The following is a 54,816-nucleotide window of genomic DNA, read 5'->3' as shown; positions in this document are numbered from 1 at the left end:
GCTGCTGGCGCAGCCGGACGTGGTCAAGGCGATCGGCAAGACCCTGAGGCGCCGAGCGAGCGCCGTACGACAGGGCGACCTGTCGGCCTTCATCGGCGGCGTCCTGCGCGACGATCAGGCGCTGCTCAACCAGCAGCGCACCTACTTCGCCAACCTCGCGCAGCTGCCGCTGGAGCACTTCAGCTACGCCTTCGACCGGGGATCGCTGGTCCGTGAGGGCGGCGGCTACTGGGTGGTGGTGACGCTGCGCATGCAGCTCGCCGGGTACGACGACCGGCCGGTCGCCTCCTCGGACCGGTACCGCTTCGAGCCGGTCGGCAAGAAGGCGGCCCGGTTCCGGCTGGCCTCGGTGGACGATCTCGGCTGGGAGGTCCAGCACGACGTGCGGCCCCAACCCTGGGACAGCGGACCGATCGTGGTGCGCTCGGGCGCCGGGGTGCTCGGCATCTTCGATCCGCAGAGTGTCGGCCAGGCCCCCTCGATCGTCTCCTCCGTCGAGGAGGGGATCCGGCAGGTCAGCGGATCGGTGCCCTATGCCTGGTCCGGCGCCGTGGTGGTCTACGCGCTGTCCACGCCGACGTTCCTGACCTCGGTCGAGGACCTGCCCGGCGACGACCCGGACCGACTCGACGGCGTGGCCTTCCCGGTGCGCGCCCGGCCCGGCGGACCGGTCGCCTCGACCCGGTTCGTGCTGCACCCGCGGATGCTCGCGCAGGCAGGACCCCAGCGGGACCGGCTGGTGCGGCACGAGCTCACCCACGTGGCGGTCGGCGGCCGCGACGACGCCGCCCCGGTCTGGCTGAGCGAGGGGATCGCGGAGTACGTCTCGGTTCGGCCGCTGGCCCCCCAGGACCGCCTGATCTCCGGAGCAGCGCTGGAGGCGGCCCGCGAAGGCATCGACCAGCTGCCCAGCGACGACTCGTTCAACAGCGACTCCGCCGCGGCGAACTACGCGCTGGCCTGGTGGGCCTGCGAGTACCTCGCCGACACCGCGGGCCCGGCGTCTCTCTGGGCGCTGCTGGAGGCCTTCGACCGGCCGGACGTGGACCAGCAGCAGGAGCTGCAGTTCCGGTTCGGGGTCGGCACGAAGGGGCTGGCGCGCAAGACGTCGCGGCTGATCGTGGCGACGTTCGACCCGCCGCCGCCCTCGAGCTCCCCGAAGCCCTCGAAGACACCCAAGCCCTCGTCGTCACCCTCGTCGTCCCCCTCGGGCTCGACCTCACCCTCGCCCTCCGTGGGCCAGTTCCGCTGACCTGCCAGTTGTGGTTGCGCAGAAGCCGCTGACCTGCCAGTTGTGGTTGCCCAGGAGCGGCGGGCCGTCGGTCTGCTGGAACAACTCCTGCGCGAGCGAGTGCCGACTCGCCGGTCAGGCGGGCGAGGAGCTCACATGTCGTTCACGGGTCGCCGCGCCATCGCGGTGCTCACCTGCTGTTTGTTGCTGGGGCTCACGGCCTGCACCCGGAGCGAGGAGCTGTTCCCGGCGCCCGTCGCCCCGGCACCTGCGGCGGCCAGCCAGAGCGGCCCGACGCCCACCCCCAGTGACGCCGGAGTACGTCGGGAGATCGAGCATCCCCGGACATTCTCCTGACATCCGCCCTGGTGCGGTGCTGTTGACGCTGAGTACGGCGTACGCCGCCCCCGCAGCGTCAAGAACACCGCGTTACAGGGGGAAGGGAGGGGGCGGAGTCGAGACTCAGCCGGAGAACTCGTCCGAGGCCCGACGGGCCATCTCGAGGAAGGCGCGCCGCGACTCGAGGTTCTCCTCGAGCTCCTTGACCTTCTTCTCGTTGCCGGCCGCCTTCGCCGTGGCCAGGTCGGCCTCGACCTGCTCGATGGCGGTCTGCAGCTTGCTGACCATGTCGTCCGCGCGCGCCGACTTCTCCGGGTCCGAGCGCTTCCACTGGTCGTCCTCGACCCCGCGGATCTCCTGCTCGACCTTGCGGATCCGGGCCTCGAGCTCCTTCATCCGGTCCCGCGGCACCTTGCCGGCCGCGTCCCAGCGCTCGGCGATGTCGCGGAAGGCCTTCTTGGCGGCGTCGAGGTCGGTGACCGGGAGCAGTGCCTCGGCCTCGACGAGCAGGGCCTCCTTGACCTCGGCGTTCGCGGCGAAGGCCTGGTCCTCCTCGGCGGCCGCGGCGTCGCGGGCCCCGAAGAACGCATCCTGGGCGCCACGGAAGCGACGCCACAGCGCCTCGTCGACGTTGCGGGGGGCCGGACCGGCGGCCTTCCACTCGCGCATCAGGTCGCGGTAGCGACCGGCGGTGGCTCCCCAGTCCGTGGACGAGGCCAGGCCCTCGGCCTCGGTGGCGAGCCGTTCCTTGATGACCTGGGCGGCCTCGCGCTTCTCGTGCTGCTCGGAGAAGTGCGCCTTGCGGCGCCGGGTGTACGACGTGCGCGCGCTCGAGAAGCGACGCCACAGGGCGTCGTCGGAGGAGCGGTCGATCCGCGGGAGCGCCTTCCACTCGTCGAGCAGCTCGCGGAGCCGGTTGGCGCCGTTGCGCCAGTCGTTGCCCTCGGCGATCTTCTCCGCCTCGGCGACGATGGCTTCCTTCTGCACCCGCGACTCGGCGGTCCGCTGCTCCTTCTCGACCTTGCGGGCCTCACGCTGCGTAGCGATGACCGGGCCCAGCGAGTCGAGGCGCGCGCCGAGGTGGGCGAGGTCGCCCACCGCGTTCGCGCCGTCGACCTGGGCGTGCACGGTCTTGACCGACTCGGTCGCCTCCTCGGGCGAGAGCACGCCGGAGCGGACCCGCTTCTCAAGCAACTCGACCTCGAAGGCGAGCGCGGCGTACCGCTCGGTGAAGAACGAGAGCGCCTCCTCGGGCGTGCCCTCGGGGTACTGCCCGACCGAGCGTTCTCCGTCGGCGGTCTTCACGTAGACGGTCCCGTCGTCATCGACTCGACCCCACTGATGACTCGTCACTGGTGCACTCCGCTCGATCTCGTTCGTCCACGTGTCTGGATGACGCAGGGCCCATGCTAGTCACGGTCGCCGACCGGCTCGCGCGCACGGGGCCGAAGACCGATGCATCGGCTGCTCCGGTCGATGGATAGTGTGCGGGGGTGTTCATCGCTGGTTTTCCTGCAGGTCCGTGGGGCACGAACTGCTACGTCGCGGCTCAGGGCCCCGGCTCCGAGTGCGTCGTCATCGACCCCGGGAAGGACGCCGCTGCCGGCGTCGCCGAGGTCGTCCGCGAGCACCGGCTCAAGCCCGTCGCCGTCCTGGTCACCCACGGTCACGTCGACCACATGTGGTGCGTCGCCCCGGTCGCCGGGACGTACGACGCCACCGCGTGGATCCACCCCTCCGACCGGCACCTGCTGACCGACCCGATGGCCGGCATGTCGCGCGAGACCACCCAGATGCTGCTCGGTGGCAGCTACGAGTGGGCCGAACCGGACGACGTCCAGGAGTTGGCCGATCACCAGGAGCTCGAGCTGGCCGGCCTGCGTTTCGTGGTCGACCACACCCCGGGTCACACCGAGGGCTCGGTGACCTTCCGTTCGCCGTACGCCCAGCAGGACATCTCCGAGGTGATGTTCTCCGGCGACCTGCTCTTCGCCGGGTCGATCGGTCGCACCGACCTGCCCGGTGGGGACCACCCCACGATGCTGCGCAGCCTGGCCGAGAAGGTGCTGCCGCTGGCCGACGACATCGTGGTCCTGCCCGGCCACGGCGAGCAGACGTCGATCGGCCGTGAGCGCGCCACCAACCCGTTCCTGCAGGACCTGATCGCCGGTGGTTCCGCCGGGCGCGTGACGCGAGGACTCTGAGCATGGCCAAGCCCACCCCGCTCAGCGGCTTTCCCGAGCTGCTGCCCGAGCACCGTTTCGTCGAGCAGCAGGTCATCGACACCCTGCGGCACACCTTCGAGCTGCACGGGTTCGCCGGGATCGAGACCCGTGCCGTCGAGCCGATGGACCAGCTGCTCCGCAAGGGGGAGACCTCCAAGGAGGTCTACGTCCTGCGCCGACTCCAGGAGACCGACGCCGCGCACGACTCCGGGGTGGGCCTGCACTTCGACCTGACCGTGCCGTTCGCGCGCTACGTGCTGGAGAACGCGGGCAAGCTGGAGTTCCCGTTCCGGCGCTTCCAGATCCAGAAGGCGTGGCGCGGTGAGCGGCCTCAGGAGGGCCGCTACCGCGAGTTCACCCAGGCCGACATCGACATCGTCGGGCGCGACACCCTGCCCTTCCACCACGACGTCGAGATCGCCACGGTGATGATCGACGCGCTGACCCGCCTCGACGTGCTCCCGGCGTTCCGCCTCCAGGTGAACAACCGCAAGCTGATCCAGGGGTTCTACACCGGTCTGGGCGCCGGCGACGTCGACGAGGTCATGCGGGTGATCGACAAGCTCGACAAGCTGCCGGTCGAGGCCGTCCGCGGCCTGCTGGTCGACGAGGTCGGCCTCAGCGGAGATCAGGCCGACCAGTGCCTGGCACTGGCGACGATCAAGACCGAGGACGACAGCTTCGTCGACCGGGTCCGTGAGCTCGGGGTCTCCCACGAGCTGCTCGACGAGGGCCTGGCCGAGCTGGCCGAGCTGATGCGCGGCTGCGCACCGCTGGTGACCGACCAGGTTTCGATCGTCGCCGACCTCTCGATCGCCCGCGGCCTCGACTACTACACCGGCACCGTCTTCGAGACCCGCCTCGAGGGCAGCGAGAGCCTCGGCTCGATCTGTTCCGGCGGACGGTACGACGCCCTGGCCAGCGACGGCCGGACGACGTACCCCGGCGTCGGCATCTCGCTCGGCGTGAGCCGGGTCCTGGTGCCGTTGATCAACAAGGGCGTGCTCTCCGCGTCGCGCTCGGTGCCCAGCGCCGTGCTCGTCGCGGTCGTCGACGAGGACTCCCGCAACGAGAGCAACGCCATCGCCGACGCCCTGCGCCGCAACGGCGTGCCCTGCGAGGTCGCCGCGAACGCGCAGAAGTTCGGCAAGCAGATCCGCTACGCCGAGCGACGCGGCATCCCGTTCGTCTGGTTCACCACCACCTCCGAGGCCGGCGAGGTCGGCCACGAGGTCAAGGACATCCGCACCGGCGAGCAGGTGATGGCCGACCCCGCCACCTGGACGCCCCCGGCCGAGGACCTGCGACCGCAGGTCAACTCGACCCACTCCCAGCCCCGCCACCACAAGGAGCAAGACCAGTGATCCGCACCCACGACGCCGGCGCCCTGCGCGCCGAGCATGTCGGCCAGACCGTCACCCTCGCCGGGTGGGTGGCCCGCCGCCGCGATCACGGTGGAGTCGCCTTCCTCGACCTGCGCGAGGCCTCGGGCGTCGTCCAGGTCGTCGTCCGGGACGAGGCCGTCGCCCACAGCCTGCGCAGCGAGTACTGCCTCAAGGTCACGGGCCAGGTCTCCGCCCGCCCCGAGGGCAACGCGAACCCGAACCTGCCCTCGGGCGAGATCGAGGTGATCGCCGACGAGGTCGTCGTGCTGAGCGCCTCGGCGCCGTTGCCCTTCCCGATCGACGACCACATCGACGTCGGCGAGGAGGCGCGCCTCAAGCACCGCTACCTCGACCTGCGCCGCAGCGGCCCCAACGCCGCCCTGCGCCTGCGCAGCAAGGTCAACAAGGCGGCCCGCGACGTCCTCGACGCCCACGACTTCGTCGAGATCGAGACGCCGACCCTGACCCGGTCCACGCCGGAGGGTGCCCGAGACTTCCTGGTGCCCGCCCGTCTCCAGCCGGGCAGCTGGTACGCCCTGCCGCAGAGCCCGCAGCTGTTCAAGCAGCTGCTGATGGTGGCCGGCATGGAGCGGTACTACCAGATCGCTCGCTGCTACCGCGACGAGGACTTCCGCGCCGACCGGCAGCCGGAGTTCACCCAGCTCGACATCGAGATGAGCTTCGTGGAGCAGGAGGACGTGATCTCCCTGATGGAGGACGTCCTCGCCGCGATGTGGAAGCTGATCGACGTCGACATCTCACGGCCGATCCCGCGGATGACCTACGCCGAGGCGATGCGGAAGTACGGCTCGGACAAGCCCGACCTGCGGATGGGCAACGAGCTGGTCGAGTGCACCGAGTACTTCGCCGACACCACCTTCCGGGTCTTCCAGTCCGAGTACGTCGGCGCCGTGGTGATGCCCGGCGGCGCCAGCCAGCCGCGCAAGAAGCTCGACGCCTGGCAGGACTGGGCCAAGCAGCGCGGGGCCAAGGGCCTGGCCTACGTGCTGGTCCAGGAGGACGGCGAGCTGGGTGGACCGGTCGCCAAGAACCTGACCGACGCCGAGCGGGCCGGCCTGGCGGCGCACGTGGGTGCGGCGCCGGGGGACTGCATCTTCTTCGCCGCCGGTGCCACCAAGCCCAGCCGGGCCCTGCTGGGCGCCGCCCGCCTCGAGATCGGCCACCGCTGCGGCCTGATCGACGAGTCCGCGTTCGCGTTCACCTGGGTGGTCGACGCACCGATGTTCGAGCCCGCTTCGGACGCCGTGGCCAGCGGCGACGTCGCCGTGGGTGCCGGCGCCTGGACGGCCGTGCACCACGCCTTCACCGGCCCCAAGCCGGAGTTCGCCGACACCTTCGACACGGACCCCGGCAGCGCACTGGCCTACGCCTACGACATCGTCTGCAACGGCAACGAGCTCGGTGGCGGGTCGATGCGTATCCACCGCGAGGACGTGCAGAAGCGCGTCTTCCAGGTGATGGGATTGAGCGAGGAGCAGGCCGAGGAGAAGTTCGGCTTCCTGCTCGACGCCTTCAAGTTCGGTGCACCGCCGCACGGCGGCATCGCGGTGGGCATGGACCGGATCTGCGCGCTGCTGGCCGGCACGGACTCGATCCGCGACGTCATCGCCTTCCCGAAGTCCGGTGGCGGGTACGACCCGTTGACCGCCGCCCCGGCCCCGATCACGCCCCAGCAGCGCAAGGAGGCCGGTGTGGACGCCGCGCCCCCGAAGCCGGCCGACACCCCTGCATGATCAGCCGACCAGGCAGCAAAGCACGGCCGGACCCTGAGACCAGATCGTTACGCAGGGGTGATCGAAGGTGCAGTCCGTGTCACATAGAGTCACCGGCGGCGCGCACGTGGCGCAGACCGGTTCGCACCGGCCTCGGACGATGATGGGGAGAGCATGACGGCACAGCCGGCCGAGCCCGAGAAGTTGGGCACCCTCGCCGAGGACGATCACCGTCCCGACCCCCAGGCCACGAAGAAGGACTCGATCACCGGCAAGTCGCCGATGCGTATCGCGCTCGGTCGCCTGGCCAAGGACAAGATCGCGGTGGTGTGTGCGGCCGTCGTCCTCTTCTTCGTGATCATCGCGGTCTTCGCCGATTCGATCATGAAGATCTTCGGGGTCTCCACCGAGACCGTGCTGCCCAGCGCCTACCTCGACACCCTGGGTGGCGGCCTGCCGCTCAAGGGGCCCCCGAACCATGGTTTCGACCCCGAGCACCCGTTCGGCATCGCGCCCCAGACGGCGACGGACAACCTGGCCTTCTGGCTCAAGGGCGCGCAGACGTCGCTGATGATCGCGGGCCTGGCCACGGCGTTCGCCGCCATCCTCGGGATCACGCTCGGCCTGGTGGCCGGCTTCCTGGGCGGCGTCGTCGACAAGATCATCTCGTTCATCACCGACCTGTTCCTGACGATCCCGTTCCTGCTGGCGGCGTTGGTGATCGCGCCGATCATCGCCCAGCGCTACGCGCTCAGCGACAACTACCAGGACATCCAGCTCTTCACCCTGGTCTGCGTGCTCTCCGCGTTCGGGTGGATGGGCGTGGCCCGTCTGATCCGCGGCGAGGTCCTCTCGCTGCGCGAGCGCGAGTTCATCCAGGCCGCGCGGGTGCTGGGCATGCCCACCCACCGGATCCTGATCCGGGAGCTGCTGCCGAACCTCGCGGCCCCGATCGTGGTCAGCGTCTCTCTGATGCTGCCGACGTTCGTGGCGGCCGAGGCCGGGCTGGCCTTCCTCGGCATCGGTGTCACCTCGGGGACCTCCTGGGGCCAGACGATCGCCAAGGCGACCAACTTCTTCGAGACCTACCCGCTCTACCTGTGGGAGCCGATGATCGGCATCGTCGCGCTCGTGCTCTCCCTCAACCTGCTGGGCGACGCCATTCGTGACGCGCTCGATCCCAAGACCCGTCGCTGACGGGTACCCCCGACGTCGTCCTCGATTCTCCTCGTGGGCGCGAACAAATAAGAAAGGCTGGACTATGAAGCGGACCAAGCCACTGGCGGTTGTCGCCGGTGCCGCGTTGTTCACCCTTACCGCGTGTGGCGGTTCGGGCAGCAACGATCCATCGTCAGACCGTTCGTTCACCCAGGCCCCCGAGGTCGGCAAGGACTCGTCCCGTCAGGCCCCCGCGGCTGAGGTCGAGGGCGCCCAGAAGGGTGGCACCATCACGGTGTTCCTGCCCGGCGACCCCGGTCCGGACTCCCTGGACCCGACCGAGGGTTGGTCGGTGACCGGCAACTCGATCCAGCAGGCCCTCACGAGCCGTTCGCTGACGCAGTACGCCCGTGACCCGAAGACCGGCGAGATGACTCTCGTCCCCGACCTCGCGGTCGACCTCGGTTCCGCCAACGACGACTTCACCGAGTGGACCTTCACCATTCGTGACGACGCCAAGTGGGAGGACGGCTCGCCCGTCACGCCGGAGGAGATCGCGTGGGGCATCACCCGCTCGATGGACTCCGACACCTTCCCGTCGGGTCCGGGTACCGAGTACTCGCAGACCTACTTCTCCGGTGCGGGCGAGTACAAGGGCCCCTACACGGACAAGGGCAAGGAGTGGGACGGCGTCCGCGTCGAGGGCCAGGACGTCATCATCAAGATGTCCAAGCCCTTCCCCGACATGGACTACTGGGGCGCCTTCATGGCGATGGGCCCGGTGCCGCTCGGCAAGGCCAGCAACCCGCCGGACTACGGCAAGAACATCCTCTCCAACGGCCCCTACAAGGTGGAGTCCTTCCGCCCTGAGGAGGAGCTGGTGCTGGTCAAGAACGACCAGTGGGACCCGAACACCGACCCGGCGCGTCACCAGTACGCCGACAAGTTCGTGTTCAAGTTCAACCAGGACCAGGCCAAGGTCGACCAGATCATGCTGAGCGACAACACCGAGTCGCAGACCGCGCTCTCGACGTCGCTGGGCTCGAACAACTACGACCGTGCGAGCACCGAGCTCGGTGACCGCGTGGTCCAGCAGTCGTCGCAGTGCACCAGCTTCCTGTCGCCTGACTACACGAAGATCACCGACATCAATGTCCGTAAGGCGATCGCGTACGCGTACCCCTACACCGACATCTGGCTCGCCACTGGCGAGGTGCCCGGCGTGACCCGTGTCCCGGCGAACTCGATCATGCCTCCCGGCATGGCGGGCAAGCACGACTACTTCGTCGACGGTGAGCAGTTCACCTACAACCCGGAGAAGTCGAAGGAGCTCCTGAAGGAGGCGGGCCACGAGCCCGGCGAGTTCAAGATCACCATGGTCTACTACGAGGCCGACCCGCTGTCCGTCGCCGGCCAGAAGGTCCTGACCAAGGGCTTCGAGGAGGCCGGGTTCTCCGTCAAGGCGATCCCCGTCCAGACCTCGCCGTACAACATCTGGCTGAACCCGGACGACAAGATCAACAAGACGCTGAACCTCCGTGGCGTCAACTGGTGCTCCGACTGGCCGTCGGGTCTCACCATGGTTCCGCCGCTGACCAAGGGTGGGGCTGCGTACAACACGTCGTTCTTCGACGAGGAGTCGATCAACGACGAGATGAACAAGATCACGCTGCTGCCGCTCGACGAGCAGGCTGACGCGTGGGGCGCCCTGGACGAGAAGATCTCCACGGAGTACTTCCCGATCATCCCCACGGCGTTCCGCAACGAGCTGTTCGTGTTCGGGTCCAAGATCGGCAACCCGGTCGGTGACGGAGCCATCTCCGCCCCCGACTACAAGGACCTGTTCGTCATGCAGTGATCGACTCCCTGAGTCGATTGTGAAACACCACTGACGGGTGGGGGTCTCCGCACGAGTGGAGGCCCCCACCTGCCAGCCCGCGGTCTGCCCAACCGAAGAGAGCCCCTGATGTTTGCCTATGTCGTCAAGCGTGTGCTGGCGGGTGCCTTGGTGGTCGTCCTCGTCTCGATGGCGATCTTCCTGCTGTTCTGGTACGGCCCGTCCAGCCCCGCCCAGCCGATCTGCGAGCGTGAGACCAACAACCGTTGCAGTCCCACGAAGCTGGTTCTCTTCGAGAAGTCGCTGGGCTTCGACAACCCGGTCCACGAGGAGTACGGCAAGTTCGCCAAGGGCGTCTTCGTCGGCCGTGAGATCAAGATCGGCCCGACCGCCTACGAGTGCGCGGCCCCGTGCCTGGGTTACTCCTACCGCACCAAGGTGCCGGTGTGGGACGAGCTCAAGGAGCGTTTCCCGGCCACCCTCTCCGTTGCCCTCGGCGGCTCCTTCCTCTACCTGCTCTTCGGCGTGCCCATCGGCGTGGCAGCCGCGCGACGGCGAGGCACGGTCGCGGACAAGGCACTGGTCTCCAGCTTCCTGGTGATCAGCTCCATCCCGTACTACCTCTTCGCCCTGCTCACCTGGCTCTACCTGACCCTGATCTTCCAGATCCCGCTCTTCAGCGACACCGGCTACTTCAGCCCCATCACCGAAGGCCCGTGGAAGTGGTTCTCCGGGCTCTTCCTGGCCTGGGTGGCGCTGGGCATCTTCGGCTGCACCCAGTACACCCGTTACGCGCGCGGCTCGATGATCGAGGCGCTGAGCGAGGACTACATCCGCACGGCCAAGGCCAAGGGGCTGCCGAACCGGACGATCGTCTACAAGCACGGTCTGCGTGCGGCGCTGGTCCCGATCGTCACGATCTTCGGTATCGACTTCGGCTCGCTGCTCGCCGGGACGATCTTCACCGAGAAGATCTTCGAGATCGACGGCATCGGCTTCTGGAGCCTCCAGGCCGTCGTCGCCAAGGACCTCCCGGTGGTGGCCGCCACGGCGCTGATCAGCGCCGTCTTCCTGATCGTCGCCAACATCCTGGTCGACATCGTCTACAGCGTTCTCGACCCGAGGGTGAGGCTTTCGTGACCGAGCAGACCACCACCGCCCAGCGCGTGGCCGAGACCGGTGACCCGATCCTCGCGGTCGAGGACCTCTCCGTCCGGTTCCCCACCGAGGACGGCTACCTGACGGCCGTCTCCAACCTCAGCTACACCGTGGAGGTCGGCAAGACCCTCGGCATCGTGGGGGAGTCCGGCTCCGGCAAGTCCGTCTCCAGCATGGCCGTACTCGGCCTGCACGACGCCAAGGCCAGCAAGATCACCGGCTCCATCCGGATCGCGGGCACCGAGGTCGTCGGCATCTCCGAGGCGAAGATGCGCAAGATGCGCGGCAACCAGGTCGCGATGATCTTCCAGGACGCCCTCGCCGCGCTGCACCCGTTCTACAAGATCGGCGGCCAGCTGGCCGAGGCCTACCTCGTGCACCACCCCAGCGCCTCCAAGCGCGACGCGCGCCGCAAGGCGATCGAGATGCTGGACCGGGTGGGCATCCCCCAGCCGGACCGCCGGGTCGACGACTTCCCGCACCAGTTCTCCGGCGGCATGCGCCAGCGCGCGATGATCGCGATGGGCCTGATCAACGACCCGTCCCTGCTGATCGCCGACGAGCCGACCACTGCACTCGACGTCACCGTGCAGGCGCAGATCCTCGACCTGCTCCAGGACCTGCAGCGCGAGTTCAACTCCGCGGTCATCATCATCACCCACGACCTCGGCGTCATCGCCGAGATGGCCGACGACGTCCTGGTGATGTACGCCGGTCGCGCGGTCGAGTACGGCCCGGGCAAGGAGATCCTCACGCACCCGGAGATGCCCTACACCTGGGGCCTGCTCTCCAGCGTGCCGGACGTCAAGGCCGACACCGATGCCCGACTGATCCCGATCCCCGGCAACCCGCCGAGCCTGCTCAGCCCGCCGAGCGGCTGCTCGTTCCACCCGCGCTGCGTGCACGCGGACAAGGTGCCGGCGAACCTCTGCTCGACCGAGCTGCCCGAGCTGCTGCCCGGGTCCCGCGGGCCGGGGCACGTCAAACGCTGCCACCTGCCGAACGCCGACGAGATCTTCCAGGCCGAGGTGCTGCCCGAGATCGCTCCCGAGCTCCTCGAGGAGAACAACTGATGTCCGACGTGACCCCCGCCGCCGCCGAGACCCCGGCCTCCGCCGGTGCCGTGAAGGCTTCGCCGAGCGCCGGCGACGGGCAGCGGATGACGTTCGCGGAGATCGCCCAGCAGGGCCACAAGCCCGCTCGGCTGGACCCGGACGCCAAGCCCGTGCTCGAGGTCGAGAACCTCAAGATGTACTTCCCGGTCAAGTCCTCGGGCGTGATCCGCCGGACGATCGGCCATGTCCAGGCGGTCGACGGGCTCTCCTTCCAGGTGCCCTCGGGCGGCTCGCTGGGACTGGTGGGGGAGTCCGGTTGCGGCAAGTCGACCACGGGTCGACTGATCACCCGTCTCTACAAGCCCACTGCGGGCGCGATGCGCTTCGGCGAGACCGGCCAGGACATCGCCACGATGTCCAACCGCGAGCTCAAGCCGCTGCGTCGCAACGTGCAGATGATCTTCCAGGACCCGTACACCTCGCTGAACCCGCGGCACACCGTCGGCGCGATCGTGGGCGCGCCGCTGTCGGTGCACAACGTGGTGCCGAAGAACCAGATCCTGCCTCGGGTCCAGGAGATCCTCGAGGTGGTGGGCCTCAACCCGGAGCACTACAACCGCTACCCCAACGAGTTCTCCGGCGGCCAGCGCCAGCGGATCGGCATCGCCCGGGCGCTGACGCTCAACCCGAAGCTGCTGGTGGCGGACGAGCCGGTCTCGGCGCTCGACGTGTCGATCCAGGCCCAGGTGATCAACCTGCTCCAGGACATCCAGCGCGAGTTCCACGTGGCCTTCCTGTTCATCGCCCACGACCTGGCGGTCGTGCGTCACTTCTGCCCCGAGGTCGCGGTGATGTACCTGGGCAAGATCGTCGAGATCGCGGACCGCGAGACGCTCTACAACCGCTCGCACCACCCCTACACCCAGGCGCTGCTCTCGGCCGTGCCCGACGTCAAGCAGGCCGCGATCGGCGGTCGCCGGGAGCGGATCCAGCTCGAGGGCGACGTGCCCAGCCCGATCAACCCGCCGTCCGGCTGCCGGTTCCGTACTCGTTGCTCGCTGGCCCAGGAGATCTGCGCCAAGGTCGAGCCGCCGTTGCTCCAGATCGGACCGCGGCACAAGGTGGCCTGCCACTTCCCGGGAGAGCTGAACCAGCACCCCACGGCTCCGGTGACCGCAGGTCTGCTCGGTGTGGACGCGCAGGGCAGCCCCGACCCGGGCGTGACGCCGGAGCCGGTGAACCTCGGGCCGGGCTTCGAGAAGCGGTGGTTCGACGTGAAGTCGCAGCGGATGGTGACCGGCTGACCGGTCGAGGGCGAGAGCCCACCGGCGACCGTTTACGGTGACCGGTGTGGAGGGACTCTTCGACGCACCGAGCACACCGGGATCCGGCGTGCTCGCGGCCAACACGCACAGCTCCGCACCCCTGGCGGTGCGGATGCGTCCGCGCACCCTCGACGAGCTCGTCGGGCAGGCACAGCTGCGGGCGGCGGGCTCGCCGCTGCGCCGGCTGATCGAGGGCGACCAGTCGATGTCGCTGCTGCTCTGGGGACCCCCCGGCACCGGGAAGACCACGATCGCGTCCATCGTCAGCCAGCAGACCGACCGGCGCTTCGTGGAGGTCTCGGCGGTCTCCGCCGGGGTCAAGGAGGTTCGGGCCGCGATCGACGGAGCCCGCAGCGAGCTCGTCGGCACCGGACGGGAGACCGTCCTCTTCGTCGACGAGGTGCACCGGTTCAGCAAGGCCCAGCAGGACGCCCTGCTGCCCGGGGTGGAGAACCGCTGGGTGACGCTGGTGGCGGCGACCACGGAGAACCCCTTCTTCTCGGTGATCTCGCCGCTGCTCTCGCGCAGCCTGCTGCTGCGGCTGCAGTCCCTGGACGACGACGACATCCGCGAGGTGCTCGACCAGGCCCTGACCGACGAGCGCGGGCTCGCCGGTCGGCTGAGCGTCGACCAGGACGCGTTGGACCACCTGGTCCGGTTGGCCGGCGGTGACGCCCGTCGGTCGCTGACCTACCTCGAGGCGGCTGCGGGCGCCGCGATCTCGCGAGGGCTCGACGTCGTCGACCTGGCGACCACCGAGACGGCCGTGGACCAGGCGGCGGTCCGCTACGACCGCCAGGGCGACCAGCACTACGACGTGACCAGCGCCTTCATCAAGTCGGTGCGCGGCTCGGACGTCGACGCCGCGCTGCACTACCTGGCCCGGATGATGGAGGCCGGCGAGGATCCGCGCTTCATCGCTCGCCGGCTGGTCATCCTCGCCAGCGAGGACATCGGCCTGGCGGATCCCACCGCGCTCACCACGGCCGTGGCCGTGGCCCAGGCGGTCGCGCTGATCGGGATGCCCGAGGCGCGGCTCAACCTCGCCCAGGCCACGATCGCGCTGGCGGTGGCGCCCAAGTCGAACGCGGTGATCACCGCGATCAACGAGGCGAGCGCCGACGTCCGGGCCGGGAAGATCGGTCCGGTGCCGGCGCACCTGCGCGACGCGCACTACGCCGGCGCGAAGAAGCTCGGCCATGGGTCGACCTACACCTACAGCCACGACGCGCCGTACGGGATCGCGGAGCAGCAGTACGCACCGGACGTCGTGGCGGACGCGACGTACTACCGCCCCACGACGCTGGGAGCCGAGGGAGCGATCAAGGAGCGCTGGGAGCGGATCCGGCGCCTGATCCGGGGGTCTCGGGCCGCTCAGGGCCCGCGATAGGGTCGGGCACTGTGATGCAGGAGTGGACCGTGCCCGCCATCCTCGGCGCGGTGGCCCTGCTCGCCCTCGTCCTCGCTGTCGTCCTGATCCTCGGGCGTCGTCGGACCGAGCGCGAGCTGAAGGCCGCCCGGACCGAGCTGGACTCGTTGCGCGCCCAGATGGCCGCGATCGCCGAGCAGCTCGCCCGTCCCGAGCCCGCGACCTCGACGAAGCCCGACCGGGCCGAGTACGTGATCACGCACGTCGGCGACGAGCTCCCCGGGAACGACCGGCCGCCTGCCGAGGTGCGCATCGACCGCGCGCTCTTCGCCGACCTCGTGCTGCGCGAGACCGTGGTCCGGACCGCCTCCCTGGCGCACGGGCTGCGCACGGCGCTGGCGCCCGAGACCCGCAACCGGATCCGCTTCGAGATGAAGCGAGAGGTACGCCGCGCCCGCAAGGTGCGCCGGGCCCAGCTCAAGGAGGCCCGGCGCGAGTGGGAGGCCCGTCAGCGGGCCGGCCTCGGCGAGACCGGGTTCACGAGCGTGTCCACGAGCGGGTCCACGACGGGGGACGCGGCATGAGGCGCGGGATGTGGTTCGTGGCCGGCGCCGGAGCGGGCGTCTACGCGATGGTGCGCGGCCGACGTGCCGCCGAGGTGTTCACCGCCGACGGCCTGCGTGACCGAGCCGGTGCCCTGCTCCTGGGAGCGCGGCTGTTCCGCGACGAGGTGGCCCAGGGCAGCGTGGTGAAGGAGAGCGAGCTGCGCGAGCGCTACGGCCTCTCCGGGCCCACCACGCCCGAGCTGGGCACCGGTCGGCACCGGGCCACCGGACCGGCGGCCCCCGCGACCCGACAGATCAGCAACGACACGACCCCCGATGAGGAAGGCACCCCCTGATGGACACCGCGGAGATTCGCCGGAGATTCGTCGCGCACTTCGAGCGCGCCGGCCACACCCCGGTTCCGTCCGCCTCGCTGCTGCTCGACGACCCGAACCTGTTGTTCGTCAACGCCGGCATGGTGCCGTTCAAGCCGTACTTCCTCGGCCAGGAGACCCCGCCGTACGCCCGGGCGACCAGCGTGCAGAAGTGCGTGCGCACCCCGGACATCGAGGACGTCGGCAAGACCACCCGGCACGGCACGTTCTTCGAGATGTGCGGCAACTTCTCCTTCGGCGACTACTTCAAGGAAGGCGCCATCGAGCTGGCCTGGGACCTGGTCACCAAGTCGGTCGCCGACGGCGGCTGGGGGTTCGCCGAGGACAAGCTCTACCCCAGCGTCTACCAGGACGACCCCGAGGCCGTCGCGCTGTGGCGCAAGATCACCGGCCTGCCGGACGAGCGGATCATCCGCCTCGGCAAGTCCGAGAACTACTGGTCGATGGGCGTCCCCGGTCCGGGTGGCCCGTGCTCGGAGATCCTGATCGACCGCGGGCCGGCGTACGGACCGGACGGTGACTTCTCCGCCGAGGACCGCTACCTCGAGTTCTGGAACCTGGTCTTCATGCAGGACGAGCTCAGCGCGGTCCGCAGCAAGGAGGACTTCGACATCGCGGGGTCGTTGCCGAAGAAGAACATCGACACCGGCATGGGCCTCGAGCGGGTCGCCTTCCTGATGCAGGGGAAGGAGAACATGTACGAGATCGACGTCATGTTCCCCGTGATCGAGAAGGCGATGGAACTGACCGGGCGCCGCTACGGCGCCGACCACGCCGACGACGTGCGGTTCCGGGTGATCGCCGACCACGTCCGCAGCGCGATGATGCTGATCGGCGACGGCGTCACCCCCGGCAACGAGGGCCGCGGCTACGTGCTGCGCCGCCTGCTGCGCCGCGCGGTCCGCTCGGTGCGCTTGCTGGGCTACGAGGACCGGGCGCTGCCCGAACTGATGCCGATCAGCCGCGACAAGATGGGCGAGACCTACGGCGAACTGCACCGCGACTGGGAGCGCATCTCCACCGTCGCCTACGCCGAGGAGGACGCGTTCCGCTCCACGCTGCGGGCGGGCACCACGATCTTCGACCAGGCCTCGGCCGAGGTCCGCAAGTCCGGCGGCAGCCAGCTCTCCGGCGACAAGGCGTTCGCCCTGCACGACACCTACGGCTTCCCGATCGACCTGACCCTGGAGATGGCCTCCGAGGCTGGTCTCTCCGTGGACGAGGCGGGCTTCCGCCGGTTGATGAACGAGCAGCGCGACCGCGCCAAGGCCGATGCCCGGTCCAAGAAGGGCCAGCACCTCGACGCCCGTGCCTACCGCGAGGTGGCCGACTCGATGGGTCGCTCGGTGGAGTTCACCGGCTACTCCGAGGTGGTCTCCGAGTCGTCGGTGCGCGGCATCGTCGCCTCCGGTGGGGTGGTGGCCTCGGCGCGCGAGGGCGACGAGATCGAGCTCGTCCTCGACCGCACCCCCTTCTACGCCGAGGGCGGCGGCCAGCTCGCCGACCAGGGCGTCATCGAGCTCGAGAACGGTGCCCGGGTCGAGGTCCGTGACGTGCAGTCGCCGATCCGCGGCCTGATCGTGCACAAGGCGACCGTGCTCTCCGGCGAGGTCACCGTCGGCACCGGCGCACAGGCGCTGGTCGACACCGAGCGCCGCCGCTCGATCTCCCGTGCCCACACGGCGACCCACATGGTGCACAAGGCGTTCCGGGAGGCGCTGGGCGAGACCGCGACCCAGGCGGGCTCCGAGAACGCCCCGGGCCGCTTCCGCTTCGACTTCTCCGCCACCGGCTCGGTGCCCCCCTCGGTGATGGCCGACGTCGAGGCCCGGGTCAACGACCTCGTGCTCGCCGACCTCGCGGTCGAGGCGGAGATCATGAGCCAGGCCGAGGCCGTGAAGTCCGGCGCGATGGCGCTCTTCGGCGAGAAGTACGGCGACGAGGTGCGGGTCATCTCGGTCGGCGACTGGGCCCGCGAGCTCTGCGGCGGTACGCACGCCGGTCGCTCCGGTCAGCTCGGCGTGATCAAGCTGCTGGGCGAGTCCTCGATCGGCTCCGGCGTACGACGGGTGGAGGCGCTGGTCGGCGGCGACGCCTACCGGTTCCTGGCCCGTGAGCACGTGCTGGTCGCCCAGCTCTCCGAGACCCTCAAGGTCCGGCCCGAGCAGCTGCCCGAGCGGGTCAACGACATCGTGGAGAAGCTCCGCGCCGCGGAGAAGGAGATCGAGAAGGTCCGGGTGGGCCAGCTGCTGGCCGCCGGAGGCCAGCTCGCTGCCGACGCGGCCGACGTCGCCGGTGTCCAGCTCGTCGCCCACCGTGCCGACGGTGCCGGTGGCGGCGACGTCCGCACCCTGGCGCTCGACGTCCGCAGCCGGCTCGCTGCCGGTCGCCCCGGCGCCGTGGTGATCGTCGGCACGGCCGACGGCAAGGTCTCCGTGGTCGCCGCGGTCAACGACGAGGCCCAGTCGCGCGGCATCTCCGCCAACGACCTGGTGCGCGCCGTCGGCCCGTTCGTGGGCGGCAAGGGCGGTGGCAAGGCCGACGTCGCCCAGGGCGGCGGCACCGACAGCTCCCGGATCGATGAGGCGTTGGCCGCGGTCGCGACCGAGGTCGCGCGCGCAGCCGGTCAGGCCTGAGCGGGTGCGCACCGGCGTACGTCTCGGCATCGACCCCGGCGACGCCCGGATCGGGGTGGCGCGCTGCGACCCCTCCGGCTACCTGGCGACCCCCGTCGAGACCGTCAAGCGTGGCCGCGGCGACCTCGCCCGGATCGCGGCGATCCTGGCCGAGGAGGAGGCCGTCGAGATCGTCGTCGGCCTGCCCCGCTCGCTCTCCGGGGGAGAGGGGCCGGCCGCGGCCAAGGCACGTGCCTTCGCCGTCCAGCTGGCCCGCCGGGTCGCCCCGGTCCCGGTGCGGCTGTGCGACGAGCGACTGACCACGGTGTCGGCGACGACTATGCTGCGCGAGCGTGGCCGCAAGGGCGGCAAGCAGCGTTCGGTCGTCGACCAGGTGGCGGCGGTGGTGATCCTGCAGCAGGCCCTGGACACCGAACGAGCAACCGGGACCCCGCCCGGAGAGATCGTCGAGGAGACCGATGACTGACCAGATCCTGGGCGACGCCTACGCCGAGCCGCCCACGACCCCCCGCCGCCGTCGGTTCGGTGCCGGCAGCCTGAAGAGCTGCCTCGCGGTGCTGGTCGCCCTGGCGATCGTCCTCGGTGGCGGGTACTTCGCCTTCACCAAGGGCGTCGAGCTGCTCTCGGACCGGTTCTCCTCCGCCGAGGACTTCGAGGGCCCGGGCCGCGGCAAGGTCGTGTTCGAGGTCGAGTCCGGGGACAGCGTCGCCGCGATGGGCCGCAACCTGAAGGACCTGGGCGTGATCGCCTCGGTCGAGGCGTTCACCGACGCTGCTGCGGGCGAGGAGCGCGCGACCGCCATCCAGGTCGGCTTCTACCCGATGAAGAAGGAGATGGCGGCTGCCGATGCGCTGGCCATCCTGATCGACCCGTCGAACCTGGTGAAGTCCACGGTGACCATCCCCGAGGGGCTGCGCGTGGTCGACATCCTCGACATCCTCGCCGACAAGACCGACTTCAAGCGCGAAGCCTTCGTCAAGGCGCTGCGCAAGCCGCAGGCGCTGGGGCTGCCGAGCTATGCAGGTGGCAACGCCGAGGGCTACCTGTTCCCCTCGACGTACGACGTCGGGCCGAAGGCCACACCTCGTTCGATCCTGAAGGCCATGGTGGACCGCTGGAAGCAGGCCGCTGCGCAGGCGGACCTCGAGGGCGCCGCCGAGGCGCTGGGCTACACCCCGGCCGAGCTGATGATCGTGGCCAGCCTGGTGGAGGCCGAGGGCCGCGGGGACGACATGGGCAAGATCGCCCGGGTGATCTACAACCGGCTCGAGGGCAACGAGACCAACGGGCTGCTCCAGATCGACGCGACGATCAACTACGCGATGGAACGCAGCCTCGGGGTCGGTCTGAGCCTCGAGGACCTGAAGGTCGACTCGCCGTACAACACCTACCAGAACACCGGCCTCCCGCCGACGCCGATCGAGGCGCCCGGGGATGCCGCGATCGCCGCGGCCGCCAACCCGACCGAGGGTGACTGGTTCTACTACGTCACCGTCGACCTGCGCACCGGGGAGACCAAGTTCGCGGAGACCTACGACGAGTTCCTGGGCTACAAGCGCGAGTTCCAGAAGTACTGCGAGACGTCCGACGCCTGCTGATGGCCGCTGATCTCGTGGACGGCGTCGCCCGCCGCTGTGCCGTGCTCGGGGACCCGATCGCGCACTCGCTCTCGCCGGTGCTGCACCGGGCGGGGTACGCCGCGACCGGGCTGGACTGGTCCTACGCGGCCCACCGGGTCGCCGGCGACGGGCTGGAGGCGTTCCTGGCCGGTCTCGACGCGACCTGGCGGGGGCTCTCGCTGACCATGCCGCTCAAGCGCGCCGCGATGCGGCTCGACGTGGAGGTCTCCTCGCGGGCAGCCCTGGTGGGGGCCGCCAACACCCTGGTGCTCGAGGGGGGCCGCGTCGTGCTGGCCGACAACACCGACCTGCCGGGGGCGGGTGCCGCCCTGCGCGAGCGGTACGACGGGCCGGTGCGCGAGGTCACGCTGCTCGGTGGTGGCGCCACCGCAGCCTCGACCGGGTTGGCGATGTGCGACCTGGGCGCCGAGGCGATCACCCTGCTGGTCCGCTCGGCGGCCCGGGCACAGGAGACCGTCGACGCGATCGCCCGGCACCCGTCCGAACCACGGATCCGGGTGGCCGAGCTCGACACCACCGTGGCGACCGGTGACGTCCTGGTCTCCACCGTGCCCGCGAGCGCGCAGACTCCGGAGCTGGTGGCGCGCTGTGCGCAGGTGCCCGTCGTCTTCGAGGTGCTCTACGACCCCTGGCCCACGCCGCTGGCCCGTGCCGCCTCCACGAGTGGGCGCCCCCTCGTGGGCGGGCTCGACCTGCTCGTGCACCAGGCGGCCCTGCAGTTCGAGCTCTTCACCGGCCGCCCGGCGCCGCTGGCGATCCTGCGCGAAGCCGGCGAGTCGGCCCTCGCCTCGGCCGGGGGACCGGCGTGACCCCCGAGGTCGTGGCCGGCCTCGCCGCCGCGGGCTGCGCCGTCGCCGGAGCCTTCGTGCCGTCGTTGATCGGGCGGATCCCCGAGCCCGAACCGGACCCCGAGCCCGAACCGGACCCGGACCCGGACCCTGAGCCCGGACCCGAGCCGGGCGAGGCGGAGGAGCCCAAGGAGCTCTACGCCGCGATCGCCGCGCGCCCGGGCCTGCGCCCGGCGACCGTGCTGGCCTCGGCCGCGGCGGGCGCCGTGATCGGGCTCTCGGTCGGACCGGCCTGGTCGCTGCTCTTCCTGCTGCCGCTGGTGCCGGTCGGGGTGGCCCTGGCCGTCGTCGACTGGCGCACCAAGCTGCTGCCGGTCAGCGTGATCGCTCCGACGTACGTCGGGCTGGTCGCGGCCGTCGGGCTCTGCTTCGTCCTCACCCGCGACACCGACGACCTGCTCCGGGCGTTGTGGGGCTGGCTGATCGCCGGTGGTCTCTTCTTCGTGTTGTGGTTCGTCCACCCGCGAGGGCTGGGGTACGGCGACGTACGTCTCTCCGGGATCCTCGGGATCGCGCTGGGCTACCTCGGCTGGGGGCCGCTCGTGGTCGGCGTCTACAGCGGCTTCCTGATCGGCGGGCTCGGGGGTGGGCTGCTCGTGTTGCTGCGGATCTCACGCACCCGCGCGATCCCGTTCGGCCCCTGGATGCTGGTCGGGGCGCTGGTGGGGATCGCCGCCGGCCCCGCGTTGTGGGCGCATCTCGTCACCGGGTGAGGGTGTGAGCGCTGTCGGTGATCAATGACAGACTGCTCCCCATGCTGCGATGGCTCACTGCGGGCGAGTCCCACGGCCCCTCCCTGGTTGCGATCCTCGAGGGGCTGCCTGCCCATGTCGAGGTGACTACCGCCGATCTCCAGGAGTCGCTCGCGCGACGCCGCCTGGGCTACGGCCGAGGCGCCCGGATGAAGTTCGAGCAGGACGAGGTCTCGATCCTCGGTGGTGTGCGCCACGGGCGCTCGATCGGTGGCCCGGTGGCCATCCAGGTCGGCAACACCGAGTGGCCCAAGTGGGAGAAGGTGATGTCGGCCGACCCGGTCGACGCCGAGGAGCTGGAGGCGCTGGCACGCAACGCCGCGCTAACCCGCCCCCGCCCCGGGCACGCCGACCTCGCCGGCATGCAGAAGTACGACTTCGACGAGGCCCGGCCGGTCCTCGAGCGGGCCTCCGCCCGGGAGACGGCCGCGCGGGTGGCCCTGGGCCGGGTCGCCAGCAACTTCCTCGCCCAGAGCGTCGGCGCCGAGATCGTCTCGCACGTGGTGGGCCTGGGCGGAGTGCAGGCCCCCCAGGGTCTGTGGCCCGAGCCCGGTGACGTCGCCCGGCTCGACGAGGACCCGGTCCGCTGCCTCGACCCCGAGGCCAGCGCCGCGATGGTCGCCGCGATCGACCAGGCACACAAGGACGGCGACACCCTGGGCGGTGTGGTCGAGGTCGTGGTCCACGGCCTGCCGCCGGGTCTGGGCTCCCACGTGCACTGGGACCGTCGCCTCGACTCGCGCCTCGCCGGCGCCCTGATGGGCATCCAGGCGATCAAGGGGGTCGAGGTCGGCGACGGGTTCGAGCTCGCCGCCACCCCGGGCTCCCTGGCCCACGACGAGATCGTCTCCACCGAGGACGGCATCCGCCGGGTCAGCGGGCGGGCCGGCGGCACCGAGGGCGGGATGACCACCGGCGAGGTGCTCCGGGTCCGGGCCGCGATGAAGCCGATCGCGACGGTGCCCCGGGCGCTGCGCACGGTGGACGTGGCGACCGGCGATGCCGCGGTGGCGCACCACCAGCGCTCCGACGTCTGCGCGGTCCCGGCGGCCGGCATCGTCGCCGAGGCGATGGTGGCGCTGGTGCTGGCCGAGGCCGTGCTGGAGAAGTTCGGCGGCGACTCGGTCGGTGAGACGAAGCGCAACGCCCAGAGCTACCTCGACCACCTGAGGTACCGGTGAGCCAGCCCGGCCCCCGTGCGGTCCTGATCGGGCCACCGGGCTCGGGCAAGACGACGGTGGCCGACCTGCTGGCCGAGCACTGGGGCGTGAGCGCCCGGGACACCGATGCCGACGTGGAGCTCAGCGAGGGCCGCAGCATCTCCGACATCTTCGTGGAGTCCGGCGAGGCGCACTTCCGCGCCCTGGAGCACCAGGCGGTCGCCGAGGCCCTGCGCAGCCACGACGGCGTGCTCGCCCTGGGCGGCGGCGCCGTGCTCGACCCGGCGACCCGGGAACTGCTCGCCGGCCACCCGGTGGTCTTCTTGCAGGTGGGCCTGGCCGAGGCCGTCAAGCGGATCGGCCTGGGCACCTCACGCCCGCTGGTGATGGGCAACGTCCGCGCCCGGATCAAGGCGATGCTCGACGAGCGCACCCCCGTCTACGCCTCGGTCGCGACCCTCAGCGTCGCCACCGACGGTCGCACCCCCGACGAGGTCGCCCGGGAGATCGCAGGAGCCCTGCCATGAACGAGACCCCTGCCATGAACGAGACCGTGCTCCACGTCGGTGGCGCCGCGCCGTACGACGTCATCGTCGGCACGCACGTGCTGGGTCGTGTCCCGGCGCTGCTCGGCGACGGTGTCCAGCGGGTCGGGGTCGTCGTCGCCGACGAGCTGGCCGAGCTGGTCCGCCCCCTGCTCGACACGCTGGCTGCGTCGTACGACGTCACGGTGCTGCCGATCCCGGACGGTGAGCAGGCCAAGGACGCCACCGTGGCCGCCGCCTGTTGGGAGGCCCTCGGCACGGCCGGTTTCACCCGCTCGGACGCCGTGGTCACCTTCGGCGGCGGTGCCACCACCGACCTCGGCGGGTTCGTCGCCGCCACCTGGCTGCGCGGCGTCCGGGTGGTCCACGTGCCGACCACGCTGCTGGCCATGGTCGACGCCGCGGTCGGCGGCAAGACCGGGATCAACACCGGCTCCGGAAAGAACCTGGTCGGCTCCTTCCACGAGCCGTCCGGTGTCGTCTGCGACCTCGCCACACTGGCCCTGCTGCCACGAGCCGAACTGGTCTCCGGGCTGGGCGAGGTGGTCAAGTGCGGTTTCATCGCCGACCCCGAGATCCTGCGCCTGGTCGAGGAGACCGAGCCGAGCGAGCTGACCGTGGACTCGGCCGTGTTGCGCGAGCTCGTCGAGCGCGCGATCCGCGTCAAGATCGACGTCGTGGTCGCCGACCTCAAGGAGACCGGGGGAGTCGAGGGGCACCCCGGCCGCGAGGCACTCAACTACGGTCACACCATGGGGCACGCGATCGAGCGCGCCGAGCGTTACTCCATCCGGCACGGCGAGGCCGTGGCCCTGGGGTGCGTCTTCGTCGCCGAGCTCGCTGCCCGGGCCGGCCGACTCGACGAGGCCACGGTGCGCCGCCACCACGAGACGCTGGCCCGGGTGGGCCTGCCCACCAGGTACGACGGGGCCTCGTTCCCCGACCTGCTGGCCGCGATGAAGGTGGACAAGAAGGCGCGCGGCTCGCAGCTGCGGTTCGTCGTCCTCGACGAGATCGGCAAGCCGCGGGTGCTGGCCGGGCCGAGCGAGGCGGACCTGAGGGCGGCGTACGACGTGCTGACGGGCCGATGAGGAGGAGCTGGTCATGAAGGTGCTGGTGCTCAACGGCCCGAACCTCGGGCGGCTCGGCCGTCGGCAGCCCGAGATCTACGGGAACACGACGTACGCCGAGCTGGCGCACCGCTGCGTGGAGTGGGGGAGCAGCCTCGGCCTCGACGTCGAGGTCCGCCAGACCAACCACGAGGGCGACCTGCTCGACTGGCTGAACCAGGCGGCGGACGACGTCACCGCGGTGGTGCTGAACGCGGGTGCCTGGACCCACTACTCCTGGGCGCTCTTCGACGCCTGCGCCCAGCTCACCGCGCCGTTGGTGGAGGTGCACCTCTCCGATCCCACCCAGCGGCCCGAGGAGTTCCGGCACGTCTCGGTCGTGACCGAGCACGCCGTCGCGGTGATCGCCGGCCACGGGGTCGACGGGTACCGCCAGGCGCTCGAGCTCTTGGCCACCCACGCCGACGGGTGATGTGGGAGTTTCGCCGAGGGTGCCGATAGACTCGGCGGCTGTTGCCCCGCCGAGCACACGTCCGGCTGGGGATGCATCCCGAACTCGAGCAAAGGCTGACACGCGCGCATGGCTACCACCAACGACCTGAAGAACGGCATGGTTCTCAACATCGACGGGCAGCTCTGGGCCGTCGTGGAGTTCCAGCACGTCAAGCCCGGCAAGGGCCCGGCGTTCGTGCGCACCAAGCTGAAGAACGTCGAGTCGAACAAGACCGTCGACAAGACCTTCAACGCCGGCACCAAGGTCGAGACCGCCACGGTCGACCGCCGCACCATGCAGTACCTCTACAACGACGGCAACTCCTACGTCTTCATGGACGTGCAGAGCTACGAGCAGCTCGAGATCGCCCCCGAGATCGTCGGCAACGCCGCGAACTTCCTGCTCGAGCAGCAGGAGGCCGTGGTGGCCACCAACGAGGGCCGCGTCCTGTTCATCGAGATGCCCGCCTCGGTCGAGCTGACCGTCACGTTCACCGAGCCCGGCCTCGCCGGCGACAGCGCCACCGGTCGCACCAAGCCGGCCACCCTGGAGACCGGCCACGAGATCCAGGTGCCGCTGTTCATCAACCAGGGCGAGAAGATCAAGGTCGACACCCGCGACTCCTCCTACATGGGCCGCGTCAAGTCCTGATGGCAGCTCGCTCCAAGGCACGCAAGCGCGCACTCGACCTGCTCTTCGCCGCCGACGTCCGCGGCGAGTCGGCGCTGGCCGCGCTCGAGCAGGCGCTCGCCGACGGTGAGGGCCCGACCAACGACTACACCGACGTCCTGGTGCGGGGGGTGGTCGAGCAGCAGTCCCGCATCGACGAGCTGCTCTCGCAGTACTCCGAGGGCTGGACGCTGGACCGGATGCCGGCCGTCGACCGCAACGTGCTGCGGCTCGGGGTCTGGGAGCTGCTCTACGCCACCGACGTCCCGGACACGGTCGCGGTGAGCGAGGCGATGGCCCTGGTGCGCGACCTCTCCACCGACGACTCGCCGCCGTTCGTCAACGGCATCCTCGGCGCCATCCAGCGCGACCGCGCGACGCTGGACTGAGTTCAGCCGCCGGCCCCCTAGGGTGGCGGACATGAACGACGTGACGGGGAGTGTGCGTTCCATCGGGCGCAAGGTCGAGGACAGTGACGTGCTCGACACGGCCGTCCGGATCGGGCTGCTGGCCTACGGGTTCGTCTACCTGGTGGTGGCGTGGCTCGCGGTGCAGATGGCCTTCGGCGACAGCTCCGGCTCGGCGTCCAGCGACGGTGCCCTGCACCAGGTGGCGCGGCAACCGTTCGGGCAGGTCCTGCTCTGGGCGATCGCGGGCGGCATGGCGCTGCTCGTCGTCTGGCGCCTGCTCGAGGCTGCCTTCGGGTATCGCGACGAGGACGGCGGCAAGCGCCTGCGCAAGCGGTTGATGGCGCTCGGCAAGGCCGTGCTCTACGGCTCGCTCGCCTACAGCGCCGTCAAGATCGTCGTCGGGGCCGGCTCGTCGAAGGGCAGCGGTTCGGACTCGTTCACCGCCCGGCTCCTCGACCTCACCGGTGGCCGGTTCCTGGTGGCCGGCGTCGGGCTGGCGATCATCGCCTACGCCCTCATGCAGATCGTCCGGGCCTGGCGCGAGTCGTTCCGGGACTACCTGACCAGCGAGGGCGAGAGCGGCGACGTCGGTACGGCGTACGTCTGGTTCGGCAAGGTGGGCTACACCGCCAAGGGGCTTGCCTTCGGGATCGTCGGGTCGCTCTTCCTGTACGCCGCCGTCACCCACGAGGCCAAGAAGTCCGGCGGGCTCGACCAGGCGCTGCACAAGGTGCTGCAACAGCCGTTCGGGCCGGCGATGCTGCTGGTGATGGGGCTCGGGATCGGGTGCTACGGGGTCTTCTGCTTCGTGCGGTCGCGGCACCTGTCGCGGTAGGGGTGGGATTCACTGGTTAACCAGTGATTTGCGCACTTCACCCAGGTAACTCTCTGGGTGAAGTGCGGGTTTCCTGTGTGAACTCAGCCGTCTGAGCCGTCCCGCTGAGCCGTCCCGCGCCGCGCCGGCCCCGCCCCCGGGAGTCGTACGACGTCCCGCGCGCCGCTGAGTCGCCCGACCGACCCACCACCCACTCAGGTCCGTGCCGCGCCCCAGCCGTGCCAGCGCTCGATCGTCATCCAGCCGGTGATCCGGGGGCTCTCCCGATCCGGGTAGGGCCGGTCGGCGTAGTGCCGACTCAACCGGTCGATGTCCACCAGCCCGTCGTCGTCGGTCAGCTCCTCCACCCGCCCGATCAGCGAGACGTGTGTGTACCAACTCGACTCGTCCAGCACCGTCAGGCTCACCCGAGGATCGCGCCGCAGGTGCTTGACCCGCACCCGGGTGGCATCCATGTTCAGCAGCACCCGGTCGCCCTCCAGCAGGTACCACGTCGCCACCGAGACCGGGTGGCCGTCGGAGCGCAGCGTGCTGACCACCGCCGGGTTGGGCTTGGCAAGCAGGGCACGGACGTCGTCGGGCAGGGGAAGGTCGGGCACAGGGTCCTCCTCGGACTCACGGGATCAGGTCGGTCGCCACGCACGACCTTCCCCGATACGGTCGCTCCCATGCGTGCCGTCGTCTACCGCGAGCCCGGTCCCTCCTCGGTCCTGAGCCTGGTCGAACGTGACACCCCGGACCCCGGACCCGGCGAGGTCAGGGTCCGGATCGTCCGCTCCGGTGTGAACCCGACCGACTGGAAGTCCCGCGCCGGCACACCTCCGGCGTACGACGAGGTGGTGCCGAACCAGGACGGCTCCGGCGTCGTCGACGCGATCGGCGACGGCGTCGACGACATCAGCGTCGGCGACCGGGTCTGGCTGATGCTGGCCCAGCACGGCCGACCCTGGGGCACCGCCGCCGAGTTCAGCGTGGTCCCGGCCGAACGGGTCGTCCCGCTGCCCGCGGATGCCTCCTTCGACCTCGGTGCCAGTCTCGGGGTCCCTGCGGTCACCGCCCACCGGGCCCTGACCTGCGCGGAGGGCGGACCGACCCGGCTGGGCCCGGGCAGCCACGACGGCATGACCGTGCTCGTCGCGGGAGGCGCGGGCGCGGTCGGCAACGCCGCGATCCAGCTCGCGCGCTGGGCGGGAGCCCGGGTGATCACCACCGTCAGCAGCGACGAGAAGGCCGCGCTGGCCACGGCGGCCGGCGCCCACCACACCGTCAACTACCGGACCGGGGACCCGGCCGCCGCGATCCTTGCGATCGCCCCCGAGGGTGTCGACCTGGCCGTCGAGGTCGCCCCGGCCGAGAACAACGCGCTCGACCTGGCGGTGGTGCGCAACCGCGGAACGATCGCGATCTACGCCAACAACGGGGGCGACCGGATGACGCTCGACGTCCGGGCCACCTTCTCCCGCAACCTGCGCTACCAGTTCCTCCTGCTCTACACGCTGGGCCAGGACCTGCTCGACGTCGCGGCCGAGGACGTCAACGCCGCGGTCGCCTCCGGCGGCTTCCGCGTGGGCGCCGAGGTGGGCGTCCCGCTGCACCACCACCCGCTGGAGGAGACGGCTGCTGCGCACGACGCCGTCGAGTCGGGCGTCGTCGGCAAGGTGCTGATCGACGTCGGGTGAGGGTCAGCCTGCCCGGCCCGGCCCGGGGCCACCCAGCCCCGCGTCCCGGGCCAGCGCGACCGCCTCGGCTCGACGGCGAGCCTGGAGCTTTCCGAGCACGTCGCTGACCCGCTTGCGCACGGTCGTGGGCGACAGGAAGAGCCGTCGCGCGATCGCGTCCCGTCCGGCCCGGTGACCGCCGCCGCCGGCGCGCTGAGGCTCGGCCACGACTGCAGGGGATGCTGGCGATCTACCTGCCGGGCTTCCCCGGCGTGGTGATGCCGCTCTGGCTCCTGGTGACCAGCCTCGGGCTCGCGTTCGGTCGCAGCCCGGTCATCCGCTGACGGGCTCGTGCCCGACCCGCTGCCAGACCCGCTGCCGTCGCCCCGGGGCGGCTCTGGGGGAGCGACTCCCCGAGAGCCGAGACCGACGGCAGCGGGTCGGGTGGCCGCGACGCTGATAGTGTTCGGCGCGTTCGACATCCTTTAACGAGCCGTCCTGTGAGGCGGAGAAGGAGGTCCGCACACCCGTGTGTGCCCAGCCTGCAGCCCCTGACCAGGGGGCCCGCTCCGACGGCGACCTCGCCGACGGCCGCGTGGTCCTCGACGCCCGTGACATCACCCGGGCCCTCACCCGCATCTCCCACGAGATCCTCGAGCGCAACAAGGGCGCCGACGATCTGGTCCTGCTCGGGATCCCGAGTCGAGGTGTGCCGCTCGCCCAGCGCATCGCCGAGCGGATTGCCTCCGTGGAGGGATACGACGTCCCGGTCGGCTCGCTCGACGTGACGATGTACCGCGACGACCTCCGGCTCAAGCCGGCCCGCGCGCTGATGCCGACCCAGATCCCGACCGGCGGGATCGACGACAAGACCGTCGTGCTGGTCGACGACGTGCTCTTCTCCGGTCGCACCATCCGCTCGGCGCTCGACGCGCTCAACGACCTGGGCCGACCCCGCGCCGTACGCCTCGCGGTCCTGGTCGACCGCGGCCACCGCGAACTGCCGATCCGGGCCGACTTCGTCGGCAAGAACCTGCCCACCTCGCTGGTCGAGAAGGTCCGGGTGACCCTGGCCGGGATCGACGACGTCGACGCCGTCACCATCCACGGCACCGGGGCGGGGGAGCAGAGATGAAGCGTCACCTGCTGAGCGCGGGCGACCTGACCCGCGACGATGCCGAGCTCGTGCTGACCACGGCCGAGGAGATGCGCTCCCTGGCCGACCGGCCGATCAAGAAGCTGCCCGCCCTGCGCGGCCGCACCGTGGTCAACCTCTTCTTCGAGGACTCCACCCGGACCCGGATCTCCTTCGAGGCCGCGGCCAAGCGGCTCTCCGCCGACGTCATCAACTTCTCCGCCAAGGGTTCCTCGCTGTCGAAGGGCGAGAGCCTCAAGGACACCGCGCTCACCCTGGAGGCGATGGGCGCCGACGCGGTCGTCGTCCGGCACTCCTCGAGCGGCGCCCCGCACCGGCTGGCGCACTCGGGCTGGGTCCGCTCCAGCGTCGTGAACGCCGGCGACGGCACCCACGAGCACCCGACCCAGGCGCTGCTCGACGCGTTCACGCTCTGGCGCCACCTGGGCTCGCTGGACGGACGCCGGATCGCGATCGTCGGCGACGTCCTGCACAGCCGCGTCGCCCGCTCGAACGCGCTGCTGCTGCGCACGCTGGGCGCCGAGGTCACCCTGGTCGCGCCGCCCACGCTGTTCCCGGTCGGGGTGGAGGGCTGGGAGGTCGAGACGTCGTACGACCTCGACGCCGTGCTGCCCAAGGCGGACGCGGTGATGATGCTGCGGGTCCAGCGGGAGCGGATGAACGCGTCGTTCTTCCCGACCGCGCGTGAGTACAGCCGGCGCTACGGCCTCGACGGACGCCGGCTGCGTCAGCTCCAGGACCACACGATCGTGATGCACCCCGGCCCGATGGTCCGCGGCATGGAGATCTCGGCCGACGTGGCCGACTCCTCGCGCTCGGTGATCGTGGAGCAGGTCACCAACGGGGTGGCCGTCCGGATGGCCGTGCTCTACCTGTTGCTCGGCGGCAGCGAGCCCGCCGTCTCGACCGACCTCAGCCTGGAAGGCCCCACCGCATGACGAACTACCTGCTGCGCAACGCGTCGATCCTCGGCGGCGAGCCGACCGACCTGCTGCTCCGCGACGGCGTGATCGCCGAGATCGGCGCAGGCCTGAGCGCGGACGGCGTCGAGGAGATCGACGCCGCCGGCCTGGTCGCGCTGCCCGGGCTGGTCGACCTGCACACCCACCTGCGCGAGCCCGGCCGTGAGGACGCCGAGACCGTGGAGACCGGCACCCAGGCCGCCGCGATGGGCGGCTTCACGGCCGTCTTCGCGATGGCGAACACCGAGCCGGTCGCCGACACCGCCGGCGTCGTCGAGCAGGTCTGGCGCCTGGGTCGCGAGGCCGGCCACTGCGACGTCTACCCGATCGGCGCGGTCACCATCGGGTTGGCCGGCGAGCGTCTCGCCGAGCTCGGCGCGATGGCCGACTCCGCCGCTCACGTGCGGGTCTTCTCCGACGACGGCAAGTGCGTCAGCGACGCGGTGCTGATGCGCCGGGCGCTGGAGTACGTGAAGGCGTTCGACGGCGTGATCGCCCAGCACGCCCAGGAGCCGCGGCTCACCGAGGGCGCCCAGATGAACGAGAGCGAGCTCTCCGGTCGACTCGGCCTCACCGGCTGGCCGGCCGTCGCCGAGGAAGCGATCATCGCCCGCGACTGCCTGCTCGCCGCGCACGTCGGTTCCCGCCTGCACGTGTGCCACGTCTCGACCGCGGGCTCGGTGGAGATCGTCCGCCAGGCCAAGGAGAAGGGCTGGGACGTCACCGCCGAGGTCTGCCCGCACCACTTGCTGCTGACCGACGAGCTTGCGGCCACCTACGACCCGATCTACAAGGTGAACCCGCCGCTGCGCTCGGCCGACGACGTACAGGCTCTACGTGCCGGGCTGGCCGACGGCACCATCGACATCGTCGCCACCGACCACGCCCCGCACCCGCACGAGGACAAGGACTGCGAGTGGTCGGCCGCCGCCTTCGGGATGCTCGGTCTGGAGACCGCCCTCTCGATCGTGCAGGAGACGATGGTCGACCCCGGCCTGATCGACTGGGCCGGGGTTGCCCAGCGGATGTCGGCGACTCCCGCGCGGATCGGTCGGGTCAGTGCCGAGCACGGTCGGCCGCTCGAGGTGGGGGAGCCCGCCAACGTCGTGCTCTACGACCCCTCGGTACGACGAGTCGTCGATGCGTCGCAGTCCGCTTCGCTCTCGCGGAACACCCCGTACGCCGGTCGCGAGTTGCCCGGCCGGGTGGTGGCCACGTTCCTGCGGGGCAAGGCGACCGTCCTCGACGGCAAGCTCGCCCAGAGCTGACGCCTCGACCTCACGCCTAGAACGGCACCGCCACCGCCAGCAGACCTTGACCGGGAGCGCGACCGGACAGGGTGCGGCAGAACTCCATCGCGTCCATCCTGATCGGCTCGGCGTCACCCTCGCGCCAGGATCCGCCTGCGGGACCGGTCAGCTCGAGGACGTAGGGCTGACCGTGCCGGTCCGCCCACTCGTCGACGACATCAGCGACGATCCGGCCCTCGTGGTCGGCCTCCAGCCGCATCGGGCGACCGGTGGCGCGGGCGATGTCGTAGCGGTGCAGGAACGGGTCGCGGGTCAGGATCGTGTCCAGCAGGAAGCCGAGCGTCCACGGCTCGTCGACCTCGCCCACGCGCTGCTCGCCGGGCAACGTGCGGTGCCGGATGAAGCCCGGCGTGCGGGCTCGGGCCTTCGCGGCCGCCGGGCCGCGCTCGCGCATGGCCGCGACGAGCTCGTCGGTGGAGAGTCCCGCGTTGCGGTCGACCTGGATCGCGGTCAGACCGTCCAGCGGCAGGCACCCCTGTGCCGCGGCGCGCTTGTTCCCGGCCCGCTGCTGGCTGGCCATCTCCCGCAGCGAGGCGGCCATCTGGGTCATCCCGAGCATGTGGCCCGCCATCGCCCGCACGTCCCAACCGGGGCACTCGGTGGCAGCCGTCCAGTCGGCCGGCGTCAGCTCCTCGAAGAGCTCGACGACGCGCTGGTACTCGGTCGAGGCGAGGCGCATGGCCTCGTCGTGGTCGAACGCGCTCTCGCGCGGGCGCAGCCTCTCGGCGGTCGCGGCTGTCGGGCACATCTCAGTTCTCCTCCGTGGGTAGGTTCAGATGGTCGGCGTACATGTCGACGGCGCGGTCGAGCAGGCGCGACCAGCGTTCGCCGCCGGGGTCGTTGGCGAGCTGGGCATCGGCCAGGCCGCCGACGAGGGCGACCACCAGGTCCACGTCCTCGTCGCGAGTGATCCCGATGGCGGCGAGCTGCTCGCGGTAGAGCGTCATCACCCGGACCGAGACCGCGTAGGCCTCCGGGCTGGGCTCGAATCCGGGGATCGTGCGCTGGTTCATCAGCTGGTAGCGGGGGAGGTCGGCCACCGCGAAGTCGAAGAAGAGCCGAGCGTCGGCGCGCAGGACCTGGCGGGGACGAGACGGGTCCGGAGCGGGCTGGGCCACTGTGAGGTCCAGCAACTGGGTCCACGCCTGGGCGAACATCGCGTCGTAGATCGCGTGCTTGGAGTCGAAGTGCGTGTAGAGCGAGGGGGGTTGCATGCCGACCCGGTCGGCGACGTCGCGCAACGTCAACTGGGCCAGCCCGCGGCTGCGAGCCACCTCCCAGGCAGCGGCGAGGATCTCGTCGCGCACGGCCGCTCGGCGTCGTTCGATCCGAATGCTGTTAGGCGTTCCTACCATGCTTAGGATCATGCGCCCGACTGCCAGAAATGTCCAGCGCCTCGCGGGATGGGACGAAGCCGAGGAGCGGGTCGGCGGCTGGTAGGGTCAGCGTCGATCGACATCCTTTAACGATCCGTCCTGTGAGGCGGAGAAGGAGGTACGGCGTGCCAGCGCATGCCCAGACTCACCCGGCGGACTCCGCCACCCCCGGCCCCACCCCGTCCCGACCAGCGATGCTGGTGCTCGAGGACGGCCGCGTCTTCCGGGGCCAGGCCTACGGCGCCACCGGCGAGACGTTCGGCGAAGCGGTCTTCAACACCGGCATGACCGGCTACCAGGAGACGCTCACCGACCCCTCCTACCACCGCCAGGTCGTCGTGATGACGGCCCCGCACATCGGCAACACCGGGATCAACGACGAGGACCCCGAGTCCCGCAGGATCTGGGTCTCCGGGTACGTCGTGCGTGACCCTGCCCGGGTGCCGTCCAACTGGCGCTCGCGCCGCACCCTGGACACCGAGCTGGTCGAGCAGGGCGTCGTCGGGATCTCCGGTGTCGACACCCGCGCCCTGACCCGCCACCTGCGCGAGCGCGGTGCGATGCGGGTCGGCATCTCCTCCACCGAGACCGACAGCGACGCCTTGCTGGCCCGCGTGCGGGCCTCGGCCGAGATGGCCGGCGCCGAGCTCGCCAGCGAGGTCTCCACCTCCGAGGCGTACGTCGTGCCCGCGGTGGGGGCCAAGCGCTTCACGGTGGCCGCGATCGACCTCGGGATCAAGGCGATGACGCCGGCGATGATGGCCGAGCGCGGCATCGAGGTGCACGTGCTGCCGGCCACCGCGAGCCTCGCGGACGTGCAGGCGGTCGCCCCCGACGGCGTCTTCTTCTCCAACGGCCCCGGCGACCCGTCCGCCACCACCGGCCAGGTCGAGCTGCTCCAGGGCGCACTGTCGGCCGGCCTGCCCTACTTCGGGATCTGCTTCGGCAACCAGCTCTTCGGCCGGGCCCTCGGGCTGGGCACCTACAAGCTGACCTACGGCCACCGGGGGATCAACCAGCCGGTGATGGACCGGACCACGGGCAAGGTCGAGGTCACCTCGCACAACCACGGCTTCGCGGTGAAGTGGCCCGAGGGTCGCTCGCTCGACGAGCCCGTCGAGACGCCGTACGGCGCCGCCTCGGTCAGCCACGTCTGCCTCAACGACGACGTGGTCGAGGGGCTCGAGCTGCGCGACGCCGACGGCGCGCTGCGCAGCTTCTCGGTGCAGTACCACCCGGAGGCCGCGGCCGGCCCGCACGATGCCGCCTACCTCTTCGACCGCTTCGTCCAGCTCATGGAGGCCCGCACCGGCGGCGCAGATGGGAAGAGTGCCTGATGCCCAAGCGCGAGGACATCAAGTCCGTCCTGGTGATCGGTTCCGGGCCGATCATCATCGGCCAGGCCTGCGAGTTCGACTACTCCGGCACCCAGGCGTGCCGGGTGCTCAAGGCCGAGGGGATCCGGGTCATCCTGGTCAACTCCAACCCGGCCACGATCATGACCGACCCCGAGTTCGCCGACGCCACCTACGTCGAGCCGATCACGCCCGAGTACGTGGAGAAGGTGATCGCCAAGGAGCGCCCCGACGCGCTGCTGGCCACCCTCGGCGGGCAGACCGCTCTCAACGCCGCGATGGCGCTCGACGCGGCCGGCGTGCTGGAGAAGTACAACGTCGAGCTGATCGGCGCCTCCATCGAGGCGATCAACCGGGGTGAGAACCGCCAGGTCTTCAAGAAGATCGTCGAGGAGCTGGGCGGCGAGTGCTCGCGCAGCGTCATCTGCCACTCGATCCAGGACTGCTTCGACGCCGCCGACGAGCTCGGCTACCCGATGGTGGTGCGGCCCTCCTTCACCATGGGCGGCACCGGCTCCGGGATGGCCTACGACGCCGACGACCTGCGCCGGATCGCCGGCGCCGGCCTCGCTGCCAGCCCGACCACCGAGGTCCTCCTCGAGGAGTCGATCATCGGCTGGAAGGAGTACGAGCTCGAGGTCATGCGGGACACCGCCGACAACGTGGTGATCATCTGCTCGATCGAGAACCTCGACCCGATGGGCGTGCACACCGGCGACTCGATCACGGTCGCCCCGGCGCTCACGCTCACCGACCGCGAGTACCAGAAGATGCGCGACCTCGCGATCGGGATCATCCGCTCGGTCGGCGTCGACACCGGCGGCTGCAACATCCAGTACGCCGTCAACCCGGCCGACGGTCGCCTGATCGTGATCGAGATGAACCCGCGGGTCTCGCGCTCCTCCGCGCTGGCCTCGAAGGCGACCGGCTTCCCGATCGCCAAGATCGCCGCCAAGGTCGCGATCGGCTACACCCTCGACGAGATCCCCAACGACATCACCCTGAAGACGCCCGCCAGCTTCGAGCCGACGCTGGACTACGTCGTGGTCAAGGTGCCGCGGTTCGCCTTCGAGAAGTTCCCCGGCGCCGACCCGGTGCTGACCACGCACATGAAGTCCGTGGGCGAGGCGATGGCGATCGGCCGCAACTTCACCGAGGCCCTGCAGAAGGCGCTGCGCTCGCTGGAGAGCAAGAACGCGGTCTTCGACTTCACGCCGGGCTCGCTGACCGAGTCCACCGAGGAGCTGCTGAGGCGGATCGAGACGCCGCACGACGGCCGGCTCAAGGAGGTCATGGACGCGATCCGCTCCGGAGCCACCCAGGAGCAGATCTTCGAGCACACCAGGATCGACCCCTGGTTCGTCGACCAGCTCTTCCTGATCCACGAGGTTGCCGAGCAGGTGGCAGCCGCCACCCGGCTCGACGAGCACACGCTGCGGCTGGCCAAGCGGCATGGCTTCTCCGACGCCCAGCTCGGCCAGATCCGCGGGATGCGCGAGGACGTCGTGCGCGGGGTCCGCCAGGCCCTGGGGGTCCGCCCGGTCTACAAGACGGTCGACACCTGTGCCGCCGAGTTCGCCGCGACCACGCCGTACCACTACTCCTCCTACGACGAGGAGACCGAGGTCGTCCCGCGCGAGCGGGAGGCCGTGATCATCCTGGGCTCGGGCCCGAACCGGATCGGTCAGGGCATCGAGTTCGACTACTCCTGCGTGCACGCCTCGCTGGCGCTCAGCGAGGCCGGCTACGAGACGATCATGGTCAACTGCAACCCCGAGACCGTCTCGACCGACTACGACACCTCCGACCGGCTCTACTTCGAGCCGCTCACCCTCGAGGACGTGCTGGAGATCGTGCACGCCGAGCAGCAGGCCGGCCCGATCGCCGGGGTGATCTGCCAGCTCGGCGGCCAGACGCCGCTCGGCCTGGCCAAGGGCCTGGAGCTTGCGGGCGTGAAGATCGTGGGCACCTCGCCGGACGCGATCCACCTCGCCGAGGAGCGCGGCGCCTTCGGCCGCGTGCTCGCCGAGGCCGGGCTGCCGGCCCCCAAGCACGGGATGGCCACCAGCTTCGAGGACGCCCGCCGGATCGCCGCCGAGATCGCCTACCCGGTCCTGGTGCGGCCCTCCTACGTCCTGGGCGGACGCGGCATGGAGATCGTGTACGACGACGACGCCCTGGCCGGCTACATCGAGCGTGCCACCGAGATCAGCCCGGAGCACCCGGTCCTGGTCGACCGCTTCATCGACGACGCGGTCGAGATCGACGTCGATGCCCTCTACGACGGCGAGGAGCTCTTCCTCGGCGGCGTGATGGAGCACATCGAGGAGGCCGGGATCCACTCCGGGGACTCCTCGTGCGCGCTGCCGCCGATCACGCTGGGCGCGGCCGAGATCCTCCGGATCCGCGAGGCGACCCGTCGGATCGCGGACGGGGTCGGGGTGCGCGGCCTGCTGAACATCCAGTTCGCCCTGGGCTCGGACGTGCTCTACGTCCTCGAGGCCAACCCCCGCGCCAGCCGGACCGTGCCGTTCGTCTCCAAGGCGACCGCCACCCCGCTGGCCAAGGCAGCTGCCCGGGTGATGCTCGGCGAGTCGATCGAGAGCCTGCGCAAGGCCGGCGTCCTGCCGGAGACCGGCGACGGCGGCACCCTGCCGGGCGACCAGCCGATCGCGGTCAAGGAGGCGGTGATGCCGTTCAACCGGTTCCGCACCCCCGACGGCGCCCAGGTCGACACGGTGCTCGGGCCGGAGATGAAGTCCACCGGTGAGGTGATGGGGCTCGACGCCGACTTCGGTCGTGCCTTCGCCAAGGCGCAGGCGGCCGCGTTCGGCTCGCTGCCCACCACCGGCAAGGTCTTCGTCTCGATGGCCAACCGCGACAAGCGGCACATGATCTTCCCGATCAAGGTGCTCGCCGACCACGGCTTCGACATCCTCGCCACCCAGGGCACCGCGGAGGTGCTGCGCCGCAACGGCGTGCACGCGACCGTCGTCCGCAAGCACTTCGAGGGCGAGGGGCCCAACGGGGAGCCGACGACGGTGCAGATGATCCTGGCCGGCGACATCCAGCTGGTGATCAACACCCCGCACGGCTCGACCGGCGGCGGCTCCTCGCGCCTGGACGGCTACGAGATCCGCACCGCCGCGATCATGGCGAACATCCCCTGCATCACGACCGTGCAGGGGCTGGGGGCGGCGGTCCAGGGCATCGAGGCCCAGGACCGGGGCGAGATCGGCGTCTGCAGCCTGCAGGACTGGGCGCTGAAGCGCCACGGGCTCGACACGTGACGGGCTACCGCCTGCTGTTCGACCACGTCCTGGCCCGCACCGACCCCGAGCAGGCGCACCACCTGGGCTTCCGTGGGATCCGCGCGGCCGGCCCGGTGCTCTCGGCGGCCGCGGCCCTGGCGGCCCGGACCGGGGGGACCGGCGGCACCGAGGTCGAGGCGTTCGGACTCACGTTCGCGCACCCGCTGGGTCTGGCGGCCGGGTTCGACAAGAACGCCGTCGGCATCGACGCCCTCGGTGCGCTCGGCTTCGGGCACGTCGAGATCGGCACCGTCACCGGTCAGGGTCAGCCCGGCAACCCCACGCCACGGCTGTTCCGGCTGCCCGCCGACCGTGCGGTGATCAACCGGATGGGCTTCAACAACGACGGCGCCGAGGTGGTGGCCGAGCGGCTGCGCCACCGCGCCGAGCGACGCCGACGCCGGGGGGAGGAGTCCGGTCCGGTGCTCGGGGTGAACATCGGCAAGACCAAGCTCGTGCCCGACGACGACGAGGGCGCGGTCCTGGCCGACTACGCGCTCAGCGCGCGGCTGCTCTCGCCGTACGCCGACTACCTGGTCGTCAACGTCAGCTCCCCGAACACCCCCGGCCTGCGCAACCTCCAGGCCGTGGAGAAGCTGCAGCCGCTGCTGGAGCACGTGCGTCGTACGGCGGACGCGGCCACGCCCAAGGGCCGGGTGCCGCTGCTGGTCAAGATCGCGCCCGACCTCGACGACGACGACGTGCTCGCGGTGGCCGACCTGGCGCTCGCCCTGGACCTTGACGGCGTCATCGCCACGAACACCACGATCTCGCGCGCGGGGCTGCACAGCCCGGCCGACCAGGTCGCGGCGATCGGAGCCGGTGGGTTGTCCGGGGCGCCGCTGACCGCGCGCTCGCTCGAGGTGCTGCGACTGCTGCGCGGCCGGGTCGAGGACCGGCTGGTCCTGGTCGGGGTCGGTGGCATCAGCACCGTCGAGGACGCCCGCGCCCGGCTCGACGCCGGGGCGACGCTGCTCCAGGCGTACACCGCCTTCATCTACGAGGGCCCGCTCTGGCCGCATCGGATCGTGCGGGGTCTGGCCCGCGCAGCCACGGCATGAGCCGGCCCGCCCGGGGTCCCCTGCACGTGTCGGGGGAGCTGCTCGCCAGCAAACGGGTCGGTGCCTACCGCCACCTCACGCTGGTGGCCCCGGGCATCCCCGAGCGTTTCCGACCCGGCACCTTCGTGGCGCTCTCGGTCGGCGGGTCGCCGACCGGACAGGGCGGCGGCGAGCACCTGGCCCGCCGTTGTTTCTGGATCCACCGGGTCAAGCCCGTGGGCGCCTTCGGGGCGACGATCGACCTGGTCGTCGAGCCGGTCGGCACCGGCACCCGCTGGCTCGACGCGCTCGCGCCCGGCGCCACCCTCGAGCTGACCGGCCCCCTGGGGCGTCCGTTCGCGCTGCCCCAGGAGCCGGTCTCCTGCCTGCTGGTCGGCGAGGGCTACGCCACCGCAGCGCTCCTCCCGCTGGCCGAGCGCCTGCGCGAGCGACAGTGCCCGGTCACGCTGCTGGTGGCCGCGGACGACGAGGCCCACCTGCTCTCCGCGATCGAGACCCGGCGCGCGGCGCGGGCGGTCACCGTGGTCACGGCCGACGGGTCGGTCGGGCGCCGCGGCGGGGTCGCCGACGTCCTCGACGAGGTGCTGACCCAGTCGGCGGCCGCCGTGGTCTACGCCGCCGGCCCGGCCCGGACGCTGCACGCGGTCGCCGAGGCCGCCGAGCGCCACGGGGCGTGGAGCCAGACCGCGCTGGAGCAGCCGCTGACCTGTGCCACCGGCCTGTGCCACGGTTGCGCCGTGCCCGTCGTCGGCGAGGACGGCGCCGCCCGGACCGCCCGCGCCTGTGTCGACGGCCCGGTCTTCCGCGGCGACCGGGTCCGCTGGGTCGACCTGGCGGACGCATGAGCGCTCCCGAGCACACCGTCGAGCTGGCCGGGCTCACCCTGGCCGGCCCGGTGCTGGTCGCCTCCGGGTGCGGCGGCACCGGCCGCGAGCTCGCGTCGTACGGCGCTCTGGCCGAGCTGGGTGGCTTCGTCACCCGCTCGCTGACCCTGAACCCCCGTGCGGGCGGCCCCGTCCCGCGACTGTGGGAGTCGCCCTCGGGACTGCTCAACGCGATCGGGCTGCAGAACCCGGGGGTGGAGCAGTTCCTCGCGACCGAGATGCCGTGGCTGGCCCAGCAGGGCACCCGGATCGTGGTCTCGATCGTCGCCTCGACGCTGGGGGAGTACGCCGAGCTGACCCGACGGGTGGCGGGCGCTCCGGGCGTCTCCGCGATCGAGGTCAACCTCTCGGTGCCGGACGCGGCCGGCCTGGGCGTCTTCGACGTCCGGGAGCCCTTCCACGCGGCCAACGTGGTGGCCGCGGTGCTGCGGGCGCTGCCGCGCGGCGTGCCGCTGCTCGCCAAGCTCCGCCCCGACCCCCACCGGGTCGTCGAGTCCGCCCGGTGCGTGCTGGATGCCGGCGCCTCCGCCGTCGTGGTGGGCAACAGCCTGCTGGCGGCGATGCCCGACGGTCGCCCGGCCGGGCTGAGCGGTCCCGCCCTTCGCCCGGTCGCCCTGCGCTGCGTCACCGACGTCTGCCGGGCCCTGCCCGAGGCCGAGGTGGTGGCGGCCGGCGGCATCGGCAGCGCGGAGGAGGCTCGTGCCTTCCTGGCCGCCGGCGCCCGAGCCGTCCAGATCGGCACCGCCCTGCTGCACGACCCGACCACCGCTGCCCGGGTGGCAGCCGACCTCCGAGGAGCCCCATGACCAGCCCGTTCGGCACCCGACTCCACGCCGCCGTCGCCGAGCGCGGGCCGCTCTGCGCCGGCATCGACCCGCACGCCTCCCTGCTGCAGGCCTGGGGCCTGGACGACGACGTCGCCGGTCTCGAACGCTTCGCGCTGACCGCGGTCGAGGGGCTGGCACCGCACGTCAGCGTGGTCAAGCCGCAGTCCGCGTTCTACGAGCGTTTCGGGGCGCGCGGGATCGCGGTGCTGGAGAAGGTGATCGCGCAGTCCCGGGAGGCCGGCGCGCTGGTCCTGCTCGACGTCAAGCGCGGCGACATCGGGTCCACCTCGCAGGCGTACGCCGACGCCTACCTCGACCCCGCGTCGCCGCTGGCCTCGGACGCCATCACGCTCAGCCCCTACCTCGGTTTCGGTTCGCTCGACCCGTTCGTCGAGACCGCCCGGCGCCACGGCGCCGGGCTCTTCGTGCTCGCACTGACCTCGAACCCGGAGGGCCCGGAGGTGCAGCACGCCGTGACCGGGTCCGGGGTCACCGTGGCCGGGCGGATGCTCGACCACCTGCGCCGGCTCAACGCCGGCGCGGACCCGCTGGGCTCCTTCGGTGCGGTGATCGGCGCGACCATCGGCGAGAGCGAGCTCGACCTCGACATCGGTGGACCCGTCCTCGCGCCGGGCTACGGCGCCCAGGGCGGCACCGTCGCGGACCTGCGCCGGATCTTCGGCTCCGCTGCCGCGGCCGTCCTGCCGAGCTCGTCGCGCGAGCTGCTCGGCGCCGGGCCGGACCTCCGGGCGCTCGGCGACGCGGCGCGTCGTACCAACGACGAGCTCGCGGGGCTGCGCGGATGAGCCGCCCGGTGCGGGCCCGCCGCCACCTGGCAGCGGTGGCTGCTGCGTCGCTGGTTGCCTCCCTGGGCGCCTGCAGCACGCGCCAGGAGACCTACTGCAACGCCGTCACCGAGCACCAGGAGGAGCTCTCCCGGATCATCGACGCCGGCGGACCGGACGCGCTGATCCGGGCGCTGGACATCTTCGGCGACCTGCAGTCGAAGGCTCCTTCCGACATCCGCGACGAGTGGCAGCAGGTGGTCGGGCGCATCCGCGCGCTCGAGGACGCGCTGGAGGCGGCCGAGGTCGACCCGGCGACGTACGACCGCGACGACCCGCCCGACGGGGTGACCGACGCCGAGCGGGCCCGGATCGACGCGGCCGCCCGTGAGCTCGGCAGCATCGAGACCCAGACGGCGCTCGAGTCGCTCGACCAGCAGGCCCGCGACGTGTGCCAGACCCCCCTGACCCTGTGAGCCGTCCTGCCATCCGGAGCGCTCGGTCCGGCTCGATTGCTGGACCGTCGCAGTTCTGACTAGATTGGCCCCTTCACCGACCAGACCGGGCCGCCTCGACGGCGCGCACCGCTGCTCTCCACGACGTAAGGATTCCCGCCCGTGGCCCTGCCTCCGCTCACTCCCGAACAGCGTCAGGCCGCTCTCGACAAGGCCGCCGCATCCCGCCGGGAGCGCGCCGAGGTGAAGAACCGGCTGAAGAACTCCGGCGCCTCGATCGCCGAGGTCCTGGCCGAGGGACGCCACAACGAGGTCGTGGGCAAGATGAAGGTCATCGACCTGCTCCAGTCCGTGCCCGGCTTCGGCAAGGTGCGGGCCCGCCAGATGATGGAGAAGCTCGGCATCGCCGAGAGTCGACGGGTGCGCGGACTCGGGACCAAGCAGGTGGCCGCCCTCGAGAGCGAGTTCGCTGCGCGTGACTAGGGCATCCGCACCCCGCTCGACGGGGCGCTCGCGCCTGCTCGTGCTGGCCGGTCCGACCGCGGTCGGCAAGGGTACGGTCGCCGCCGAGGTGCGCGCGACGCGCCCGGACGTCTGGATCTCCGTCTCCGCCACCACCCGCAAGCCCCGGCCCGGTGAGGTCGACGGCGTGCACTACTGGTTCGTCTCCGACGAGGAGTTCGACCGGATGATCGCCGAGGGCGAGCTGCTGGAGTGGGCGATGGTCCACCAGGCCGCCCGGTACGGCACGCCGAGGGGTCCCGTGGAGGCCGTGCTGGCCGCCGGACGCCCCGCGATGCTGGAGATCGACCTCCAGGGGGCCCGTCAGGTCCGCGCCACGATGCCCGAGGCGCTCTTCGTCTTCCTCAAGCCCCCGTCGTGGGACGAGCTCGTGCGCCGACTGGTCGGTCGGGGCACCGAGACCGAGGAGGAACGCACCCGCCGACTGGCCACCGCGCGCGAGGAACTGGCCGCCGAGTCCGAGTTCGACGTGACCATCGTCAACCACGAAGTTCACGCTGCGGCCGCAGAGTTGGTAGCCTTGATGGTGCTCGACCTTGAGCAACCCCCAATCGACAACTTGTGAGGCTCACGCGTGTCTTCGCCCAACATCGCCGCCGAGGGTGTCACCAACCCCTCGATCGACGACCTGCTCACCAAGACCGACAGCAAGTACAAGCTGGTCCTCTACAGCGCCAAGCGCGCTCGGCAGATCAACGCGTACTACTCGCAGCTCGGTGAGGGCCTGCTCGAGTACGTCGGCCCCCTCGTCGACACCCACGTCCAGGAGAAGCCCCTCTCGATCGCGCTCCGCGAGATCAACGAGGACCTGCTGACCTGCGAGGACGTCGACCCCGCCGAGCTCGCCGCCGAGGAGGCCGCCGCCAAGGCCGCCGCGCTCGACGCGTCGTTCAGCACGTCCGAGTGACCACACCGGTCCGATGACGACCGAGGCTGGATCCAGCCACGACGAGGCCGCGTCACCTGCCCCGCACGGGGAGGGGACGCGGCCCCGCGTCGTTCTCGGGGTCTCCGGGGGCATCGCGGCGTACAAGTCCTGCGAGCTGCTGCGCCGGCTCACCGAGTCCGGCCATGACGTCACCGTGGTTCCCACCGCCGCCGCGCTGGAGTTCGTCGGTGCCGCGACCTGGGCCGCCCTGTCCGGCAAGCCGGTCTCCACCGACGTCTGGTCCGGCGTGCACGAGGTCCCGCACGTCCGGATCGGTCAGGGTGCCGACCTCGTGGTGGTGGCGCCCGCCACCGCCGACCTGATGGCCAAGGCCGCCCACGGGCTGGCCGACGACCTGCTGACCAACACGCTGCTCACCGCGCGCTGCCCGGTGCTCTTCGTGCCCGCGATGCACACCGAGATGTGGGAGCACCCCGCCACGCAGGCGAACGTCGCGACGCTGCGCTCGCGCGGCGCGCTGGTCCTGGAGCCGGCCGAGGGGCGGCTCACCGGAGCCGACACCGGCAAGGGGCGCCTGCCCGAAGCCGTCGAGATCTTCGAGGTCTGCCGCGAGGTGCTCGCCGGGGGAAGCTCCGCCACCCAGGACCTCGCCGGTCGCCGCGTGGTCGTCTCCGCCGGCGGCACCCGGGAGTACCTCGACCCGGTCCGGTTCCTGGGCAACCGCTCGTCCGGCCGCCAGGGGTACGCCCTGGCCCGGGCTGCCGCGGCCCGTGGCGCCGAGGTGACCCTGGTCAGCGCCAACGTCTCGCTCGCCGACCCGGCCGGGGTCAAGGTCGTCCATGTCGAGACCACCGCCGAGCTCCGCGAGCAGGTCCTCGCGACCAGTGCTGCGGCCGATGCCGTGGTGATGGCGGCGGCCCCCGCCGACTTCCGGCCGGCGAGCCACAGCGCCGCCAAGATCAAGAAGGCCGAGGACGGCTCCGCCCCGGCGATCGACCTCGTGCAGAACCCGGACATCCTGCGCGAGATCAGCCAGGAGCGCACGCACCCGGGGTCGGTGATCGTCGGCTTCGCGGCCGAGACCGGCGACGCCACCGGGTCGGTCCTCGACCTGGCCCGGGCCAAGCTCGAGCGCAAGGGCTGCGACCTGCTGGTCGTCAACGACGTCAGCGGGGGAGCGGTCTTCGGCAGTGCCGACAACGAGGCCGTGATCCTCGGGGCCGACGGCGCCGTGGTCGAGGTGCCCCACGGGCCGAAGGACGCGTTGGCCCGGGTGATCTGGGACGAAGTCGTCCGCAGGCTCCAGGGCTGAGACCCCCGTCCCACCTTTCGGGACGACCGTTACCGTGTGCACACCAACCTTTTTGACGAGCGGGAGAGAGCAGACCTGTGGCTGGACGACTTTTCACGTCGGAGTCGGTGACCGAGGGTCACCCGGACAAGATCGCTGACCAGATCAGCGACACCGTCCTCGACTACCTGCTCGCCCACGACCCCCGCAGCCGGGTCGCGGTGGAGACGCTGCTGACCACGGGCCTCGTGGTCGTCGCCGGCGAGGTCACCACGAAGGCCTACGCGCCCGTGGCGGAGCTGGTCCGGAGCAAGATCCTCGAGATCGGCTACGACTCCTCGCTCAAGGGCTTCGACGGCGCCTCCTGCGGTGTCCAGGTCGCCATCGGCGGCCAGTCGGCCGACATCGCCCAGGGGGTCGACACCGGCTTCGAGGCGCGGGTGAGTGCCTCCAACGACATGCTCGACAGCCAGGGTGCCGGGGACCAGGGCCTGATGTTCGGCTACGCCTGCGACGACACCCCCGAGCTGATGCCGCTGCCGATCATGATCGCCCAGCGCCTGGCCCAGAAGCTGACCGAGGTCCGCAAGGACGGCACGCTCGACTACCTGCGTCCCGACGGCAAGACCCAGGTGACCATCGAGTACGACGCCGACAACCGCCCGGTGCGTGTCGACACCGTCGTGCTGTCCACGCAGCACCGCGACGACGACGACATCGACGCCAAGCTCGAGGGCGACATCAAGAAGCACGTGATCGACGCCGTGCTGGACACCTTCGACATCCCGTCGGCCGACTACCGCCTGCTGGTCAACCCGACCGGCAAGTTCGTCGTCGGTGGCCCGATGGGCGACGCCGGCCTGACCGGTCGCAAGATCATCGTCGACACCTACGGCGGGATGGCTCGCCACGGGGGCGGCGCCTTCTCCGGCAAGGACCCGTCGAAGGTCGACCGTTCGGCTGCCTATGCGATGCGCTGGGTGGCCAAGAACGTGGTCGCCGCCGGGCTGGCCCGTCGCTGCGAGGCACAGGTCGCCTACGCCATCGGCAAGGCGCACCCGGTCGGCGTCTTCATCGAGACCTTCGGCACCGGCACGGTGCCCGACGAGAAGATCCAGGAGGCCGTGCTCGAGGTCTTCGACCTGCGGCCGGCCGCGATCATCCGCGACCTGGACCTGCTCCGCCCGATCTACGCCCAGACCGCCGCCTACGGCCACTTCGGCCGTGAGCTCCCCGACTTCACCTGGGAGCGCACGGACCGGGCAGAGGCGCTGAAGGCAGCCTGCACAGGCTGACCCGAACGGGTCACCCGACCCCGTCGAGCATGGTCATCATTGGTCATGTCGGCGGGGTCGTTCGTCTTCGTAGGTTGGAAGGCGATGCGGCTGCTCTCGGGGGGTGGCTGCCGACCCGGGAGATGACCAGATGATCCAGCGAGGAAGAGTTGCCCTGGGCGCGGTCACCGCGCTCGTCCTGGCCGCCGGCCAACTCGGCGTGATGAGCAGCGCGGGGAACGCGAGCGCGCCCCCCGGCGCGGATCCGGCCGGCATCGGAGCCGACCGGTTGGTCAAGGACGCCGACGGCTCCCTGACGTTGCGCCGCGACGCCGGCGGACAGCTCACCTTCGCGGGTGTGCCCGCCGGGACCGAGGTGGACAACCCGGCGGTGCAGCGCACCAGCGGGACGGCCCAGGCGGCCCGCGCGCACCTCGCCCGCTACGGCCCTGCCTTCGGCACCGACCGTCCGGGCGTCAGCTTCCGGGCCGAGCCGGCCGTGCGCGCGGCCTCGGGCCAGGACGTCGTCCGATTCGGCCAGCGGGTCGGCGGCCTGCCCGTCCTCGCGGGTGAACTGGTGGTCAGCCTGCGCGCCGACCGTGAGCTCGGCTCGATCGCCGGGAGCCTGTCGCAGGCTCGTCCGGTGCCGCAGGCACGGGTCGACGCGGCCGGGGCCGCAGCCACCGCCCGTCGGCTGGTGGCCCGCAGCGTCGGAGTGAAGGGGGGCCAGGTCGAGCTGATCGACCAGGGCCGCTGGCTGTTCGACCCGCAGGTGATCGGGGCGAGCTCCCGGCTGGGTGCCCGCGGGGTGTGGCGCTTCGAGGCCCGCAGCGGCGACGCCGTACGACGCCTGGTGCTGGTCGACGATCGCAGCGGCGGCGTCCTGATGCACCTCGACCTGATCCAGCACATCGACCGGGTGGTCTGCGACAACGCCAACACCCCGTCCACCGTCGACCCCTGTGACTCTGGCTTCGCGCGGACCGAGGCCTCCGGCCCCAGCGCGGTCGCCGACGTCAACCAGGCGTTCGACTACAGCGGTGCGGTCTCGGACTTCTACCAGGCCATCGGGGGCCTCGACCTCACCGACATGCTGGGCATCGACGTGGGCGGGGTGAAGAAGCTGGCCTCGACCGTCCGCTTCTGCACGCTGAGCGACACGTGCCCCTATCAGAACGCGTTCTGGAACGGCCTGCAGATGTACTACGGCGAGGGTTTCGCAGCCGCCGACGACGTGGTCGGTCACGAGATCACCCACGGGGTGATCGACCAGTACTCCCGCCTCTTCTACTGGAGCCAGTCCGGGGCCATCAACGAGTCGATCGCCGACATCATGGGCGAGATCGTCGACCACCGGAACCTCGGTCCCGGGGACTCGCCGACCAACTGGGCGCTGGGTGAGGACCTGCCCGGCTTCCCCAGTGGCATCCGCAACCTCGCCGACCCCACGCTCTTCGGGGACCCGGACACCACCCAGAGCGCCAACTACGTGCCGGCGACCGACTACTCCGACGGGGGTGGCGTGCACTCCAACAGCGGGGTGAGCAACAAGACCGCCTACCTGATCTCCCAGGGCGGCACCTTCAACGGGCAGTCGATCACCGGCATCGACGGGGGAGACGACACCCTGAACAAGACGGGCATCCTCTTCCTCAACGTGCTGCAGAGCCTGCCCGCCGGTGGCGACTTCATGAACCTGGGCGACGCCCTCGACCAGGGGTGCCAGGACCTGATCGGCACGTCCGGCTTCACCGCAGCCAACTGCACCAACGTGCACAAGGCGGGCCTGGCCACCGAGCTCTGGACCACCCCGGCCAACGCTGCGCAGCCGGCGGACGCCGAGGTCGCCTGCCCCGGGACGGGCATCGAGCGGGTGCTGTTCCACAGCGAGACCGGGGACCCCTCCGCCAAGTTCGTGGCCGACTCGACGTGGTCGCGCAACAGCCCGGCCTGGGGACACAACGCCACCTCGGGCATCGACTCGTGGTTCTCCACCGACCCGCCGTTCCTGGGCACCTCGTCGCTGGTGACCGCGGACCCGATCGCCCTGCCGGCCGGGCAGGAGAGCTTCCTGTTCTTCGAGAACTGGCGGCTCCTGGACTGGGAAACCGGCGCCAACTACGACGCCGGCACGGTCGAGGTGGACGACCTGGGCGACGCCGATCCTCCGCTCGACGTCGCCTCGCTGCCCTGGGTGAACGGGCCTGGCGACCTGATCAACTCCAGCTTCGGGAACCCGGCCGGTGGCCGGATGGGCTTCGGCAACGACAGCCTGGGCTGGGTGGCCAGCCGGGTCGACCTGACGTCGTTCGCCGGCAGCTCGGTGAAGCCGCAGTTCTCGATGAACACCGACTCGAGCGTGGAGTACATCGGTTGGTTCGTCGACGACGTCACCGTCTACACCTGTGACGCAGCCGTGGTCGTCGGCAAGAAGCCGAAGATCAAGGGGAAGGCGAAGGTCGGCAAGCGCCTGCGGGCCGTGCCGGGAGCCTGGCAGCCGGCGGACGTGACCTTCACCTACCGGTGGTACCGCAACAACAAGGCGATCAAGGGCGCCAAGGCCACGAAGAGGGTCTACACGGTGGTCCGGAAGGACAAGGGCAAGCGGATGCGGGTCCGGGTCACCGGCACGAAGCCCGGTTACGCGCCGGACACCCGGTGGTCGGCCAGGACCAAGCGGGTCCGCCGGTGAGCACCTGACCGGCGGCTGATCGGGCGGCACCTCTCCTCGGGGGTGGTGGCTGGTAGGAATACCGCCATGACCCCCGAGGAGCAGCCCGAGTTGCTGCCCGGCATGGTCCGGGCGACGGCGCGGGCCTCCCAGGCCAAGGCGCGCGCCACCCGCGCCGCCCAGGCTGCGGCTGTGGAGCTCGACCCCGACGCCCCGGTGGCGCGGGTGCTCGTCGACCTTCCGCTGGCCCACCTCGACCGCCCCTTCGACTACGCCGTGCCGATCACCATGGCGGCGGACGCGCAGCCCGGGGTGCGGGTCAAGGTCCGCTTCGCCGGACAGGACGTGGACGGCTTCCTCGTCGAGCGGGCAGCCGACACCGACCACCAGGGACGACTGGTGCCGCTGCGTCGGGTGGTCTCCGCCGAGCCGGTGCTCAGCCCTTCCGTCGCGGCCCTGACGGCCGACGTGGCCGAGCGGTACGCCGGCAGCCGCTCGGACGTGCTGCGGCTCGCGGTCCCGGCCCGGCACGCCACCACCGAGAAGCAGCCGCCGGTCGAGCCGGCCCCGCCGCCGGCGTACGACGCTGCGGCCGCCGCAGCGGCCTGGCACGGCCACGAGCCCGCCGGACCTTTCCTGCGGCACCTCGGCGAGGGCGGCAGCCCCCGAGCGGTCTGGTCGGCCGCACCGGCCACCGACTGGCCGCTGGCGCTCGCGCAGGCCGCGGCCGCGACCCTGGCCGGCGGCCGGGGCAGCCTGATCTGCGTGCCGGACGGCAAGGACGTCGCCCGGGTGGACCGTGCCCTGACCGCGGTGCTCGGCGAGGGACAGCACGTCACGCTGACGGCCGACAGCGGCCCGGCCCGGCGCTACGCGGACTTCCTGGCGGTGAGTCGGGGCGCTCGCCGCGTGGTGGTGGGCACGCGCGCCGCCGCGTTCGCGCCGGTGGCCGATCTCGGCCTGGTGGCGATCTGGGACGACGGGGACGACCTGCATGCCGAGCCCCGCGCGCCGTACCCGCACACCCGCGAGACGCTGCTGCTGCGCGCCGAGCGGGAAGGCACGGCCGCGCTGGTCGGCGGGTTCGCCCGCACCGTCGAGGCGGAGTACCTGCTCCGCAGCGGCTGGGCGCGCGAGCTCAGCGCCCCCCGGGCGGTGGTGCGGGAGCGGATCAGCGTCTCGATCGCTGGCGCCGACGAGCGGACCCTGGAGCGAGACGCGCACGCCCGGGCCGCCCGGATCCCGCGCGAGGCCCACGACGCGATCCGTCGTGGCTTGCAGGCCGGGCCGGTGCTGGTGCAGACGCCCCGCGCGGGGTACGCCGCCTCCCTGGCCTGCGAGCGCTGTCGTGAGCCGGCGCGCTGCACCGCCTGCTCGGGGCCGCTGACCCTGACCGACCCGACCCGGCCGCCGTCGTGTCGATGGTGCGGGGCGGCCGAGGAGGCGTGGGCCTGCCCGGAGTGCGGACATCGCGGCCTGCGGGCGCCGGTGCTCGGCGACGCCCGCACGGCCGAGGAGCTCGGCCGGGCGTTCACGAGCACCCGGGTCCAGACCTCGAGCGGGCAGCGCGTGCTGAGCGAGGTGGCGGGGGCACCCTCCATCGTGGTGGCCACTCCCGGCGCCGAGCCGGTCGCCGCGGGCGGCTATGCGGCGGTCGTCCTGCTCGACACCTGGTTGATGCTCGGTCGGGCCGACCTGCGTACCGCCGAGGAGGCGTTGCGCCGGTGGGCGAACGCGGCCGGGTTGGTCCAGCGCGGGGGAGCGGTGCTGGCCGTCGGCGACCCGTCACTTCCGGTTCTCCAGGCGCTGGTGCGTTGGGACATGTCCGGCTTCGCCGAGCGGGAGATGCTGGAGCGTCAGGAGGCGCACCTCCCGCCCGCCTCCCGGCTCGCCACGATCACCGGGGAGCCGGGTGCGGTGGACGACGCGCTGACCCTGCTGGCGGCTCCGGAGTCCGCCGAGGTGCTCGGCCCGGTCGACCTGGAGGGGGAGAGCCGGGTGGTGGTCCGGGTGCCCCGGGCCCTGGGGCCTGCGCTCTCGAAGGCACTGGGCGATCTGCAGCGGATCCGATCCAGCCGGAAACTCGACGCCGTGCGGATCCGGGTCGATCCGACAAACCTCTGAGTGGTCCCTAGACTGGTCCGGCATTCCCCTCTGCTAGGAGTCCCGTGGCCATCCAGCCCATTCGCCTCTTCGGCGACCCGATCCTGCGCAAGCCCGCGCGGGAGGTCGTCGACTTCGACCGTGAGCTGCGCAAACTGGTCGAGGACCTGACCGACACCATGCTCGCCGCGCCCGGCGCCGGTCTGGCCGCGCCCCAGCTGGGGGTCGGCCTGCGTGCGTTCACCTGGCACGTCGACGGCGAGGTCGGGCACCTGATCAACCCCACCCTGGAGCTCTCCGAGGAGATGCAGGAGGGCCTCGAGGGCTGCCTGTCCATCCCGGAGCTCTCGATCGAGTGCCGCCGGGCGCTCTCGGTGGTCGCCCGCGGCTTCGACATGTACGGCGAGCCGGTCACCATCCACGGCTCGGACCTGCTGGCCCGCGCGATCCAGCACGAGACCGACCACCTCGACGGCGTGCTCTTCATCGACCGTCTCGACACCGATGCCCGCAAGCAGGCGATGCGGATGATCCGGGAGTCCGAGTGGTTCGGGCTCGAGCGTCCGACCGTGAAGGTCTCTCCGCACCCGATGAGAGGACTGGGTCTCTGATGCGCGTCGTCTTCGCCGGCACCCCCGAGGTCGCCGTTCCCGCCCTGGACGCGATCGCGGCCTCCCACCACGAGCTGGTCGGCGTCGTGACCCGGCCGGACGCTCCGGCGGGTCGGGGCCGCAAGCTGGTCGCGAGCCCGGTGGCCCAGCGCGCCGAGGAGCTCGGCATCCCGGTGCTCAAGCCCGAACACCCGCGCGACCCGGAGTTCCAGGACGCGCTGCGTGAGCTGGCCCCGGACGCCTGCCCGGTGGTCGCGTACGGCGCGCTGCTGCCGCAGTCGGCCCTGGACATCCCGGCGCACGGCTGGATCAACCTGCACTTCTCGGTGCTGCCGAACTGGCGCGGGGCTGCGCCCGTGCAGCACTCGATCTGGGCCGGCGACGAGGTCACCGGTGCCACCACGTTCCGGATCGTCAAGGCGCTCGATGCCGGGCCGACGTTCGGCGTGATGACCGAACGGATCCACGACACCGACACCGCCGGCTCCCTGCTCGGCCGGCTGGCCGAGGGTGGGGCGGGCCTGCTCGTGGCGACCCTGGACGGCATCGAGGACGGCTCGCTGGAGGCGCGTGAGCAGCCCGCCGACGGCGTCAGCCTGGCCCCGAAGATCCTCGTCGAGGACGCGCGCATCGACTGGTCCGAGCCGATCGGAGCCGTGGACCGCCGCATCCGCGCCTGCACGCCGAGCCCGGGCGCCTGGTCGACCTTCCAGGGCGAGCGGATCAAGATCGGGCCGGTCAGCGGCGCTGCCGTACCTCCCGAGACGCCGCTGCGTCCCGGTGAGCTGCACGTCGGCAAGAAGGACGTGTTGGTCGGCACCGGCACCGGAGCGGTCCGGCTCGGCGAGGTCAAGGCGTTCGGCAAGAAGCAGATGCAGGCCGCCGACTGGGCCCGCGGGGTGCGCCTGGCGACAGGGGCGTTCCTCGGTGACGCCTGACCCCCGCCCCCGGGGAGCGGGACCGACCCGCACCATCCGCCCGCCGGGCACGCGGCAGCCGGTCGACCCGGCGCGGCTGGCGGCGTTCGAGGTGCTCAAGGCCGTGCGGGTCGACGACGCGTACACGAACCTCGTCCTGCCGGCGGTGCTGCGCACGCACGGGCTGAGTGGCCGCGACGCCGCCTTCGTGACCGAGCTCGCCTCCGGCACTCTGCGCCACCGCGGCACCTACGACGCGATCCTCGCCGCGTGCGTGGACCGACCACTGAGCAAGGTCGAGGCGAAGGTCCTCGACATCCTGCGGTTGGGCACCCACCAGTTGCTCTCGATGCGAGTGCCGCCGCACGCCGCGATCAGCACCAGCGTCGACCTGGTCCGCGCCAAGGTGAACTCGGGAGCGGCCGGCTTCAGCAACGCGGTGCTGCGCAAGGTCGCCGGGCGCGACCTGACCGAGTGGATCGCGACCGTCGCCCCCGACCCGACCAGCTCGCCGGCACGCTACGCATCGGTCGCGTTCAGCCACCCGCAGTGGGTCGTCGAGGAGCTCCGCAACGCACTGGGGGTCGACGAGCTGCACGACCTGCTCGCCGCCGACAACGTGGCTCCCCGGGTCACCCTGGTCGCCCGTCCTGGTCGGTCGACGGTGGCCGAGCTGCCCGGAGAGCCGACGCCGTACTCGCCGTACGGCACCGTCCTGGAGGGCGGTGACCCGGGCAGCGTGCCGGCGGTGCTGGAGGGCCGGGCCGGCGTCCAGGACGAGGGGTCCCAGCTGGTGGCGATGGCGCTGGCCGCTGCCTCCGTGGAGGGCTCCGACGAACGATGGCTGGACCTGTGTGCCGGGCCGGGCGGCAAGGCGGCGCTGCTGGCGGCGATCGCCTCGGAGCGTGGCGCCGGCCTGTTGGCCAGCGAGGCCCAGCCGCACCGGGCGAAGCTGGTCGCGCGCTCGCTGGCCGGCGCTGACGGCGTGCTCGGGATCGTGACTGCCGACGGCACCCGCCCGCCGTGGTCGCCCGGGTCGTTCGACCGGGTGCTGGTCGATGCGCCGTGCACCGGTCTGGGAGCGTTGCGCCGGCGTCCGGAGGCGCGCTGGCGGCGTCGTCCGGCGGACCTGCTGGGCCTGGTGCTGTTGCAGCGCTCATTGCTCGAGTCCGCGCTGCGATTGACCCGCCCGGGCGGTGTGGTGCTCTACGCGACCTGCTCCCCGGTGGTGACCGAGACCTCCGGTGTGGTGACGTCGGTGCTGCAGTCCAACCCCGACGTGGTGCTCGAGGATGCCTCCGGGCTGCTGCCCGGTGTTCCCGACTGCGAGGGTCCGCTGCCCGGCACGGTGCAGCTGTGGCCGCATCGGCACGGCACCGACGCGATGTTCATGGCGCTGTTGCGCAAGCGCTGAGGGGTCTTGCGCGCTCGGCGCTGCCCATGCGTCAGCCCCACCTCGTCGTGTATCACCGCGGGGAGGTCGGCCTCCTACCCGATAGTGAACGATTGGGTTGCCGATGGCTGACGATGCAGAGTCCGCGAAGCGCTCCCACCAGCGGTCAGGAGCCTCGACAGCGCTGACGGTCGCCATGATCGGCGTCGTCGGAAGCGTCGGGGGCCTGGTGTACAAGGACTACAGGGACGATGCACGACAGGCGGCCTTCGAAGCGGAGACCGCCTTGGTCAGCCTCGACGAGGCCATCGTCGCCTGGGACCTCGGAATTCCTTCGGCCATGGAGGAGCACGTGGCGGAACATTGGCCCGTGTGGACCACCTTCGCCGAAGAGCCGAACGTCACTCCCGAACAGCGCCGCACCTGGGACGAGCAGTGGGCGCTCCGAGCACAGGAGCTGGAAGGCGATCTCTTCGCTGCGGACACCGCCTTCGGCGAGGTACGCCGGGCGTACAACGATGCCGTCCGCCACACCCAGGGGGACGAGCGTGAGGCGGTCGTGGACTACTTCCGGGCCGCCCGAAACAGGCTCTACGGCCTCATCCGTGTCTCGAACCAGTTCCCTGCGTCGAGCGTGAGCAAGGTGAGCAAGGAGGACAGGGACATGCTCACGAGTTTCGCCAAGGAGTCGCTCATCATTGGCCGCTACACCGGGATCGACACGGGAGAAGCGTTCGACGAGTGCCCGAGAACGTTTCGGTCGAACGACACCGAGAGCATGACGGTCCAGCAGACCTCCGACTGCCTGGTCTCTGGCCACTACTGGTTTGCGGAGCAGGTGCTGAACACACTGAACGGCGAATAGCGGGTCCGCACGTTGCACGGTCGCCCGTGGCGTGCCGCTCAGGCGTGCCTGTGCCCCGCGGATCGTGGATCGGCGGGGTGTGGGGCGGTCAGGGTCTGCCGTACGGCAGGGGCTCGGGTGGCTGGGCCGGTGGTGGTCGCCGTTCTCGGCTGACGTCGCGGCTGACGTCGGTCGTTCCGGTGGCATCGCGCAGGTAGGTGTAGCCGTGCGGGCTGGCCCACAGGAACGAGCCCGGGTCGAGTCGGGTGTAGCGCCAGCCGCCGTGGGTCTTCAGCCGGTGGTGACGCCTGCACAACGGGGCGATGTTGTTGGTACATCGCTAAAGTC

The 54,816-nt window shown here is 71.2% G+C and carries 53 protein-coding genes; 47 read left to right on the top strand and 6 right to left on the bottom strand.

Translation table 11 applies throughout. The features are described from left to right. Positions 1-1,252 (top strand): hypothetical protein (locus tag ABZE72_RS00625; RefSeq protein WP_372727067.1); only part of this gene is annotated, 1,252 nt, incomplete at its 5' end. A gap of 135 nt (positions 1,253-1,387) precedes the next feature. After that, positions 1,388-1,588: a hypothetical protein gene (locus ABZE72_RS00620; protein WP_372727066.1), complete on the top strand. Its 201-nt coding sequence runs from the start codon at positions 1,388-1,390 to the stop codon at positions 1,586-1,588. Positions 1,589-1,693: 105 nt separating this feature from the next. Here ABZE72_RS00620 and ABZE72_RS00615 read toward each other — a convergent pair whose 3' ends face one another. Next, on the bottom strand, positions 1,694-2,923 hold the full coding sequence (locus ABZE72_RS00615; RefSeq protein ID WP_372727065.1) for a DUF349 domain-containing protein: 1,230 nt from the start codon (positions 2,921-2,923) through the stop codon (positions 1,694-1,696). A gap of 140 nt (positions 2,924-3,063) precedes the next feature. On the opposite strand from ABZE72_RS00615, the gene ABZE72_RS00610 reads away from it, so the two are divergent. From ABZE72_RS00610 to ABZE72_RS00500, 23 genes are all read left to right on the top strand, one after another. Further along, complete coding sequence (locus ABZE72_RS00610; protein WP_372727064.1) at positions 3,064-3,774, top strand: MBL fold metallo-hydrolase; 711 nt, start codon at positions 3,064-3,066, stop codon at positions 3,772-3,774. 2 nt (positions 3,775-3,776) lie between these two features. Next, positions 3,777-5,159 (top strand): histidine--tRNA ligase, encoded by a 1,383-nt coding sequence (gene hisS, locus ABZE72_RS00605; protein ID WP_372727063.1) that lies wholly within the window; start codon positions 3,777-3,779, stop codon positions 5,157-5,159. Continuing rightward, positions 5,156-6,934 carry an aspartate--tRNA ligase gene (gene aspS, locus ABZE72_RS00600; RefSeq protein ID WP_372727062.1) on the top strand — a complete coding sequence of 593 codons (1,779 nt, stop codon included), beginning with the start codon at positions 5,156-5,158 and terminating at the stop codon, positions 6,932-6,934. Before hisS ends, aspS begins: the two co-directional genes overlap by 4 nt. A 153-nt stretch (positions 6,935-7,087) precedes the next feature. After that, the gene (locus ABZE72_RS00595) at positions 7,088-8,110 is read left to right on the top strand and encodes an ABC transporter permease (protein WP_372727061.1); all 1,023 of its coding nucleotides are present in this window, start codon (positions 7,088-7,090) and stop codon (positions 8,108-8,110) included. Positions 8,111-8,174: 64 nt separating this feature from the next. Beyond that, complete coding sequence (locus ABZE72_RS00590) at positions 8,175-9,929, top strand: ABC transporter substrate-binding protein (RefSeq protein WP_372727060.1); 1,755 nt, start codon at positions 8,175-8,177, stop codon at positions 9,927-9,929. A 108-nt stretch (positions 9,930-10,037) separates the two neighbouring features. Then, the gene (locus ABZE72_RS00585; RefSeq protein ID WP_372727059.1) at positions 10,038-11,048 is read left to right on the top strand and encodes an ABC transporter permease; all 1,011 of its coding nucleotides are present in this window, start codon (positions 10,038-10,040) and stop codon (positions 11,046-11,048) included. After that, on the top strand, positions 11,045-12,139 hold the full coding sequence (locus ABZE72_RS00580) for an ABC transporter ATP-binding protein (RefSeq protein WP_372727058.1): 1,095 nt from the start codon (positions 11,045-11,047) through the stop codon (positions 12,137-12,139). The genes ABZE72_RS00585 and ABZE72_RS00580 overlap by 4 nt, the downstream gene beginning before the upstream one ends. Before the next feature lie 176 nt (positions 12,140-12,315). Continuing rightward, positions 12,316-13,425 carry an ABC transporter ATP-binding protein gene (locus ABZE72_RS00575; RefSeq protein WP_372727070.1) on the top strand — a complete coding sequence of 370 codons (1,110 nt, stop codon included), beginning with the start codon at positions 12,316-12,318 and terminating at the stop codon, positions 13,423-13,425. 46 nt (positions 13,426-13,471) lie between these two features. Next, positions 13,472-14,836, top strand: coding sequence for a replication-associated recombination protein A (locus tag ABZE72_RS00570; RefSeq protein WP_372727057.1), 1,365 nt, complete (start codon positions 13,472-13,474; stop codon positions 14,834-14,836). A gap of 29 nt (positions 14,837-14,865) precedes the next feature. Continuing rightward, a complete protein-coding gene (locus ABZE72_RS00565) occupies positions 14,866-15,399 on the top strand; it encodes a hypothetical protein (RefSeq protein WP_372727056.1) in 534 nt (177 codons plus the stop codon). Continuing rightward, positions 15,396-15,716 (top strand): DUF6167 family protein, encoded by a 321-nt coding sequence (locus tag ABZE72_RS00560; RefSeq protein ID WP_372727055.1) that lies wholly within the window; start codon positions 15,396-15,398, stop codon positions 15,714-15,716. Before ABZE72_RS00565 ends, ABZE72_RS00560 begins: the two co-directional genes overlap by 4 nt. Beyond that, on the top strand, positions 15,716-18,391 hold the full coding sequence (alaS, locus tag ABZE72_RS00555) for an alanine--tRNA ligase (RefSeq protein ID WP_372727054.1): 2,676 nt from the start codon (positions 15,716-15,718) through the stop codon (positions 18,389-18,391). Before ABZE72_RS00560 ends, alaS begins: the two co-directional genes overlap by 1 nt. A gap of 4 nt (positions 18,392-18,395) precedes the next feature. Beyond that, a complete protein-coding gene (ruvX, locus tag ABZE72_RS00550; protein WP_372727053.1) occupies positions 18,396-18,857 on the top strand; it encodes a Holliday junction resolvase RuvX in 462 nt (153 codons plus the stop codon). Next, positions 18,850-19,989 carry an endolytic transglycosylase MltG gene (mltG, locus tag ABZE72_RS00545; protein WP_372727052.1) on the top strand — a complete coding sequence of 380 codons (1,140 nt, stop codon included), beginning with the start codon at positions 18,850-18,852 and terminating at the stop codon, positions 19,987-19,989. The genes ruvX and mltG overlap by 8 nt, the downstream gene beginning before the upstream one ends. Then, positions 19,989-20,840 (top strand): shikimate dehydrogenase, encoded by an 852-nt coding sequence (locus tag ABZE72_RS00540; RefSeq protein WP_372727051.1) that lies wholly within the window; start codon positions 19,989-19,991, stop codon positions 20,838-20,840. Before mltG ends, ABZE72_RS00540 begins: the two co-directional genes overlap by 1 nt. After that, positions 20,837-21,592, top strand: coding sequence for a prepilin peptidase (locus tag ABZE72_RS00535; RefSeq protein WP_372727050.1), 756 nt, complete (start codon positions 20,837-20,839; stop codon positions 21,590-21,592). The genes ABZE72_RS00540 and ABZE72_RS00535 overlap by 4 nt, the downstream gene beginning before the upstream one ends. 41 nt (positions 21,593-21,633) lie before the next feature. Continuing rightward, positions 21,634-22,812 carry a chorismate synthase gene (gene aroC, locus ABZE72_RS00530; protein WP_372727049.1) on the top strand — a complete coding sequence of 393 codons (1,179 nt, stop codon included), beginning with the start codon at positions 21,634-21,636 and terminating at the stop codon, positions 22,810-22,812. Continuing rightward, a complete protein-coding gene (locus ABZE72_RS00525) occupies positions 22,809-23,318 on the top strand; it encodes a shikimate kinase (RefSeq protein WP_372727048.1) in 510 nt (169 codons plus the stop codon). The genes aroC and ABZE72_RS00525 overlap by 4 nt, the downstream gene beginning before the upstream one ends. Beyond that, positions 23,315-24,427 (top strand): 3-dehydroquinate synthase, encoded by a 1,113-nt coding sequence (aroB, locus tag ABZE72_RS00520; RefSeq protein WP_372727047.1) that lies wholly within the window; start codon positions 23,315-23,317, stop codon positions 24,425-24,427. The genes ABZE72_RS00525 and aroB overlap by 4 nt, the downstream gene beginning before the upstream one ends. 7 nt (positions 24,428-24,434) lie before the next feature. Then, on the top strand, positions 24,435-24,878 hold the full coding sequence (locus ABZE72_RS00515) for a type II 3-dehydroquinate dehydratase (RefSeq protein WP_372727069.1): 444 nt from the start codon (positions 24,435-24,437) through the stop codon (positions 24,876-24,878). Between the two features lie 108 nt (positions 24,879-24,986). Further along, positions 24,987-25,550 carry an elongation factor P gene (efp, locus tag ABZE72_RS00510; protein WP_372727046.1) on the top strand — a complete coding sequence of 188 codons (564 nt, stop codon included), beginning with the start codon at positions 24,987-24,989 and terminating at the stop codon, positions 25,548-25,550. Then, on the top strand, positions 25,550-25,957 hold the full coding sequence (gene nusB, locus ABZE72_RS00505) for a transcription antitermination factor NusB (RefSeq protein ID WP_372727045.1): 408 nt from the start codon (positions 25,550-25,552) through the stop codon (positions 25,955-25,957). The genes efp and nusB overlap by 1 nt, the downstream gene beginning before the upstream one ends. A 31-nt stretch (positions 25,958-25,988) precedes the next feature. Next, positions 25,989-26,813: a DUF1206 domain-containing protein gene (locus ABZE72_RS00500; RefSeq protein WP_372727044.1), complete on the top strand. Its 825-nt coding sequence runs from the start codon at positions 25,989-25,991 to the stop codon at positions 26,811-26,813. A gap of 194 nt (positions 26,814-27,007) precedes the next feature. Here the strand turns inward: ABZE72_RS00500 and ABZE72_RS00495 are convergent, their stop codons facing one another. Continuing rightward, positions 27,008-27,412, bottom strand: a complete 405-nt coding sequence (locus ABZE72_RS00495; protein ID WP_372727043.1) for a PPOX class F420-dependent oxidoreductase — start codon at positions 27,410-27,412, stop codon at positions 27,008-27,010. 69 nt (positions 27,413-27,481) lie between these two features. Here ABZE72_RS00495 and ABZE72_RS00490 point away from each other — a divergent pair, with 69 nt between their 5' ends. Then, a complete protein-coding gene (locus ABZE72_RS00490; protein WP_372727042.1) occupies positions 27,482-28,492 on the top strand; it encodes an NADPH:quinone reductase in 1,011 nt (336 codons plus the stop codon). A 3-nt stretch (positions 28,493-28,495) separates the two neighbouring features. On the opposite strand, the gene ABZE72_RS00485 is transcribed toward ABZE72_RS00490, so the two are convergent. Then, positions 28,496-28,699: a LuxR C-terminal-related transcriptional regulator gene (locus tag ABZE72_RS00485; protein ID WP_372727041.1), complete on the bottom strand. Its 204-nt coding sequence runs from the start codon at positions 28,697-28,699 to the stop codon at positions 28,496-28,498. Positions 28,700-29,000: 301 nt separating this feature from the next. Between ABZE72_RS00485 and pyrR the strand changes: the two genes are divergently transcribed. Genes pyrR through ABZE72_RS00470 form a run of 3 tightly spaced genes read left to right on the top strand, consistent with a single transcriptional unit; the run spans position 29,001 to position 31,857 of the window. Beyond that, positions 29,001-29,606 carry a bifunctional pyr operon transcriptional regulator/uracil phosphoribosyltransferase PyrR gene (pyrR, locus tag ABZE72_RS00480; RefSeq protein ID WP_372727040.1) on the top strand — a complete coding sequence of 202 codons (606 nt, stop codon included), beginning with the start codon at positions 29,001-29,003 and terminating at the stop codon, positions 29,604-29,606. Further along, positions 29,603-30,565, top strand: a complete 963-nt coding sequence (locus tag ABZE72_RS00475) for an aspartate carbamoyltransferase catalytic subunit (RefSeq protein WP_372727039.1) — start codon at positions 29,603-29,605, stop codon at positions 30,563-30,565. Before pyrR ends, ABZE72_RS00475 begins: the two co-directional genes overlap by 4 nt. Beyond that, positions 30,562-31,857: a dihydroorotase gene (locus ABZE72_RS00470; RefSeq protein WP_372727038.1), complete on the top strand. Its 1,296-nt coding sequence runs from the start codon at positions 30,562-30,564 to the stop codon at positions 31,855-31,857. Before ABZE72_RS00475 ends, ABZE72_RS00470 begins: the two co-directional genes overlap by 4 nt. A 16-nt stretch (positions 31,858-31,873) precedes the next feature. On the opposite strand, the gene ABZE72_RS00465 is transcribed toward ABZE72_RS00470, so the two are convergent. Together ABZE72_RS00465 and ABZE72_RS00460 are read right to left on the bottom strand one after the other, a co-directional pair. After that, on the bottom strand, positions 31,874-32,647 hold the full coding sequence (locus ABZE72_RS00465) for a maleylpyruvate isomerase family mycothiol-dependent enzyme (protein WP_372727037.1): 774 nt from the start codon (positions 32,645-32,647) through the stop codon (positions 31,874-31,876). A 1-nt stretch (position 32,648) separates the two neighbouring features. After that, on the bottom strand, positions 32,649-33,254 hold the full coding sequence (locus ABZE72_RS00460) for a TetR/AcrR family transcriptional regulator (RefSeq protein ID WP_372727036.1): 606 nt from the start codon (positions 33,252-33,254) through the stop codon (positions 32,649-32,651). A gap of 215 nt (positions 33,255-33,469) precedes the next feature. On the opposite strand from ABZE72_RS00460, the gene carA reads away from it, so the two are divergent. The 18 genes from carA (at position 33,470) to ABZE72_RS00370 (ending at position 54,489) form a co-directional block, all read left to right on the top strand. Beyond that, positions 33,470-34,612, top strand: coding sequence for a glutamine-hydrolyzing carbamoyl-phosphate synthase small subunit (carA, locus tag ABZE72_RS00455; protein ID WP_372727068.1), 1,143 nt, complete (start codon positions 33,470-33,472; stop codon positions 34,610-34,612). Then, complete coding sequence (carB, locus tag ABZE72_RS00450) at positions 34,612-37,920, top strand: carbamoyl-phosphate synthase large subunit (RefSeq protein WP_372727035.1); 3,309 nt, start codon at positions 34,612-34,614, stop codon at positions 37,918-37,920. The genes carA and carB overlap by 1 nt, the downstream gene beginning before the upstream one ends. Next, a complete protein-coding gene (locus ABZE72_RS00445; RefSeq protein ID WP_372727034.1) occupies positions 37,917-39,002 on the top strand; it encodes a quinone-dependent dihydroorotate dehydrogenase in 1,086 nt (361 codons plus the stop codon). The genes carB and ABZE72_RS00445 overlap by 4 nt, the downstream gene beginning before the upstream one ends. Next, positions 38,999-39,847 carry a hypothetical protein gene (locus ABZE72_RS00440; RefSeq protein WP_372727033.1) on the top strand — a complete coding sequence of 283 codons (849 nt, stop codon included), beginning with the start codon at positions 38,999-39,001 and terminating at the stop codon, positions 39,845-39,847. The genes ABZE72_RS00445 and ABZE72_RS00440 overlap by 4 nt, the downstream gene beginning before the upstream one ends. Beyond that, the gene (locus tag ABZE72_RS00435) at positions 39,844-40,692 is read left to right on the top strand and encodes a tRNA-dihydrouridine synthase (protein ID WP_372727032.1); all 849 of its coding nucleotides are present in this window, start codon (positions 39,844-39,846) and stop codon (positions 40,690-40,692) included. The genes ABZE72_RS00440 and ABZE72_RS00435 overlap by 4 nt, the downstream gene beginning before the upstream one ends. Further along, entirely contained in the window at positions 40,689-41,519 is an 831-nt protein-coding gene (gene pyrF, locus ABZE72_RS00430; RefSeq protein WP_372727031.1) for an orotidine-5'-phosphate decarboxylase, read from the top strand. The genes ABZE72_RS00435 and pyrF overlap by 4 nt, the downstream gene beginning before the upstream one ends. Continuing rightward, positions 41,516-41,974: a hypothetical protein gene (locus ABZE72_RS00425; RefSeq protein WP_372727030.1), complete on the top strand. Its 459-nt coding sequence runs from the start codon at positions 41,516-41,518 to the stop codon at positions 41,972-41,974. The genes pyrF and ABZE72_RS00425 overlap by 4 nt, the downstream gene beginning before the upstream one ends. Positions 41,975-42,115: 141 nt before the next feature. Continuing rightward, positions 42,116-42,436 carry an integration host factor, actinobacterial type gene (gene mihF, locus ABZE72_RS00420; protein WP_372727029.1) on the top strand — a complete coding sequence of 107 codons (321 nt, stop codon included), beginning with the start codon at positions 42,116-42,118 and terminating at the stop codon, positions 42,434-42,436. After that, complete coding sequence (gmk, locus tag ABZE72_RS00415) at positions 42,429-43,040, top strand: guanylate kinase (RefSeq protein WP_372727028.1); 612 nt, start codon at positions 42,429-42,431, stop codon at positions 43,038-43,040. The genes mihF and gmk overlap by 8 nt, the downstream gene beginning before the upstream one ends. Before the next feature lie 9 nt (positions 43,041-43,049). Then, complete coding sequence (gene rpoZ / locus ABZE72_RS00410; RefSeq protein WP_372727027.1) at positions 43,050-43,382, top strand: DNA-directed RNA polymerase subunit omega; 333 nt, start codon at positions 43,050-43,052, stop codon at positions 43,380-43,382. A gap of 13 nt (positions 43,383-43,395) precedes the next feature. Then, a complete protein-coding gene (coaBC, locus tag ABZE72_RS00405; protein WP_372727026.1) occupies positions 43,396-44,676 on the top strand; it encodes a bifunctional phosphopantothenoylcysteine decarboxylase/phosphopantothenate--cysteine ligase CoaBC in 1,281 nt (426 codons plus the stop codon). Between the two features lie 77 nt (positions 44,677-44,753). Continuing rightward, positions 44,754-45,950 carry a methionine adenosyltransferase gene (gene metK, locus ABZE72_RS00400; protein ID WP_372727025.1) on the top strand — a complete coding sequence of 399 codons (1,197 nt, stop codon included), beginning with the start codon at positions 44,754-44,756 and terminating at the stop codon, positions 45,948-45,950. Between the two features lie 103 nt (positions 45,951-46,053). Beyond that, positions 46,054-48,621, top strand: a complete 2,568-nt coding sequence (locus tag ABZE72_RS00395) for a M4 family metallopeptidase (RefSeq protein ID WP_372727024.1) — start codon at positions 46,054-46,056, stop codon at positions 48,619-48,621. 66 nt (positions 48,622-48,687) lie between these two features. Continuing rightward, positions 48,688-50,724, top strand: coding sequence for a primosomal protein N' (locus tag ABZE72_RS00390; RefSeq protein WP_372727023.1), 2,037 nt, complete (start codon positions 48,688-48,690; stop codon positions 50,722-50,724). Between the two features lie 44 nt (positions 50,725-50,768). Continuing rightward, on the top strand, positions 50,769-51,314 hold the full coding sequence (gene def / locus ABZE72_RS00385; protein WP_372727022.1) for a peptide deformylase: 546 nt from the start codon (positions 50,769-50,771) through the stop codon (positions 51,312-51,314). Then, the gene (gene fmt / locus ABZE72_RS00380; protein WP_372727021.1) at positions 51,314-52,252 is read left to right on the top strand and encodes a methionyl-tRNA formyltransferase; all 939 of its coding nucleotides are present in this window, start codon (positions 51,314-51,316) and stop codon (positions 52,250-52,252) included. Before def ends, fmt begins: the two co-directional genes overlap by 1 nt. Continuing rightward, positions 52,242-53,645: an RsmB/NOP family class I SAM-dependent RNA methyltransferase gene (locus tag ABZE72_RS00375; protein ID WP_372727020.1), complete on the top strand. Its 1,404-nt coding sequence runs from the start codon at positions 52,242-52,244 to the stop codon at positions 53,643-53,645. Before fmt ends, ABZE72_RS00375 begins: the two co-directional genes overlap by 11 nt. Before the next feature lie 103 nt (positions 53,646-53,748). Next, the gene (locus tag ABZE72_RS00370; protein ID WP_372727019.1) at positions 53,749-54,489 is read left to right on the top strand and encodes a hypothetical protein; all 741 of its coding nucleotides are present in this window, start codon (positions 53,749-53,751) and stop codon (positions 54,487-54,489) included. A gap of 88 nt (positions 54,490-54,577) precedes the next feature. Here ABZE72_RS00370 and ABZE72_RS00365 read toward each other — a convergent pair whose 3' ends face one another. Continuing rightward, complete coding sequence (locus ABZE72_RS00365; protein ID WP_372727018.1) at positions 54,578-54,784, bottom strand: hypothetical protein; 207 nt, start codon at positions 54,782-54,784, stop codon at positions 54,578-54,580. Positions 54,785-54,816: the final 32 nt, after the last annotated feature.

The sequence above is a fragment of the Nocardioides sp. genome (assembly GCF_041600255.1).
Classification (GTDB): domain Bacteria; phylum Actinomycetota; class Actinomycetes; order Propionibacteriales; family Nocardioidaceae; genus Nocardioides.
This window is presented reverse-complemented; position numbering and strand designations above follow the sequence as displayed.

Excerpts from the sequence above, each read along its gene's own strand:
- aroB (WP_372727047.1), top strand. The coding sequence starts at position 23,315 with ATGAACGAGACCCCTGCCATGAACGAGACCGTGCTCCACGTCGGTGGC.
- pyrF (WP_372727031.1), top strand. The coding sequence starts at position 40,689 with ATGACCAGCCCGTTCGGCACCCGACTCCACGCCGCCGTCGCCGAGCGC.
- fmt (WP_372727021.1), top strand. The coding sequence starts at position 51,314 with ATGCGCGTCGTCTTCGCCGGCACCCCCGAGGTCGCCGTTCCCGCCCTG.
- ABZE72_RS00540 (WP_372727051.1), top strand. The coding sequence starts at position 19,989 with ATGGCCGCTGATCTCGTGGACGGCGTCGCCCGCCGCTGTGCCGTGCTC.
- ABZE72_RS00620 (WP_372727066.1), top strand. The coding sequence starts at position 1,388 with ATGTCGTTCACGGGTCGCCGCGCCATCGCGGTGCTCACCTGCTGTTTG.
- ABZE72_RS00390 (WP_372727023.1), top strand. The coding sequence starts at position 48,688 with ATGACCCCCGAGGAGCAGCCCGAGTTGCTGCCCGGCATGGTCCGGGCG.
- carB (WP_372727035.1), top strand. The coding sequence starts at position 34,612 with ATGCCCAAGCGCGAGGACATCAAGTCCGTCCTGGTGATCGGTTCCGGG.
- hisS (WP_372727063.1), top strand. The coding sequence starts at position 3,777 with ATGGCCAAGCCCACCCCGCTCAGCGGCTTTCCCGAGCTGCTGCCCGAG.
- ABZE72_RS00560 (WP_372727055.1), top strand. The coding sequence starts at position 15,396 with ATGAGGCGCGGGATGTGGTTCGTGGCCGGCGCCGGAGCGGGCGTCTAC.
- ABZE72_RS00585 (WP_372727059.1), top strand. The coding sequence starts at position 10,038 with ATGTTTGCCTATGTCGTCAAGCGTGTGCTGGCGGGTGCCTTGGTGGTC.
- carA (WP_372727068.1), top strand. The coding sequence starts at position 33,470 with ATGCTGGTGCTCGAGGACGGCCGCGTCTTCCGGGGCCAGGCCTACGGC.
- ABZE72_RS00475 (WP_372727039.1), top strand. The coding sequence starts at position 29,603 with ATGAAGCGTCACCTGCTGAGCGCGGGCGACCTGACCCGCGACGATGCC.
- ABZE72_RS00435 (WP_372727032.1), top strand. The coding sequence starts at position 39,844 with ATGAGCGCTCCCGAGCACACCGTCGAGCTGGCCGGGCTCACCCTGGCC.
- coaBC (WP_372727026.1), top strand. The coding sequence starts at position 43,396 with ATGACGACCGAGGCTGGATCCAGCCACGACGAGGCCGCGTCACCTGCC.
- ABZE72_RS00490 (WP_372727042.1), top strand. The coding sequence starts at position 27,482 with ATGCGTGCCGTCGTCTACCGCGAGCCCGGTCCCTCCTCGGTCCTGAGC.
- ABZE72_RS00465 (WP_372727037.1), bottom strand. The coding sequence starts at position 32,647 with ATGTGCCCGACAGCCGCGACCGCCGAGAGGCTGCGCCCGCGCGAGAGC.
- alaS (WP_372727054.1), top strand. The coding sequence starts at position 15,716 with ATGGACACCGCGGAGATTCGCCGGAGATTCGTCGCGCACTTCGAGCGC.
- ABZE72_RS00470 (WP_372727038.1), top strand. The coding sequence starts at position 30,562 with ATGACGAACTACCTGCTGCGCAACGCGTCGATCCTCGGCGGCGAGCCG.
- aroC (WP_372727049.1), top strand. The coding sequence starts at position 21,634 with ATGCTGCGATGGCTCACTGCGGGCGAGTCCCACGGCCCCTCCCTGGTT.
- ABZE72_RS00425 (WP_372727030.1), top strand. The coding sequence starts at position 41,516 with ATGAGCCGCCCGGTGCGGGCCCGCCGCCACCTGGCAGCGGTGGCTGCT.
- efp (WP_372727046.1), top strand. The coding sequence starts at position 24,987 with ATGGCTACCACCAACGACCTGAAGAACGGCATGGTTCTCAACATCGAC.
- ABZE72_RS00370 (WP_372727019.1), top strand. The coding sequence starts at position 53,749 with ATGGCTGACGATGCAGAGTCCGCGAAGCGCTCCCACCAGCGGTCAGGA.
- ABZE72_RS00590 (WP_372727060.1), top strand. The coding sequence starts at position 8,175 with ATGAAGCGGACCAAGCCACTGGCGGTTGTCGCCGGTGCCGCGTTGTTC.
- ABZE72_RS00460 (WP_372727036.1), bottom strand. The coding sequence starts at position 33,254 with ATGGTAGGAACGCCTAACAGCATTCGGATCGAACGACGCCGAGCGGCC.
- ABZE72_RS00575 (WP_372727070.1), top strand. The coding sequence starts at position 12,316 with ATGTACTTCCCGGTCAAGTCCTCGGGCGTGATCCGCCGGACGATCGGC.
- mltG (WP_372727052.1), top strand. The coding sequence starts at position 18,850 with ATGACTGACCAGATCCTGGGCGACGCCTACGCCGAGCCGCCCACGACC.
- nusB (WP_372727045.1), top strand. The coding sequence starts at position 25,550 with ATGGCAGCTCGCTCCAAGGCACGCAAGCGCGCACTCGACCTGCTCTTC.
- ABZE72_RS00440 (WP_372727033.1), top strand. The coding sequence starts at position 38,999 with ATGAGCCGGCCCGCCCGGGGTCCCCTGCACGTGTCGGGGGAGCTGCTC.
- ABZE72_RS00595 (WP_372727061.1), top strand. The coding sequence starts at position 7,088 with ATGACGGCACAGCCGGCCGAGCCCGAGAAGTTGGGCACCCTCGCCGAG.
- ABZE72_RS00500 (WP_372727044.1), top strand. The coding sequence starts at position 25,989 with ATGAACGACGTGACGGGGAGTGTGCGTTCCATCGGGCGCAAGGTCGAG.